Annotated in this window: 27 protein-coding genes (1 of these 27 only partly in view); 14 read left to right on the forward strand and 13 right to left on the reverse strand. The window is 53.8% G+C overall.

Features of this window, described 5'->3' with window-relative positions:
* The 3 genes in view from AACY82_RS15070 to AACY82_RS15080 are tightly spaced (each overlapping or abutting the next) and all read left to right on the forward strand, a layout consistent with a single transcriptional unit that may run on beyond the window.
* Nucleotides 1-981: the 3' portion of an ABC transporter substrate-binding protein gene (locus AACY82_RS15070; protein ID WP_339617664.1), read on the forward strand. 57 nt of this gene lie to the left of the window's left edge; 981 of the gene's 1,038 nt are visible here — the last part of the coding sequence; the start codon falls outside the window, past its left edge; its stop codon occupies nt 979-981.
* On the forward strand, nt 978-2,498 hold the full coding sequence (locus tag AACY82_RS15075; protein WP_339617665.1) for an iron ABC transporter permease: 1,521 nt from the start codon (nt 978-980) through the stop codon (nt 2,496-2,498). Before AACY82_RS15070 ends, AACY82_RS15075 begins: the two co-directional genes overlap by 4 nt.
* Nucleotides 2,498-3,514 carry an ABC transporter ATP-binding protein gene (locus AACY82_RS15080; protein ID WP_339617666.1) on the forward strand — a complete coding sequence of 339 codons (1,017 nt, stop codon included), beginning with the start codon at nt 2,498-2,500 and terminating at the stop codon, nt 3,512-3,514. Before AACY82_RS15075 ends, AACY82_RS15080 begins: the two co-directional genes overlap by 1 nt.
* Before the next feature lie 30 nt (nt 3,515-3,544).
* Here the strand turns inward: AACY82_RS15080 and AACY82_RS15085 are convergent, their stop codons facing one another.
* Nucleotides 3,545-4,675, reverse strand: a complete 1,131-nt coding sequence (locus AACY82_RS15085; RefSeq protein ID WP_339617667.1) for a DUF5610 domain-containing protein — start codon at nt 4,673-4,675, stop codon at nt 3,545-3,547.
* Between the two features lie 234 nt (nt 4,676-4,909).
* Here AACY82_RS15085 and AACY82_RS15090 point away from each other — a divergent pair, with 234 nt between their 5' ends.
* On the forward strand, nt 4,910-5,770 hold the full coding sequence (locus AACY82_RS15090) for a sugar nucleotide-binding protein (RefSeq protein WP_339617668.1): 861 nt from the start codon (nt 4,910-4,912) through the stop codon (nt 5,768-5,770).
* Nucleotides 5,771-5,851: 81 nt separating this feature from the next.
* Here AACY82_RS15090 and fabB read toward each other — a convergent pair whose 3' ends face one another.
* The 7 genes from fabB to AACY82_RS15125 all read right to left on the reverse strand — a co-directional run bounded on the left by fabB (nt 5,852) and on the right by AACY82_RS15125 (nt 13,352).
* Nucleotides 5,852-7,069, reverse strand: a complete 1,218-nt coding sequence (gene fabB, locus AACY82_RS15095; protein ID WP_339617669.1) for a beta-ketoacyl-ACP synthase I — start codon at nt 7,067-7,069, stop codon at nt 5,852-5,854.
* Between the two features lie 118 nt (nt 7,070-7,187).
* Nucleotides 7,188-7,712: a 3-hydroxyacyl-[acyl-carrier-protein] dehydratase FabA gene (fabA, locus tag AACY82_RS15100; protein WP_339617670.1), complete on the reverse strand. Its 525-nt coding sequence runs from the start codon at nt 7,710-7,712 to the stop codon at nt 7,188-7,190.
* 164 nt (nt 7,713-7,876) lie between these two features.
* Nucleotides 7,877-8,839, reverse strand: a complete 963-nt coding sequence (locus tag AACY82_RS15105; protein ID WP_339617671.1) for a polyprenyl synthetase family protein — start codon at nt 8,837-8,839, stop codon at nt 7,877-7,879.
* Between the two features lie 90 nt (nt 8,840-8,929).
* Nucleotides 8,930-10,222: an NAD(P)/FAD-dependent oxidoreductase gene (locus AACY82_RS15110; protein WP_339617672.1), complete on the reverse strand. Its 1,293-nt coding sequence runs from the start codon at nt 10,220-10,222 to the stop codon at nt 8,930-8,932.
* A gap of 104 nt (nt 10,223-10,326) precedes the next feature.
* Nucleotides 10,327-11,316, reverse strand: a complete 990-nt coding sequence (locus AACY82_RS15115; protein WP_339617673.1) for a Gfo/Idh/MocA family oxidoreductase — start codon at nt 11,314-11,316, stop codon at nt 10,327-10,329.
* Nucleotides 11,317-11,416: 100 nt separating this feature from the next.
* Nucleotides 11,417-12,430, reverse strand: coding sequence for an AraC family transcriptional regulator ligand-binding domain-containing protein (locus AACY82_RS15120; RefSeq protein ID WP_339617674.1), 1,014 nt, complete (start codon nt 12,428-12,430; stop codon nt 11,417-11,419).
* A 4-nt stretch (nt 12,431-12,434) separates the two neighbouring features.
* On the reverse strand, nt 12,435-13,352 hold the full coding sequence (locus tag AACY82_RS15125) for a diguanylate cyclase (RefSeq protein WP_339617675.1): 918 nt from the start codon (nt 13,350-13,352) through the stop codon (nt 12,435-12,437).
* A 363-nt stretch (nt 13,353-13,715) separates the two neighbouring features.
* Between AACY82_RS15125 and AACY82_RS15130 the strand changes: the two genes are divergently transcribed.
* From AACY82_RS15130 to AACY82_RS15140, 3 genes are all read left to right on the forward strand, one after another.
* The gene (locus tag AACY82_RS15130) at nt 13,716-16,505 is read left to right on the forward strand and encodes a TonB-dependent receptor (RefSeq protein WP_339617676.1); all 2,790 of its coding nucleotides are present in this window, start codon (nt 13,716-13,718) and stop codon (nt 16,503-16,505) included.
* Between the two features lie 80 nt (nt 16,506-16,585).
* The gene (locus AACY82_RS15135) at nt 16,586-18,475 is read left to right on the forward strand and encodes a phytase (RefSeq protein ID WP_339617677.1); all 1,890 of its coding nucleotides are present in this window, start codon (nt 16,586-16,588) and stop codon (nt 18,473-18,475) included.
* On the forward strand, nt 18,468-20,480 hold the full coding sequence (locus tag AACY82_RS15140; protein ID WP_339617678.1) for a PhoX family phosphatase: 2,013 nt from the start codon (nt 18,468-18,470) through the stop codon (nt 20,478-20,480). Before AACY82_RS15135 ends, AACY82_RS15140 begins: the two co-directional genes overlap by 8 nt.
* A gap of 19 nt (nt 20,481-20,499) precedes the next feature.
* On the opposite strand, the gene AACY82_RS15145 is transcribed toward AACY82_RS15140, so the two are convergent.
* The 3 genes from AACY82_RS15145 to AACY82_RS15155 form a co-directional block, all read right to left on the reverse strand.
* A complete protein-coding gene (locus AACY82_RS15145; protein ID WP_339617679.1) occupies nt 20,500-22,893 on the reverse strand; it encodes an efflux RND transporter permease subunit in 2,394 nt (797 codons plus the stop codon).
* Complete coding sequence (locus tag AACY82_RS15150; protein ID WP_339617680.1) at nt 22,886-23,779, reverse strand: VacJ family lipoprotein; 894 nt, start codon at nt 23,777-23,779, stop codon at nt 22,886-22,888. The genes AACY82_RS15145 and AACY82_RS15150 overlap by 8 nt, the downstream gene beginning before the upstream one ends.
* 274 nt (nt 23,780-24,053) lie before the next feature.
* Entirely contained in the window at nt 24,054-24,740 is a 687-nt protein-coding gene (locus tag AACY82_RS15155; protein WP_339617681.1) for an OmpA family protein, read from the reverse strand.
* A 307-nt stretch (nt 24,741-25,047) separates the two neighbouring features.
* Here AACY82_RS15155 and clpB point away from each other — a divergent pair, with 307 nt between their 5' ends.
* Nucleotides 25,048-27,696 carry an ATP-dependent chaperone ClpB gene (clpB, locus tag AACY82_RS15160; RefSeq protein ID WP_339617682.1) on the forward strand — a complete coding sequence of 883 codons (2,649 nt, stop codon included), beginning with the start codon at nt 25,048-25,050 and terminating at the stop codon, nt 27,694-27,696.
* A gap of 66 nt (nt 27,697-27,762) precedes the next feature.
* On the opposite strand, the gene AACY82_RS15165 is transcribed toward clpB, so the two are convergent.
* Nucleotides 27,763-28,194 (reverse strand): DUF4124 domain-containing protein, encoded by a 432-nt coding sequence (locus tag AACY82_RS15165; RefSeq protein WP_339617683.1) that lies wholly within the window; start codon nt 28,192-28,194, stop codon nt 27,763-27,765.
* Nucleotides 28,195-28,639: 445 nt separating this feature from the next.
* Between AACY82_RS15165 and AACY82_RS15170 the strand changes: the two genes are divergently transcribed.
* The 4 genes from AACY82_RS15170 (at nt 28,640) to AACY82_RS15185 (ending at nt 37,292) form a co-directional block, all read left to right on the forward strand.
* Nucleotides 28,640-30,373, forward strand: coding sequence for an acetolactate synthase 3 large subunit (locus AACY82_RS15170; RefSeq protein ID WP_339617684.1), 1,734 nt, complete (start codon nt 28,640-28,642; stop codon nt 30,371-30,373).
* A gap of 174 nt (nt 30,374-30,547) precedes the next feature.
* Complete coding sequence (gene ilvN / locus AACY82_RS15175) at nt 30,548-31,039, forward strand: acetolactate synthase small subunit (RefSeq protein WP_339617685.1); 492 nt, start codon at nt 30,548-30,550, stop codon at nt 31,037-31,039.
* Between the two features lie 402 nt (nt 31,040-31,441).
* The gene (locus tag AACY82_RS15180; protein WP_339617686.1) at nt 31,442-34,576 is read left to right on the forward strand and encodes a TonB-dependent receptor; all 3,135 of its coding nucleotides are present in this window, start codon (nt 31,442-31,444) and stop codon (nt 34,574-34,576) included.
* A gap of 70 nt (nt 34,577-34,646) precedes the next feature.
* Nucleotides 34,647-37,292: a hypothetical protein gene (locus AACY82_RS15185; RefSeq protein ID WP_339617687.1), complete on the forward strand. Its 2,646-nt coding sequence runs from the start codon at nt 34,647-34,649 to the stop codon at nt 37,290-37,292.
* Between the two features lie 33 nt (nt 37,293-37,325).
* On the opposite strand, the gene ilvY is transcribed toward AACY82_RS15185, so the two are convergent.
* Nucleotides 37,326-38,201, reverse strand: coding sequence for an HTH-type transcriptional activator IlvY (gene ilvY, locus AACY82_RS15190; RefSeq protein ID WP_339617688.1), 876 nt, complete (start codon nt 38,199-38,201; stop codon nt 37,326-37,328).
* A gap of 156 nt (nt 38,202-38,357) precedes the next feature.
* Between ilvY and ilvC the strand changes: the two genes are divergently transcribed.
* Nucleotides 38,358-39,374, forward strand: a complete 1,017-nt coding sequence (gene ilvC, locus AACY82_RS15195; RefSeq protein WP_339617689.1) for a ketol-acid reductoisomerase — start codon at nt 38,358-38,360, stop codon at nt 39,372-39,374.
* Nucleotides 39,375-39,487: 113 nt separating this feature from the next.
* Entirely contained in the window at nt 39,488-40,390 is a 903-nt protein-coding gene (gene pssA / locus AACY82_RS15200) for a CDP-diacylglycerol--serine O-phosphatidyltransferase (RefSeq protein ID WP_339617690.1), read from the forward strand.
* Nucleotides 40,391-40,548 lie beyond the last annotated feature (158 nt).

A 40,548-nucleotide genomic window follows, 5' to 3' on the forward strand; every position in this document is an offset into this window, starting at 1 on the left:
CCGCTAGCGGCTAGCCGTGCTATGGCCGAGACGGCCGCATCGCTCTCGGTGGATGACCTGCCCAAGCTTGAGGGCGAGCTTACGCTCTACTTAGGGCGCGGTGAAGGTGGGCTTTACGAGAATGTTCTAGAGGCCATTAAAAAGCGCAACCCCAAGCTTGATTTACAGGTTCGCCGCGGTGTTACCGCGGCCTTGGCTAACACCATTGTGGCCGAGGCAAAGGCGGGGGTTCGCCGTGCTGATTTGTTTTGGGCGGTCGATTCGGGTGCGATTGGTATGGTTGGCGCCGCTGGTTTGGCGCGGCCGCTACCGGCCGATCTGACCGGCCAGCTACAAGAGGGGTTTCGCTACCCCGACTGGGCGCCCGTTACCGGGCGTATCCGGACGCTGCCTTACAACACGCAACATTTAACCGCCGATAAAATTCCCAGCAGTATTATGGCGCTGCCCGATAGTGATTTGCGTATCGGCTGGGCACCCGCTTACGCCTCGTTCCAATCGTTTGTGACGGCGATGCGCTTACTGGAAGGCGAAAAAGCCACTGCCAGTTGGCTAAAAGCCATGAAACAGCGCGCCCAGAGTTACGCCGGTGAGCTGGGCGTGGTGATGGCGGTCGAGCGTGGCGAAGTAGATGTAGGGCTTGCCAATCACTACTACACGTTGCGTTTAAAAGCGGGCAAGCCCGACGCCGAGGTTGATTTAGCCTTTAGCAATAATGATGCGGGCTGCTTGGTGAATGCCTCGGGCGTATTGGCGCTTAGCGAGGGTGATTTGCCTATCAACTTTATTCGCTATTTGCTTACCCGCGAGGTGCAATCGTATCTCGCTAGTGAAGCCTACGAAATTCCTTTGGTGTCTGGCGTGCCTACCCCAGAGGGGTTGCCGTCACTAAGCCAAGTTTCACCGCCCAAAATGGACTTAACCCGCCTGGCAGATTTGCGCCCTACGCTGAACTTGATGCGTAACGTCGGCGTACTATGAAGCACTGGCCACACTCTTATCCGCTAGCGCTAGTTATTGCTCTGCTGGCCTTGGTGCCGGTGGGGGTGTTGACGGTATTAGCCGCAGATTCTGCGCAGTTTTTTGATACCCACAACCTCAAAGTGCTGGGCAATACCTTGGCACTTATGGTGTTAACCGCGCTCGGCGCCACTTTAGTTGGCGTGCCTTTGGCGCTGCTGACTGCCTACGTACGCTTGCCCTGGCAGCGGGTGTGGCTGATTGTGTTGGCGGCCCCCTTGGCTATGCCCAGTTACATTGGTGCCTTTACTTTGTACGCCGCCTTTGGTCCCGGCGGTGAGCTTAATCAGTGGATTGGCGTGCCCACTCCAGCAATGCATGGGCTGGCAGGCGCCACTTTGATTATGGTGTTGTACACCTATCCGTTTGTATTATTAACCACTCGCGCTTCACTGCTGAGCTTGGATGCAAGCTTGGTCAATGCGGCCAGAACATTGGGGATGTCGGTGGCGGCCAGCTTGTGGCGCGTAGTATTGCCCCGCGTGGTTAACGGTATCGCCGCCGGCGGGCTGTTGGCCTCGCTCTACGCGCTGTCAGATTTTGGCACCCCGGCAATTATGCGTCTCGATACCTTTACCCGTGTCATTTATGTCGAGTACAACGCCTTTGGCTTGAGCCAAGCGGCCATGCTGTCGTTGCAACTGCTGGTGATTGTGGTGTTGGTTTTGTTTTTAGAGTCGCGGGCAAAAGGTACTCGCGAGCGTCCTGGCCGACGCTTAACGCTTTGGCCTAACCGTTGGCAGGTGAGTGCGTTGTTACTAGCGGCGCTGCCGGTGGTGCTACTGGCAATTGTGCTGCCGTTGGCGGTATTTGGGGTATGGTTGCTGCGCGAAGGTGCCGGCGGCTTTGATATCCGTTATGCGTGGAACTCTACGTACGCTTCACTCTTGGCCGCGTTTGTTGCCGTGATATTGGCCGTGCCGGTGGCTCATGCCGCCATCAGCGGCCGGGCGGGACGCTTAATGGAGCGAGTGACTTATTTGGGATTTGGCGTGCCGGGCATCGTGCTGGGCACCGCTTTGGTTTACGTTGGTTTAAAGCTACCATTTTTATACCAAACACTAGGCTTGTTGGTTATCGCCTACGTATTGCGCTTTTTGCCTTTGGCGGTAGGCTCGGTTCGCTCGACCGCAGAAGGGCTTGACCCTAACTTAGCCAAAGCGGCCCGGTTACTCGGCGCCTCGCCGCGCGAGGCGTTTATGCGTGTAACCCTACCGCTTACCACGCGCGGGATGACGGCGGGTGCCGCGCTGGTATTTTTAGAGGCTATGCGCGAACTGCCCGCTACCTTAATGCTTGGCCCCACCGGCTTTGAAACCTTGGCGACTTACTTGTGGCGAGTGTATGAAGCGGGTTATTTTGGCCGCGCCGCTATACCCGGCTTATTACTGGTCTTGATGTCTGGCTTAGGGTTGGCGCTGATGTTTTCCGGCGAGCGCCGGAGCGAATTTGATGTAGCAGAGGATCACCGCCACTAATGTTGAATGTGCGTAACCTGTCCGTCGATTACGGTTCTAACCGAGTGGTGAGTGACCTTAACCTCTCGCTTGATGCCGATGAAATCATGATGTTGGTGGGGCCTACTGGTTGCGGCAAAACCACTATTTTGCAGGCACTGGCAGGGTTGATCCCGATCACCGAGGGTGAGATCGAGCTGGGTCAGTGGTGCGCTACCTCCAGCAAGCTAGTCCCCCCAGAAAAGCGCCATGTGGGCATGGTGTTCCAGGACTTCGCCCTGTTTCCGCATTTAACGGTTGAGCAAAATGTTGCTTTTAGGTTGACCGACAGTGCTCCGGCTGATCACTGGATTGAGTTGCTGGGTTTGGCGCCCCTGCGCCGAGCTAAGCCGGCGACTCTCTCGGGCGGGCAAAAGCAGCGCGTAGCGCTGGCTCGCACTCTAGCGCACCAACCGGCGTTTATCCTACTGGATGAGCCACTGTCCAACTTGGACGCCGCCCTTAAAGACAGTTTGCGTTGGGAAATTCGCAACGCATTAAAAACCGCCGGCGTACCCGCCATCTGGGTTACCCACGATCAAGAAGAGGCGCTCTCGGTGGGCGATCGAGTAGGGGTTTTAAACGGTGGACGACTGGAGCAATTAGATAGTCCTGAAACCTGTTTTTGCGAGCCTCGCAGCCGGTTTGTCGCGAGATTTTTAGGTGAAGCCAGCTTTTTGCCTGGAGTGTTAGCGCAAAACGAAGTGTCCACCCTATTGGGTAAAGCGCCGGGTACTCCTGTGGACGGTGCCTGCGGCGAGGTGGACTTACTGCTGCGCCCCGATGATTTATCACTTACCCTTGCGAGCGGTGATGGCAATGGCACCGTTATACGGGTGCGCTACGAAGGTGGTACTCGGCTGTATGCGGCCGAGTTAGACGATGGCACACCAGTTAAAGTGCGCGTTAGCCACGAAAATCGCGCCCGTCCTGGCGATCGAGTTGATTTGGCGGTGACTACGACCCACCCTTTGGCAGTATTTACCCGCGCCAGTTAATCGCGCTGATGTGCTGTGGCAAGCACGGTATTAACCATCGTTTGGCTCAGCTTCTTTTGCGGCGGCCGTCTGGTCGAGCAAATCACCTAAAAAGTCTGAAAACTGTTTGCCGTCGCGATTGCCCGGTGCTTCGGGGTCCGCGTACAAACCATTGACGATATCCAGCAGTAATTTATAAGGCTCGGCAAACGTCTCGGCGGTGTTAAAGGCCGCTTGGGCGTCTTTAATAAATTGTCCTACAGGTTGTAAGCGTTGTTGTAGATCGTTAGGTGCGGCGGCCTCTTTACCGTAGGCGCTGCTGGCGCGCTGAATATCAACCCGGGTTAGGTTGAGGGCAAAGCCTTCAATTTGGCTTTGATCGTACCCGAGCGCTAGGGCTGATTCGAAGGCGCCAGAAATATCGCCGGTAAAGAAAGAGTCGGCAAGCGAGTTAACTTGTTGCAACAGCTCGTCAATGGCCGCTCGCTCAGATTCGTTTAGCTCGCCGGTGATGTTGAGGCTGTAACTGACGCTTGAACTCGATGCGCTAGAGCTGCTGCCGTCTTCGGCGCGCCAAAATTGCGTTTCACCGTGGCTGGCATTGGCCTGAATACTCACTTTGTCGCCTTCGCCCGTGAGGAGCTCAAAGCGAAAGCTTTGTGCCGAGGCGTATTCATAGCTTGTGCGACTCGCTGAGGCGCTGGGGCTGAGTTGCGTGGTTTTGGGCGGGGCGGCATCGGCGAGTGATCGGCCCAAGTGCTCTTGTGCCAACTGGTCGATACCGTTGGTGACTAAATCGTAAGTCTTGCCGATTGACGCGCTCACCTGATCGTCCAGTAAGCTTAACGCTTCTAAGCGGTCACGGGCCTGATTAAAGCCCTTGTTAAAGCCCGATAGTCCAGCTTGTAGGCGCGACTCTAGCTCTTCGTCGGTTGCACCGTCCGCCACATCGCGCTCTATTTGGCGCTGGATAAAGCCTAAAATATTGCCGGCTGCCTGCTCGGCGGTTAGCGGTTTAAACTTACCGACCTCGGGCACGCCAATTTGCTCGGCCGCTTTGTCACTTACCAGAGTGAGTGCCTGAGTCACTTTACTGTTGACGACGTTGGGCCGCGAATGCAGTTGGGGTGCTTGGTTGGCAGCGCGCACAGCGCTGTTTAGGTCGGTTTGGCTAGGCGACATAATAACCTCAAAGTTTTTAATGCTTAACGGGTTATCGGCGGGTCTGTACAATCTTTAGGTCAATTTTTAGGCTTTTATCGTCTAGTGCAGCTCGGGCAAAGTGCTCCCGGTTCTATGTGTGATATAAAGACACCTTTGGGTGTTTTTGTGGCGCCCTATATGCTTTGCAAGGCTCTTGCCTAGAAGTAGCCTAGGGCTTTTGTTACCGCTAACCCAAAACAAGTGAGATCAGATTTGAAGTTGTTATTAACCGATAGCACCCATTCGTTAGGTGTCGCGCTAGAACACGAGCTAGAGCGAGAGTCGTTTGGGCTGCTGACCCCGGCGGCAAAGGACGTTGACTGGTGTAGCCAAGAGGCGGTAGAGGCTTATATCGGGCAAGGTAAGCCGAACCTGGTGGTTAATACGTTAGGTTGGGCAGACGCGCCGAGCGATGCGGATTGCACGCTGTTGCCGCAAGCGGCCGAAACGTTGGCACACGTGTGTAAGGCTCGAGGCATTCCGATGATTCAGTTGTCGAGTTATCGGGTGTTTGGCGACGACAATAAAAGTAAGCACGCCGAGCGCGATGAGCCGGTACCCAACAGCGCTGTTGGGCGGGCGTTTTATGCTGCGGAGCAAGCCGTTACCGAGCATTTAGAGTGTGTGATTGTGCTGCGCACCAGTTGGGTGATTGGCAGTTTTGGCGACAATCACTTAACGCGGCTGCTGGCGGCCCTGCAGGCGGGAGAGACTTGGCGTCCCAATAATCGTTTGCGCGGTGCACCCACTGCGTTGTCTGATGTGGCGCGGGTTATAGTGGCGCTGATTAAGCAAATTAGTTGTGGCGCGCAATGTTGGGGTATTTACCACTACTGTAGTGGCGATGGTTGTACTGAGCTGGAGTTTGCCGAGCAGTTGGCGCAGGTTTTGGAGCAACAGGATTATCAGGGAGCGGCCCCGAGGTTTGAGGCGGTTGATGAGGCACGCCCTGATGAGCCTGTGAGTGCGGTGCTCAGTGCTCTGCGTATTCGTGGTGATTTTGGTGTGCAGGCGCGTACGTGGCGCACCACATTGGTGGCGATGGTTAAGCAGTGGTTGCACGTTAATCAGTAGCGGTTGGCAGGGCTAAAGCTAAAAGCACTGAAGCGGCGGGGCCGCTTCAGTGGGTGTTGCGAACTGCTGCGAAAAGCAGGCTTAGTCGTCGTAACGCTGAAACACCAGTGAGGCGTTAGTACCGCCAAAACCAAAGCTGTTTGATAGCACTCGGTTTAACGTTACATCGTCCTGGCGCTCGCGCACGATAGGGACGCTGGCCGCTTCTGGGTCTAATTCTTCGACATTAGCCGAGGCGCAAATGAAGTTATTCTCCATCATCATCAGCGAGTAAATTGCCTCTTGCACGCCAGTGGCGCCTAGCGAGTGACCGGTTAACGACTTGGTTGAGCTGATGGCCGGTATTTTCTCACCAAAGGTACTGCGTACGGCTTTTAGCTCGGCTAAGTCGCCAACGGGTGTACTGGTACCGTGGGAGTTGATGTAGTCGATGTCGCCCTCTACGGTGGCCATGGCCTGACGCATACAGCGCTCGGCACCTTCGCCCGATGGCGCTACCATGTCATAGCCGTCCGAGGTGGCGCCATAGCCCACTAGCTCGCCATAGATTTTGGCGCCGCGTGCTTTAGCGTGCTCTAGCTCTTCAAGGACTAAACAGCCACCGCCACCGGCGATCACAAAACCGTCGCGCGCGGCATCGTAGGCACGTGAGGCTTTGTGGGGGGTGTCGTTGTATTTGGTCGACAGGGCACCCATGGCGTCAAACAAGCACGACAGAGACCAGTGCTCTTCTTCGCCGCCGCCGGCAAATACCATGTCTTGCTTGCCCATCTGGATTTGCTCCATGGCATTACCGATACAGTGTGCGCTGGTGGCACAAGCAGACGAGATAGAGTAGTTCACCCCTTTAATTTTAAACGGCGTCGCCAAACAGGCTGAGGTGGTGCTGCCCATGGTTTGGGTAACACGATAGGGCCCGATGCGTTTGAGCCCGCGGTTGCGTAGAACATCGGCCGCCTCAACCAGATTTTGCGAGCCAGCGCCGCCAGAGCCCATGATAATACCGGTGCGCTCGTTAGAGTATTCGGCTTCGGTTAAGCCGGCATCTTTAATGGCTTGATCCATAGAGACGTAGGCAAAAGCCGCCGCATCGCCCATAAAACGCAACACTTTGCGGTCTATCATCTCTTTTAGGTCGAGATTGATCGAACCGGCTACGCAGGAGCGAAAGCCCATCTCTTCATAGCTAGAGTTGTATGTAATGCCAGAGCGACCGTGACGCAGGGCGTCCAGTACGGTGGATTTATCATTACCGATGCAGGAAACAATGCCCATACCGGTAACTACAACGCGTTTCATAGGCTACCTCTTAATAGTGCTCAGCCTCAGCAAGAGCGGCTACATTTTTGTCTATTATGCCACAGTGGGGCCATTTACAACTGATTCGACCGTGGTCGCTGGGCTTAGTGCCTTACTGTTAAAAGGAATCGGTGTTTGAGAACAGGCCGACCCGCAGGTCCTTGGCAAAATAAATATCTTTACCGTCCACCGAGACTCGGCCGTCGGCGATACCCATAATCAATTTGCGCTCAATGACGCGTTTTAGGTTGATATGATAGGTGATCTTTTTGGCGGTTGGCAGTATTTGCCCGGTAAACTTCACTTCACCGCAGCCCAGTGCACGTCCGCGCCCAGGGTTGCCTTTCCAGGCCAAAAAGAAGCCTACCAGCTGCCACATGGCGTCTAGCCCTAGGCAGCCAGGCATAACCGGATCGCCGGGAAAGTGGCAGTCGAAAAACCACAGGTCCGGGCTGATGTCCAGCTCGGCGATAATTTCGCCTTTGTTGTACTCACCGCCAGTTTCGCTGATATGGGCAATACGGTTAAGCATAAGCATGTTGGGTATGGGTAACTGTGCATTACCTGGCCCAAACAGGCGACCGTGGCCGCATTCGATCAGATCTTCCAGGCTGTATGAGCTCTGCTGGACATGTGAATTCATAGTGTTAACTCTGAGCAGTAAATCAAACGGGTGGGGCCATCCGAGGCCGCAAAGGGGCACATTCTACCTTGTGCCACTGGCTTGTCTAGTGTTCTGTCTGGGAATCTTATTATTTCAGGGCCCCGGCCGGTGGTGCGCCGCTGGGCCAATCTTGGTGCTTAGGTTTAGTGATTGCGGCCCGTGGCGAATTCGGCGACATCGGCCAGCGCTGTGCGAAAGCGACTATCGGGTAGGGCCGTTAAGGCCTCGAGTGCTCGCGCCACCGCTGCGCGGGCGGCCGCCAAGGTGTATTCCATGGCGCCGGTGGCCTCGACGATGGCCACGACTTGGCTCAGTTGGCTGGCATCGCCTTGGCTGATGGCGTTGCGAATCAGCTCGCGATCAGCGCCAGGGGCTTTTGCCATCGCGTGAATAAGCGGCAAGGTGGGCTTACCTTCGGCCAAATCGTCACCTACGTTTTTACCCAGCGCCTCGGCGTCGCCTTTGTAATCCAGCGCATCGTCAACCAACTGAAAAGCGATACCCACTTCCATGCCGTACTGGCTTAACGCTTTGCGTGTGGAGGCGTCGGCGCCGGCAACCACGGCGCCGACTTCACAGGCGGCGGCAAAGAGCACGGCGGTTTTCTTTTCGATGACTTGTAGGTAGCCGGCCTCGGTTAAGTCCGGGTCTTTGGCATTAACCAGCTGTTGTACTTCGCCTTCGGCAATGATGTTGGTGGTTCGGGACAGTATGGTCATGATGTCCATATTGCCGATGGCCACCATCATTTGAAACGCGCGCGAGTAAAGAAAGTCGCCGACTAGTACGCTCGGTGCGTTGCCCCACTCGGCATTGGCGGTAGGGCGGCCACGGCGCAGGGTCGAGGTGTCGACGACATCGTCGTGCAGTAACGTGGCCGAGTGAATAAACTCAATCACGGCCGCTAAATCTAAATGATGTTTACCGGTGTAACCTAAGGCGCGGGCGCAGAGCAATACCATGAGCGGCCGCAGCCGTTTGCCGCCGGCCTCTATTAGGTAGTGCCCGATGTTTTCGACCAAACCGACATCGGAGTAGAGCTGGCGAATGATCAAGTCATTCACCTCGCTAAAATCGTCGGCGACGACATCGTGAAACGGCAACATTGCTAGATCCTTATGAGCGCGAGAGCGCATCCTAGGCAGGGCCGCCCAAGCTGTCAAGCCGGCGGCCATGGTTGAGCGTGCAGTAAAACGTTAATGGAGCTTGAGTTTGGGCTTGAGCCAGCGATTGATGCTGCCCGATAGCATGACTAAGCCTGTTTTGAGGTAACCGTGCACGGCCACCTGATGCATGCGGTAAAGCGAGACGTACACCAGGCGCGCTAGGCGGCCCTCAATAAAAAGCGAGCCGCCGCTTAGGTTGCCCATCAGGTTGCCCACGGTGGAGAAGTTCGACAGCGATACCAGCGAGCCATGATCTTTGTAGCGATAGACCTTAAGCGACTTGCCATCGAGCTGCGCGCGAATGTTGTGGTAGCAAGTATCGGCCATTTGGTGGGCCGACTGCGCTCGCGGTGGTACCCGGCTGCCGTCAGTTTGGATAAACTCGGCGCAATCGCCAATGGCAAACAAGTTGGGCTCGTTTTTAATTTGCAGGTAAGCGTTAACCGGTAATTGGTTGATGCGATTGGTGGGAATGCCGCCAATATTTTTTAGCGCGTCGGGCACTTTAACGCCGGCGGCCCATACCATTAGGTCCGACTCAATTTTTTCACCCTCGGCGGTTTCCAGTCCATCACTCAGGGCGGCGGTAATGCGCGTGTTGAGCTTGATGCTGACGCCGAGCTTAACCAGCTCGCGGCTGGCCGCCGCTGAAATTCGCTCGGGCAGCGCGGGCAGAATACGCGGCCCAGCCTCTACCAGGGTAATGTTAAGGTGCTCACTATCGATGGCGTCAAAGCCGTAAGTGTGAAACTTGGCAACCGCGTGGTGCAGCTCGGCCGATAGCTCGACCCCGGTGGCGCCGGCGCCGATAATGGCGATATTGACGTTGTTGCGAGTTTCGGGGACACGCTGGATACGCAAAAAGCGGCCCAATAACTTATTGCGAAAACGGTGGGCCTGAGTCGGGCTATCCAAAAAGATACAGTGGTCTTTTACCCCGGGTGTATTAAAGTCGTTAGACGCCGAGCCGATCGCCAGCACTAATACATCGTAATCAATGCGCGTCTCGGGCAGCAGCTCTTGGCCGTCTTCATCGTTAATGGGGGCGAGCACCACCTGTTTGGCGGTGCGGTCGATGTCGGTCATTGAGCCGATGCGAAAGTGAAAGTGATTGTCGAAAGCGTGAGCGCGATAGCTTACCGCATCTACCCCTTCGTCCATGGTACCCACGGCAATTTCATGTAGCAGCGGCTTCCATACGTGGGTCGTGCTGCGGTCGATCAAGGTAACATGGGCTTTATTTTTGCGTCCCAGTTTACGGCCTAGCTTGGTCACCAATTCTAATCCGCCGGCGCCACCGCCGACTACGACAATCTTTTTCAAATCTGGCTCCTTGTTTGTATAAGCGAGGGGTTGCCTCGCAATTAATAGGGGCGTGCTGCCCTGGGCTTTTGGCCCTTTGCTATAACCCGCAACAGTGCTGCAGGTTACAAATGTACCCAACTTTGCTTGTTGGCACTGGTCACAATCGCGTTAAGCACGGTCATGTTGTCAAGCGCATCGGTCATGGGAGTGGGGACCGGCTTATTATGCAAGATCGCCTCGGCAAACGCATCGGCCATGTTGCGGTAATGGTTGGCGGGCTCGATATTGCGCATCTGTATTTTGCCCTGGTGTTTCAGGGTTAGCTCAGTGCCGTTGTCGGCAGCCGGGTTAAAAGGGATGTGGATGCGAATGCTGCCGGCATCTCCCGCGATCTCTACCCACTGCTCGGGCTCGGTTTTGGTCGAGCAGGTAAAGCTGGCGATGGCGCCGTCAAACTCCATTAACGCCGAGGTAACGCAGTCGACCTCGTACTCATCAAGGTTGTTCATATGACCAAGCACCCGGCTCGGTTCGGCGTTCAGTAAAAAACGCGCCAACGAAATGCCATAACAACCGATATCCATCAGTGCGCCGCCGCCCATGGCCGCGCTGTTGCGGATGTTGTCGGCGTCGCGGTTGTTGTAGCTGAATGCGCATTGAATCGTTCGCAGTGTGCCGATGGCGCCCTCGTCGCACAGTTGTTTGGCTTGTTGCCACTGGGGGTGAAAGCGGTACATAAACGCTTCCATTAATTTTAGCTCTGGGTGACGCCCGGCGCAGGCTAGCAGTGGCTCCATATCGGCCACATTAAGACCGGCGGGTTTTTCTACCAGCACATGTTTGCCCGCCTCAAGCGCCTTGACCGACCAGGGCACATGTAGGTGGTTAGGCATGGGGTTGTAGATGGCATCAATGTCCGGGTCGTTCAGTAGCGCCTCGTAACTGCCATAAGCGCGAGCGATGCCGAGCTGGTCGGCTTGCGCGCGGGCATTTTGTTCATCGCGCGAGGCGATGGCGACAACCTCGCCCAATGCGGAAGACTGAATGGCGGGAATAGTGTGCAATCGGGCAATTTTGGCCGTGCTTAACACGCCCCAGCGGATCTTAGTCATGGAATGTCTCGCAAGTCGACGTCGTTGGGTTTAGAGCGGATTATACGCGTTAATGACAGCTTTCGCAGGCGGGTGGTGTTGCGTTTAGTAAGCCGCGAGCTCAGCGCGAGGCGATCACTTGGCTGGGAACAATGCCCGTCCAGCGCTTAAAAGCACGGCGCAGGTTGCGTGCGTCGTGAAAGTGCAGTCGCGTCGCGATCTCGGCCAGCGGCAGTCGCTCGTGTGTTAGCCAGTATAGGGCCTGCTCTTTGCGCACTAAATCGAAACGCCGCTGAAAACTGGTGTGATGTTTTTTGAGTTTGCGTTTGAGGGTGGCCGGGCTTATGGCGAATTCACAAGCCGCTGATTCGAGCGATGGGTTGCCAGCTAAATGCTGGCGTAAATAGGCGTCGAATACGCTAATAAACCCCGCGGCTGGGCTTTGCTGCAGGCGACGATCACATTGTCGCCGAGCGATTTCGCTGACATTTGCCGCCGAGCCGGGCCAAGCTTGCTCAAGCTCGGCGCGGTTTATTTGCATGCTGTACTGATGGCTGCCGACGTGCAGGTGCCGGCCCCAGTGCACTTGGTATTGTTCACGATGGTTGGGGTCGCCGGGCAGATAAAACTGCCAGGGTAGGGAGCGCCCCGCCAAGTGCTTGGTGATGGCGACTAACGCGCTGATCATCATATCCGCTAAAAACGCGCCGTGTTCGTTGGCTCCACAGGCATCGTGCCAGTGGATAAACAAGTCGTCGCAGCGCCACTCAAGTCGCGGGCTGAGCAGTGGCGATAGAATAGCCTGATACTCGACGACAACCTGAATCGCTGCCAGTAAATTGGCAGAGCTTTGCAGTGCGCTGGCGGCCGCACCAAAGTTGCCGGGGTATAGCCTCGCACCCGCTAAAAAGGCGCACTCGGCAGCGGGCATTAGCTTGCGTAAATTGCCGAGTAGGGCAAAGCATTGTGTGGGCCGCAAGGTGAGTTCACCGGTGAGAAAATCGTCCATAAAAATGCCGGTGCCGCGCAACAACTTATGGCTGTCGATGCCGCGGCTACAAGCCAAGTCGATAAGTGCGGCGGGAAACTCGTGCGCGGCAATGCACGCGGTGTCGATCTCGTAGTGGTTCGCCATTCTCTTACGCCGCCACGACTTGTAGACGAGCTTTGCTGTCTTTAGCCTGCAGTAACCGAGTAGTGGCGCGCTCAATCATTGCCTCGGCGCTGTACTCTTCGGCGGTGCAAGTGCCGGTGCTGATACTCTGATACAGCGTTTCGCCCTGTTGCGCTGTTTTGTAGGCAAAGTGCTCGATAGCGCGGCTCAGTTGCGCGGCAATTTCGCCGGCCATTAACTCGCCGGTGTTGGGTAGCACCACGGCAAACCGATCTCCCGCGTAGCGGCACAATAAATCGGTGCGGCGCAAATTAAGCAAGATAATCTCCGTAAGTTCCTGTAACAGTCGATCACCCTCTGCATGACCAAAGCGGCGGTTGGTTGCATCGAAGTGGTCGATGTCTAGCAACACTAACGCCAATGGCTGCTGATGGTTGCTGGCGTGTTTTAGGGCCAAGGCCAGTTGCCGACGCAAAAAGCGCGCATCGCCGAGCCCGGTTAAGCCATCCTGTAAGCGGTATTCCCGAAACACTTGCTCGCGCTTGCGGCGTTGTTCGGTAAACAGCAGTTGCTCTTTGTGCCAGTGATACAAGCCAAAGGTGAGCACAGTCAGGCCGGTAGGCAGCAAGGTTGACTCTAATCCGCCACTTAAAAAGAGACCCTTGTCGATGGCGACTACCTCATCGAGCAAGTCCTGAAAGGTACCCACAAAAATGAGCCCGAGTCCGAGCGTTAGCAAATTAGTAACCGGGCCGTTGGGACGGCTGTTAAGGGTAAAGCCAAGCCAGAGGGCGGCCAGTAAGCTAACGCCCCCTTCGCCGACAATGTCGAGCCAGTCGATATGCTCCCAGGCTTTAATTTCTCCCACTGCAAGGCTGATCACTATGGTGATGTTGGTGATCAGCGCAACCGCTAAGAGCTTCCACTTATGTAACCGAATCATGATGCCATCCTAAAAACATAGGGTTTGTCTATAACAAGCCAATGTAACGGTTTTGTGACAAACCGCGGGGGCAAATTAGCTCAGGGCAAATACCAGATTTTTATAAAAAGACGGGTGGTGCTGCGCGGCATTGGGGGCGCGGGCTTGTCGAGAGCGCTTTAACGGGAGCGAAGCGGGGGGCGGTTTAGCTCATGGGCCAGATCAAACCGCTTTAAAACGGCTGTTTATCCAGTGTTTACCGTTTGTTGTCACAGCATTGTCACTTTGCCTTTCTATTGTCGGCGCACCAAACAACGAGGTGTGCGCTCTTGGCTTGTTCAAACAAAGCGCGCCAACTAACGATTATCATCACAGGAGAGGGTTGTGACTCAGATTTATAAAAACCGTCGGACATCCAGTATCACAAAACAGTGGTCACGCAATATCTTAGCTTGCGCGGTAGGCGCTTTAGCGGCAGGCAACGCTTTTGCCGATGGCCGCATCAGTGGGCAACTTACCGCCGAAATAAGCGGTATGCCTTTGCAGGGTAGCCGGGTGAAAATTGAAGAGCTCAACCAAACGGCTGTCACGGCCCGCGATGGTCGCTTTGTGATGTCTGGTGTTAAGCCTGGCTCATACACATTGAGCGTGAGCTACTTGGGCGTCGAAACCATGACCCGCGAGATTACGGTCACCGACAACCAAACGACGGTGGCCAATTTTAAAATATCGCCCGAGCGCCCAGAGCAGGAATATGTGATTGTGTTGGGGCAAGCGGGTAGTTTAAATAAGGCGCTGAACCGTCAGCGCTCGGCCGATAATGTGGTCAGTGCGGTGTCGGCCGATGCCATCGGCCAGCTGCCAGACACCAATGTGTCGGAAGCCTTACAGCGTTTGCCGGGTTTGTCGATTGAGCGCGATCAGGGCGAAGGCCGATATGTTCGGGTTCGCGGTTTAGGGCCCGACTACAATGCGGTGACCATTAATGGCGTAAGCTTGCCGTCGCCAGACAGCGGACGACGCGCTGTGGCGCTGGATGTGATTCCCTCGGACTTGCTTGAAGGTTTAGTGGTAACCAAAACCCTAACCCCGGATATGGATGCCAATGCTCTGGGTGGCAGTATTGACATTCAAAGCCTGTCGGCTTTTGATCGCGACGGAAATTTCTATTCATTTACGGCCGAGGGCAGCTACAACGAGCTGACCGATAACACCAGCCCCAAGCTGGCACTGACCGCCTCTGACCAGTTCAGCATTGGCAGCGGAACGGATAACTTAGGGATTGCCGCGGGCGTGAGTTGGTACGACCGCCAGTTTGGCTCAGACAACGTAGAGACCGGTGGCGCTTGGGATTTTGACGATGGCGCCGCTTTGCTGGAAGAAATCGAGCAGCGCGATTACACCATCGAGCGCGAGCGCTCGGGCATGACTTTTAACGTCGATTATAAGCTGTCGGAAAACACCGACCTCTACTGGCGTAATCTGTACAGTAAGTACACCGACTCCGAGCAGCGCTTGTCCAATATAGTCGAGTTTGAAGATGCTATTGGTGCCGGTGATGTAACCAACGCCGAAGTGGCGCGCGAGCTAAAAGATCGCTCAGAGACGCAAGAGATACTCTCAAGCTCACTCGGCGGGAGTACCCGTGTTGACAGCTGGACCTTTGATTATCGCGTGGCACTGTCTGAATCCGGCGAAGACGAGCCGCAACATTTGGGCGGCGCGGCCTTTGCCAGCATCGATGATATTGAAGGCGTATCCTTCAGCGACACGACAGCTCCATATTTGAACGCGCCAGCGTCATTTTCGGATGCCAACAACTTTGAGCTAGATGAAGTCGAGTTGGCGCAGTCGAACACCAATGACACAGATACCAGCTGGCAGTTTGACGTCACTAAAGATTTCTTTATCGGCGCGAGCTCGGCGATGGTTAAGTTTGGCGGTAAGTACAGCGATCGCGATAAAGACAGCGATGTTGAGATCTGGGTGTACGAAGATTTAGATGAGTATGGCTTTAGCGATGACGCGCTGTCCATGAACTCCTACGCCGCATCAAACCCGGGTTACACTTTGGGTAACTTTGGGCCGGGGATTAACTCTGCCGCTGTTGCCGATGCGGTCTCGGGCCTGGATCAGGCAGAGTTTTACTCTGAAGAAGATTCCCGGATTGAAGACTTTGATGTGTCGGAACAAGTCTCGGCCGCTTACCTGATGGGGCGTATCGACCTGGGCGACTTGCGCTTGTTGGCTGGTGTACGTTACGAGGATACCGACTTTAGTGCGCAGGGTACGCGCTACGACGGCGACAACTTCGAGGACAACAATGCCGATAATCAATATGACCACCTACTGCCGTCGTTGCATGCGCGCTATGCATTAGGTGACAACACCCAGCTGCGGGCCTCCTGGACCAATACCCTGGTGCGCCCTACGTTTGATCAGCTGGCGCCGTTTTTTGTTATCGATGACGAAGAGGCCGAGTTTGGTAACCCAGAGCTTGAGCCACTGGAGTCGAGCAACATTGATGTAGGTATTGAGCACTATATGGGCTTGGCCGGCGTGGTTTCTGCGTTTGCGTATTACAAAGACATCGATAACTTTATTTATCAAACGGACTTGGCCGGCACGCCGATGTACGCCGATTATGACGAGGCCATTACCTACGCCAACGGCGATTCGGCCGATATCTACGGTATAGAGCTGGCGTTCTCTAAGCAGTTTACTTCACTGCCTGCGCCTTTTAACGGTTTGCTGTTGTCGGCCAATGCGACCTTTTCGGATTCGGATGCCACGCTGGCTTATTATGATGAAGACGCCGGCGGTGTTGTCTCGCGCGATAGTGCTATGCCCAGTCAGTCTGACACCACCGGTAACCTATCTATCGGGTACGATGCCAGCCGCTTTAGCATGCGCTTAGCGGCCAACTATAAATCTGAATATTTGTTAGAAGTTCAGGATGTGAGCGATGCGGTGCAAGACGTGTACGTCGATGAGCAAACGCAACTGGATTTCTCGGCGCGTTATTATTTAACCGAGGGTATGCAACTGTACTTCGAGGCGGCTAATTTAACCGATGAGCCTTACTACGCCTACGTCAATGAGGCGTCCTATAACGCCCAGTACGAAACCTACGGCTTGACCTATAAGTTGGGTTTGACCATTACCAACTTCTAATACGCGGTAAATAGCAACCGGGCGTCTAAAAAATCATGTAGGGCGCCCGGTGTCGCGAATAAAAACGACAGGACTTAACCATGAAACTAGTTCGAATTTGTTGCGTGTTACTGGCCTCGGCCAGTATCAACGCCTGTGCCACCACAGATCAGTTGCCGGGCAGTGTCTCGGCGGCGGCTTTAGCACCTTTAAGCAAAAATCAATACCTGTTGCTGGATAATGCCGGCACCCTAAACTGGTACGCCGCCGATGCCAGCCCTAAGCCTCTTGATGTTACTCAGGCTGAGTTGCTGGATGTAATGGCGACCGACAGTGCCGTGTACGCCGCCACGTTTGTCGGCGATGAGTATCGGCCAACACTGCTGCGGGTAGAGCCCAAAACACAGTCAGTCGTCGTGGCCGCGCAAGCCGCCGCACCGGCATTTTTACCTGAAGCGCTATGCCTTGACCAAAACAGTGATGGTCATGTTTCGTTATTTGTGGTGGACGAGCGCGGTGGTGCCGAGCAGTGGTTGATGGCTGATCGTAGCGGTCCGATTGATCCGGTTAAGGTGCGCACGTTGGCGATCGCCCCCAATGTAACCAGTTGTGCGAGCGATAATGCCGGTAGCGTGTACGCCACCGAAGAGGGGGTGGGTATTTGGCAATACCCGGCCGACCCGGAGTTGCCCGCCGGCCGTCGGGCGGTGGATATGGCAGTACCTTTTGGCGCATTGGCCGGCGCCAGTGAAACCGTAGCCGTAGTGGGTCGCTCGGTGTTGGCCGTTAGTGTTGATAGCCAAGAGCTGATTATTTATACCCAGACAGACGATGGTTTTAAAGGGAAGGTGTTGGGTCAGTTTGAAAGCCTTGGTGAGTTAGAGGGGCTGCGCGCCTGGTACTCGAGCAGCGATAATAAATTGCACACGTTAGTGCGCGACGACGACAGTGGTTTAATTCACCGTAACCACTGGGCGTTACCGCAAGGCTTTGACAGCAAACAGTTGCAGGCCGTTGTGCCAACCAGCTTGCCGAGCGTTATAGCGACTGTGCAAACAGAGCCTGTGGCGCGCTTTGGTGATGCCGCTGATGACCCGGCCATTTGGGTAAACCCAAACGAGCCCGCCGCGAGCCGTATTATTGGTACCGATAAAAAGCACGGCCTACTGTCTTACGATATGAACGGCAAGCAAATGCAGCTGTTACCGACGGGCCGGTTAAACAATGTCGATTTGCGTTACGGTTTTAATTGGGGCAGTAGCACCGGCGATATCGCCGTGGCCAGTCAGCGTGACCACAACTCGCTCTCGGTTTATCACATTGATGCCGCAACCGGTGAGCTCACTCATCGCGCCGAGATTTCCACCGGTTTAGACGAAATCTACGGCTTGTGTATGTACCAAAACGCCGATGACTTCTACGCCATTGCCAACGGAAAAAGCGGGCGCTTTGAGCAGTTCCTGTTAGCGGTTAATGATGGCAAGGTAACTGGTAAAAAAGTGCGCGAGTTTAGCGTTGACACGCAACCAGAAGGTTGTGTGGCCGATGATGCCCGAGGCCAATTGTTTGTCGGTGAAGAAGATGTCGGCATCTGGGCGTTATCGGCCAAAGCCGATGCCGCCGCAAACCTAGAGCCGGTAAAAATGATCGACGCCGAGTTGGCCGACGACGCTGAAGGTTTAGCGCTTTACCCTGCCAGCAACAGCCGCTACCTGATCGTCTCCAGTCAGGGGGACAATACTTATCTGGTGCTGGAAAGCCAGGCACCTTACCGCACGCTGGGTAAATTTCGCGTTGGCGCAAATACCGCCGCCGGTATCGATGGCGTATCCGAGACCGATGGTCTGGAAGTGACGCATCGCTCTCTCGGGCAGGGATTTGAGTCGGGCGCTTTTGTGGCGCAAGACGGTCACAATGTGATGCCCGAACAGCCGCAAAATTTTAAAGCGGTAAGTTGGCAGGCGATTGCCGAGGAGCTGGGCCTTGAGTAAACGGTTCTTCTTAAAAAATGGCAACAGCTTGCAGGCGGATTTGACCGCTCAAGGTGTTGCCGATATCGATGACATCGCGGTCAACCCCGCAGATAACGAGTCCCTTTGGGCGCTCACCTGCAGCCGGCGCAAGCTGGCTACAGGCTCACTGTCGCTTTGCCTGGCGAGTCTCGCCGGGCCTTTTTCGTTAAGTGGCTGCGCCAATACCAGCGGCCGTAACATCTTTAACGATACTCTGCGGCCGGATATTGGGTTTACTCCGGTGCCAGCCGCGATAGGCGCCAGTGTCGATACAGTGACGGTGCCACAGGGCTACACAGCGCGCGCGTTTTACAGCTGGGGGGACGCGGTTTTAGAGGGCTCGCCTGCTTGGCAGCAAGACGCCAGTAACAGTGCGGCCGATCAAATTCTGCAAGCCGGTCAAAACCACGATGGTATGCATTTTTTTCCTTTCTCGGATGCACCCAACGAGCATGGGCTGCTGGTCATTAACCACGAGTACAGTAACGATACTCTGCACCCGAGTGGCCCTACGGTTACAACCGCCGCCGACGGCAGCAAGCAACGCCCCGCGCAAGAAGTCGCTAAAGAGCAGGCCGCTCACGGCGTTAGTGTGATTGAGATAAAACGCAGTGACGGACAGTGGCAGCAGGTGTTGCCCTCTCGCTATAACCGCCGGTTGAGCGCGAATACACCAATGGACATTAGTGGGCCCGCGGCGGGTACCGACGCGATGAAAACCGCGCAAGACCCTACCGGAACCCGGGTGCTCGGCACGTTAAACAATTGCTCTATGGGGGTGACTCCCTGGGGCACCTACTTAACCTGTGAAGAAAACTGGAAGAACTATTTTGTAAACGGCGACCTGGATGATTGGAAGAAGCGCCCCAGTCATCAGCGTTATGGGGTTGCCGCCGGCGCTCACAGCCACAAGTATTACTGGGAGTCGGTCGATGAGCGTTTTGATGCGACTTTTAAACCCGGCTTGCCTTACGGTGGTTTTGTCAACGAGCCCAACCGGTTTGGCTGGGTGGTCGAGTTTGACCCCTTCGACCCCAGTGCAACGCCCGTTAAGCGTACCGCGTTGGGCCGCTTGGTACGCGAAGGTTGCACCTGTGTGCAGGCCACTGACGGCAGCTTAGCGTTTTACTCGGGTGACGATACCCGTGGCGAGTATGTTTATAAGTTTGTTCCCGATGGCAAGTATGACCCGAGCAACCCCAGCGCTAACCGCCGCCTTTTAGATTCCGGCAACGTTTATTGCGCGGTTTATCACGCTGACGGTAGCGGCGAGTGGCGTGCACTCGTGCAGGGGCAAAACGGTTTAATGGCGCAGCGCGGTTTTCATACTCAGGCGGATGTGTTGATTAACCTGCGCGGCGCGGCGGATGTGGTGGGTGCGACCCCAATGGATAGGCCCGAGTGGGTCGCTGTGCACCCGCAATCGACTGACGGCTACGTTGCCCTTACCAACAACGACGAGCGCGGCAGTACAGAGCGCCAGGCGGTGGATGCTGCCAACCCCCGCGCCGATAATCACCACGGGCAAATTTTGCGCTGGCGCGAGCATGGTCAGCATCCAGCCTCGTTGACTTTCGAGTGGGAGTTGTTTTTGTTGGCCGGCCCAACCCTCAGTGCGCCTGATGCGAAAAATCAGATAGCGCCGCTTGAGGGCGACCGCTTTTCATGCCCCGATGGTTTGTGGTTTGACCGTGATGGGTGCCTGTGGATTGGCACCGATTACGACGAGCTAGAGGAGCCCTATTTGGGGCAGGGCATGAATCAGCTGCTATGTGCCGACCCGGTTACCCGGCAGGTGCGTCGCTTTATGACCGGCCCGGTGGGCAGTGAGATAACCGGGCTGACTGGCACACCTGATGGCACCACCTTATGGTTTAACGTGCAGCATCCGGGGCTGAGCTATCCCGCGTCCGATGGCGCCACCCGGCCGCGCTCAACCACCGTCGTGGTCACCAAAAACGACGGCGGCGTGATTGGCACGTAATGACTTTGGGTCATTGTGCTTAAGCGCTTTTGATAAAGCGCTTAAGCAGCACCGGCAGTAAGGCAAGATCGGTTAGCAGGGCAATTACCATCGCTAAACTGGTTAGCAAACCAAATTGCACGCTTGGTACAAAATCTGAAAACACCAGCAGTAAAAACCCTAAAGTAATAATTGTGGTGGTGTACAGCAGTGCGTAGCCGACACTCATGTGGGTTCGTTCAAGGGCGTGTGCTCCGTCACCTTCGGCCAGCTCTTCACGATAGCGGTGCACATAGTGAATGGTGTCATCCACGGCGATACCCATGGCAATTGAGGCGATGGTAATCGTCATTAAATCCAGTGGTATCGCCATCCACCCCATAAACCCGAGTACGGCGATGGTGGTTAGTATGTTGGGGGCAATGCCGATTAGGGCAATTTTAAACGAGCGGAATAACGCCCAAAAGGTGAGCAGTAATAAAACGTATACGATCCCCAAAGCTAAAATCTGCGAGCGGAAAAGCTTATCGAGGATGTTTTGATAAAGCACAAACAAGTCGGTTAGCTGGTAGCGCTCTTCGGGGATTTCGAGTTTTTCCATGTCAGCGCGAATGCCTGCCAGTAAGTCCGCCCGGTTTAGACCTTCGGTGGTATCTTGTATCCGCGTGCTAATACGCACTTGACGATGCTCTTGGTTAAAATACGATCCCAGTAAGTCGTTTTTTAAATTCTCGTCCATGCTCCAGTACACGGCGTTAAGCTCGTACTCGGTCAGTGGCTTTCCGTCGTTAATTTGTTGCGCCAACTCAGTGAAGTTAACCACAGAGAGTGTATCGCCCACGCCCTTGTGTTCCTCCAGCGCCGCTTGCATCAGCTGCATGGTTTGAATGTCGCGTGCGGTAAACTCCAGGTCGGTATTGCCGGACTTCTCTGGCAAAGTGTACACCAGCTGCAGCGGTGTTGAGCCGCCAAACTCTTGGTCGATAAAGCTCAGCTCTTGGTGCACTTTGGTCGAGTCGCGAAAGTAATTGATAAAGCTGTTTTCAACACTCAAAAAGAATAAACCGCTGCCACCGAGCGCTAGCACGATAAGGCTTGCGCATACCGGCCAGCGCGGGTGTTTTTGTATCCAGCTGGCGTTGGCTTGCAGCACCTTGCTGGCCCAGCGGGATTTTTTACCCGCTGCTTCGCGTTTTAATAGTGACAAGGTTGAGGGAAACAGCAATAAACTGACGGCGATGGATAGCGACATGGCGATAATCATCATCCAGCCAAAACTGATGACCGGTTGAATGTCGGTAAACACCAGCGATGCAAAGCCGATAGAGGTGGTGATGCCGGCGTAAAAGCACGGCTGAACCTTGCGGGCGAAGGTTTCGACTACTAGCTGTTTTTGATCCCAGTCGGGATTGGCGTTGCTGTATTCGCGATACTGAACAATCAAGTGAACGACAATCGCCAGTGTTAAAATCAACTGCAACGCAATAAAGTTAGACGATATAACGGTTGCTTTAAGTCCCAGTAAACCAAACAGACCGACAGTGCAAATAACGCTACTGACGCAGCACAGTACCGGGATGAGAACCCAGCGGATTTTGCGAAACACGATAAATAGCACTAGGCAGATCATCGCCGCGATGGCGCCGCCAAAAATACTTAAATCGCTTTTGATGATGTTAATAAGCTGGTAGCCCAGTACGTGTGCACCCCCCAAATAAATATTGGACTCTGCCTCGTAGGGTTTAATCAGCTCGCGGATTTTGGCGATCTCTTGGTTACGCTGCTTGGTAAGGGCTCGCTGTAGTGGCTCGGCTTTGGTTTGCAGCGCTTGCAGTGTTTTTTGGTCGTCGTCGCTCAGCTCGCTCTCAAGCGCTTTTTCTTGCAGTTCGGTAACTTTTCTGTCGATTTCGCTAAGCTGTTGGTCGGCTTTAAACAATACCTGCAATGCTGTGGCGGTTTGCGGTTGGTTGATCACCAGATCTTCAAAAATGGGGTGGTCGGTAAACACCTTTTTAAGCTCTTCCGGGCTAAAGTCGGCTTGTTCTATCGTCCATTTCTCGGTGGCACCTTCGGCGCTTAAGCCGCCTTTGGCCAAACTTAGTAAGGGTACATTTAAAATTGATCGTACCGATTCGACCCGTTCAATTTTCTCTAGCTGCCCACTGAGCTTGGCGATGTCGTTAAAGGTTTTTTGGCTGAGTACTTTATGGTCTTTGGGTTGGTAGGCAATCAGTAAAAACTCTTGTGGCGAGAAACGCTCGTTAACCACTTGAGTTTGCAGGTACAGTTTGTTGCCTTTTGTGAGAAGGGTGTCGGCCGATGCGTCAATTTTAAAGTTCAGCGCCTGGTAACCCAATACGGCGGTGAGAATCGCAAAAGCGATCAGCACCAATTTATGGTGCTCGACTAAAAACCGAGCGACACGCTTATTCATAATCGGCGTCCCTCATGATGCTTTGCAAGTATAGGTTGCGAAACAGGATGTAGGGGTCTTCGCTCTTGTCGTACAGGGCTTTGTAGCGCTCGGCATCGCTGGCGTAGTCTTGTAAGTAATCGACGGCTCTCGCGCCAAAACGCTCTGGCTCGTCCAGCAAGTAATTGATGGGGTTGAGAAAGTAATCGGTAATAGCCGATGCGCCATCGCGTAAGTCGGAGGGCCCCAGCAGTGGTAAAACAACATACATGCCATAGTCGGCACCCCACGCCATTAGGGTGTCGTCAAAGTGAGCTTCGGCACGCTCTAAGCCAAACCAGGCTTCGGCGGGGTCAAACAGGCCGGCGATGCCCAGTGTTGAGTTAATCACAAAGCGCGCTAAGTTGCGGCAGGCGAGCTTGCCCTCTAGTTGCAGTAGGTTGTTAGCAAAATAGATGGGCGATTTTAAGTTGTAAAAAAAGTTGGTAACACTGTCGCGCACCGGTAGGGGGAGCACTTTAACGTAACCATTAGCCAGCGGGATCAACACGTAGCGGTAAGAAAAGTCGTTAAACGCAAAAATAGCGCGGTTAACGCGAATGAGAGGATCGTTGTAATCGGTATAAGAGACCACCGTTGGCTCGACATCCGGTATTCCCTCGGGGGCTTTAATAATCTTACCGCCGTCGGGTGCATCGGTCGCTAAAGATTCTGTTTGTGCGTCATCGGTGTTTGTTTTGCCGTCGCTGGCGCCGCTCTCGTAGGGTACGTAGGTGCGGCCAATGTCGTTGGCTGGCTGTGGCTGACTGGAGCAACCGGTAATGAGCGCCAATAGTACACTGGTGCACAGCCACAATGGCCAACGAGTTGGGTGATCTAGTCGGTTAGAACGTTTGGCGGTGCTCATATAAAAGGTGTCCACACAAGTAAGGTTCGTGTTTGAGTATTATCGTTGCTATTACACGGGCGGCAGCTCGGCAATCACCTTAGCATAGCAAGCCTTATGCCATAGAGCATATCGCGGTAAAGGGGAGGTTGGCGAGGGCGCGGTGTCCATCAGCTGGCGCTAAATACATTTTATTGTAAATTCTACGAATGGCGCGGGTGACGGCATTATACGCAGCGATACGCTAAAAAAGGGCGGCGGGCGCCGCCCAAGAGGGAGTCTAGAGGGGGCGGGGTTAGTGCGCTTGGGCTAAGCTTTTTTGCTCGGCGGGGTTAATAATCTGAATATCTACCCGGCGCTCTAATGCGTAAGTTTCAATATCGCCAGCGGTGGCGCGTGTGGCACTGGCGCCGTGGGCATTAAGTTGGACGCGCTCGGGCTCGACTCCCGCAGCGACTAACGCCTCCAGAACCGTGCGGGCGCGGTATTGTGAAAGCACATTGTTGTACTCGTCGGTGCCGCGTGGATCGGCATAGCCATCCAGTTGTACCGCCAGCTCAGGGTTTTCGACTAAAAACTTTGCCAAAGTGTTTAGTGCCCGGGTGTTTTGCGCGCTGAGTTGGTCTTGGCCGGTCTTAAACATAACCTGTAGCTCAAGTTGATCGAGAGTGATGGTCTCAAAGTTATCGATGGTGCTGTGGGCGACGTGTAGCTGACGTGTCATATTTTTTAGCTCTGTTTGCGAGGTCAGCCACTTTTGCTCAAGGGCCTCGGCCTCGGCGTTGTTTTCCATTTGCTCGCTGACGTAAACCGTACCGACAAACGCAGCCAGCAAACCCACTGGGCCCCCGATCAGTGCGCCGGCCACCAAGCCACCGGTGGCGACGCCCGCTTGTTTGGTTTCTAGGCTAACCGCGTGTCCCTCAATGGGGGCGATGGCAGTGCTGGCGATGATGGCGCTGGCGAGAAGTGCTTTTTTCATGATGGTGCTCCTAAACAGATGAAAGATGTTTGCTTGCTTCAGGAGCTATTACACACATAAAAACGGGCAAGTCTGTGATGCAATTAAGGCAGCTTAGCGTTCAATTATGATGAAATATGGCGGTCGATAACGGGGCTGGGCCGATTTGGCTTTGAGCCGAGACGCGCCCCCGAGAATGAAGGCTTTTATCCGGGTAGTAGCTTGATATTGAGCGCCGCGCCCTCATCTATTAACCACTATACTCTTGTGGGTTTTATTTGGTGGCAGGGTTCTTCGGGGCTCTTTATTTTATCGCGAGGAATGATGAATGCGAGTAGATCGATTAACAAACCAACTGCAACTGGCGCTATCCGACGCTCAGTCGATGGCGGTCGGTCGCGATCATAGCCAGCTGGAGCCGGTGCACTTGATGTTAGCCTTGCTGGACCAGCAAGGCAGCACGGTACAGCCTTTGCTAACCCAGGCGGGATTTGATGTTAAAGGTCTGCGCAACGAGCTCAATAAAACCCTCGATCGTCAAGCGCGGGTGCAAGAGCCCTCGGGCGATGTTCGTATGTCACCGGAGCTGGGCCGGCTATTAAATCTGGCCGATCGGCACGCGCAAAAAGCCGGAGACAAATTTGTCTCCAGCGAGTCTTTGTTGTTAGCGGCCATGACAGACAAAGATTGTGAGCTGGGTAAGCAGCTGGCGCAATTTGGCAATACTGAACGTTTGCTGCAGGCCGTCGAAGCGGTGCGCGGCGGGGAAACCGTGGATGATGCCGACGCCGAGGGCAACCGACAGGCGCTGGATAAATACACGCTCGATTTAACCGCTCGCGCCGAGGCCGGCAAGCTTGACCCGGTGATTGGTCGTGACGATGAAATACGTCGCACGATACAAGTATTGCAACGGCGCACGAAAAACAACCCCGTGTTAATTGGCGAGCCGGGTGTGGGTAAAACGGCGATTGTCGAAGGGCTCGCGCAGCGCATCGTTAATGGCGAGGTGCCCGAGGGTTTAAAAAACAAGCGCTTGTTGTCGCTCGACTTAGGCGCCTTACTGGCTGGCGCTAAGTTTCGTGGTGATTTTGAAGAGCGTTTAAAAGCGGTGATGAATGAACTCGGCAAGCAAGAGGGTCGGGTGATTTTATTTATCGACGAACTGCACACCATGGTCGGCGCTGGCAAGTCTGAGGGCTCGCTGGATGCCGGTAATATGCTTAAGCCGGCGTTGGCTCGTGGTGAGCTGCACTGCGTGGGTGCCACCACGCTGGATGAGTATCGCAAGTTTATCGAGAAAGACGCCGCGCTCGAGCGCCGCTTTCAAAAAGTGCTGGTTGATGAACCCTCCGAGGCCGATACCATCGCTATTTTACGCGGCTTGAAAGAGCGCTACGAAGTACACCACGGCGTAGACATCACCGACTCGGCAATTATTGCGGCGGCCAAGTTGTCGCAACGTTATATTACTGACCGGCAGTTACCCGATAAGGCCATTGATTTGATCGATGAGGCCGCAAGCCGTATTCGTATGGAGATCGACTCCAAGCCGGAAGAGATGGATCGTATGGAACGGCGTTTGATTCAGTTTAAAATCGAGCGCGAGGCTGTTAAAAAAGATGAGGACGAAGCCAGCCGTAAACGGTTGGCGAAGCTTGAGGCCGACATTGACGAGCTGGAACGCCACTACGCCGAACTAGAAGAAATTTGGCGCACTGAAAAGGCCGCGCTGCATGGTTCGCAGGAAATTAAAAGCAACTTAGAGCAAGCGCGCCTAGATCTCGAAACGGCTCGTCGCGCTGGCGATTTAGCGCGAATGTCCGAGCTGCAATACGGCATTATTCCCGAGCTGGAGCGGCAGCTGGATATGGCCAGCCAAGTCGACATGATGGAGATGACGCTGTTGCGCAACCGCGTGGGCGATGAAGAAATCGCCGAGGTGGTGAGCAAGTGGACCGGTATCCCTGTCAGTAAAATGCTCGAGGGCGAGCGTGAAAAACTGCTTAAAATGGAGCAGGCTTTGCACCAGAGGGTGATCGGCCAAGACGAAGCGGTAGTGGCGGTATCCAATGCGGTGCGCCGTTCGCGCGCGGGTTTGTCGGATGCTAATCGTCCCAATGGGTCGTTCCTGTTTTTAGGGCCCACCGGTGTTGGTAAGACCGAGCTTTGTAAAGCGTTGGCGACCTTTTTGTTTGACACCGAGGATGCAATGGTTCGCATTGATATGTCGGAGTTTATGGAGAAACATTCGGTCGCGCGCTTAATCGGAGCCCCTCCTGGTTACGTCGGTTATGAAGAGGGCGGTTACCTAACCGAGGCTGTGCGTCGTAAACCTTACTCGGTGCTACTGCTCGATGAGATCGAAAAAGCACACCCCGATGTTTTTAACATTCTATTGCAGGTGTTAGACGATGGCCGTTTGACCGACGGTCAGGGGCGCACGGTAGATTTTCGCAATACCGTGGTGGTGATGACCTCGAACTTGGGGTCTGATCGCATTCAGGATCTGGCAGAAGATAAATCTTTTGATACGGTATCGTTTGATGCGACCGGCCAGCTGGCCGACTCGGTCGATAATGAAAACCGCTACGCCGCAATGAAAGCAGCGGTGATGGAGGTCGTTGGCCAGCACTTTAGGCCCGAGTTTATCAACCGGGTTGACGAGGCGGTGGTGTTTCATCCGCTGGGGCAAACGCAAATTCGCGGCATTGCCGATATCCAAGTGGAGCTGCTTGCCAAGCGTTTGGCCGAGAAAGACTTGTCGCTAGATTTGAGCGATGCGGTGATGGACCGATTGGCCGAAGCCGGGTTTGACCCTGTTTACGGTGCGCGGCCGCTCAAACGTGCGATTCAGCAGTCCATCGAAAACCCGCTGGCGCAAGAGCTTTTGGCGGGTAAGTTTGCCCCGGGAGATGTGATTCAGGCAAATTTAGCGGGAGATCGTATTACCTTTACCGCGGCTAGGCCTCATTAATACGTGGGGAGGGCGCAAAAAACAAACGCCCCGTACTTGACGGGGCGTTTGTGAGGCTTGGTCGGTTTAGCAGGATTCGTCGATGATTTGTTGCGCCTGCTCGATTCGCGCGGCTTTTTGCTCCTCATCTAGATAGGTAAAGCTGCCGTCATCGGTTGGCTCACGCACACGGCCACCGCGGCTCAGAATCTCTAAGTTGCTTTTGGCTGTTTTGCACCGTTCGGGGTTTTTGGTGGATGCTTTTTCGCCGTTGGCTTGTTTGGCTTGGGCGGCTTCTTTCTCGGCTTCGCTCGAAAAGTGTGAGTAGTCGACCGGCTCGCTGTGGCCGGTTTTGGGCTTGATGGCGGTACTTTTTTGCCCGCCGGGTGGGCGGGTACCGTAATGTACGCCGCCTTCATCGTCGGTCCACTTGTAAACGGTGTTGGCGTTTGCCTGGGTGCTGCCCAGTGCGCCTAAAAGCGTGATCAAACCCAGCATACGAGCGAATGTTCTGTACATAATCCCCACCTTGGATACATTGTTAGCCACGCTACTATAACGCTTAATCGGCCTTTGCGGAAAACCGCTTGGCGTAAACTGTGACCGAATCGGTCGCTTATCGAATGGTTTGGCTCACCAAACATCGTCAGGCGAGCCTTTATACTTGACAAAAATGATCAAATTGGGACAATAGCGAATTCGCTAGATGGCCCGTAAGCTCTGCCGACAACCTCGGTGTTCACGCTACGCCCAGCAAGTCACCCGCTTGTTGAACCATCCGCACCGCGTAGGCACATCCACCGATGCCGCCTGCCCAAGAAACCGCCATCGCTACAAGCGCGTAACTTGGGGAATCTGCTTAATTCTTTTATGGCTCCACTATCAGGCGCGGCCTTTTCTGCTGCGGTCTTTGGTATAGTGGGCGCATTCTGTTGAGACCAGCTGTATTAAAAGGGGATACACCGTGGAAATGCTATCAGGCGGCGATATGCTAATTCGCTCGCTACGGGACGAAGGGGTTAAATACCTGTTCGGCTACCCAGGCGGCGCAGCACTGCATATTTATGACGCTATTTTCCGGCAACAAGACGTTCAGCACATTTTGGTGCGACACGAACAAGCCGCGACGCACGCGGCCGACGCATACTCACGCGCCACGGGCGAAGTGGGCACCGTACTGGTGACCTCGGGCCCGGGCGCGACCAACGCCATCACTGGTATTGCCACTGCTTATATGGACTCGATCCCGATGGTGGTGATTTCGGGGCAGGTAATGAGTCACTTAATTGGTGAAGATGCCTTTCAGGAGACCGACATGGTCGGTATTTCGCGCCCAATCGTTAAGCACAGCTTTATGATTAAGCACCCGAGCGAAATCCCTGAGGTGGTTAAAAAGGCGTACTACATCGCCCGCACTGGCCGTCCCGGCCCGGTGGTGATCGATGTGCCTAAAGACTTGACGGCGCCATTTGACACTTTCCCGTACGAGTATCCGGATAAAGTCAAAATTCGCTCTTACACACCCGCCACACGCGGTCACGCCGGGCAGATCAAAAAAGCGGCACAGCTGTTATTAGAAGCTCGTCGCCCGGTTATTTACGCCGGCGGTGGTGTGGTGCAAGGCAATGGCTCAGAGCTGTTAACTAATTTGGCAAAGCAGCTGAATTATCCGGTGACGAACACCCTCATGGGGTTAGGTGCCTACCCAGGTACCGATAAACAGTTTTTGGGTATGCTCGGTATGCATGGCACCTACGAGGCCAACATGGCAATGCATCACGCGGATGTGATTTTTGCTGTAGGCGCGCGCTTTGATGACCGTGTGACCAACGCTGTTAAACAATTTTGCCCCAATGCCAAAATCATTCATGTGGATGTAGACCCCGCGTCTATCTCTAAAACGGTTACCGCTGATATCCCCATAGTGGGCTCGGTTGACAGCGTATTGAGTGAGATGCTGGCGCTGATTTTGGAGGGCGACGAAAAGCCTGATGCCGGCGCCGTTGATTCTTGGTGGACGCAAATTAACGAGTGGCGTGAGCGTCACGGGCTATACACGGCGCCGCGCTATGACAACAGCGGTGAAAAAATCATGCCGCAAGACGTGATTAAAGCGCTGCATGAAGTTACCGGAGGCGATGCTTACATTACCTCCGATGTAGGACAGCACCAGATGTTTGCCGCGCAGTATTATCTGTTTGATAAGCCGCGCCGTTGGATTAACTCGGGTGGCCTTGGCACCATGGGCTTTGGTTTGCCGGCCGCGATGGGCGCGCAAATGGCCGATCGCGATGCCGTCGTCGCCTGTGTGACGGGCGAGGGCAGCATTCAGATGTGTATTCAGGAGTTGTCGACCTGTACTCAGTACAATCTGCCGATCAAGATCATTTGCCTGAACAACCAAGCGTTGGGGATGGTTCGCCAGTGGCAAGACATGCAGTACTCCAGCCGTTACTCCGAGAGTGTGTATGAAGACTCGCTGCCTGATTTTGTGAAATTGGCAGAATCTTACGGCCACGTGGGTATCCGCGTGACTAAAAAAGAAGAGTTAAAAGCGAAAATGGAAGAGTGCTTTGCCATGAAAGATCGGGTGGTCTTTATGGATATTTCGGTGGATACCTCCGAGCACGTCTACCCCATGCAGGTCGCAGGCGCGGCCATGCGCGATATGTGGTTAAGCAAGACGGAGCGTACCTAGATTGTGCGGAAAAAGCCGTCCATGGCTTTTTCCTTATCGCGTCGCTATATAGGCAAGAGCGCTGGCAAAAGTACGTCGACTTTCTTGGCACTCTTGCCGATATAGCACCGCTCGCATTTGGCTCGGCGCAAAATGGTCGTGCCTCCGTGCACTCCATAAAATAGAGAATTTTTTATGAGACGAATTATTTCTGTACTGATGGAAAATGCCCCCGGCTCGCTCTCGCGCGTGGTGGGTTTGTTTTCACAGCGTGGTTACAACATTGAGTCACTCACGGTAGCGCCAACTGAAGACGAAACCCTGTCTCGTTTGACGTTGACCACAGTGGGCGACGATCACAAAATTGAGCAAATCACCAAGCATCTGAACAAGCTGATTGATGTGGTTAAGTTGGTGGATTTGACCGAGGGCGCCCATATCGAGCGCGAGGTGATGCTGATTAAGGTAAAAGCCGCCGGCGCACAGCGCGCCGAGATCAAGCGTTGCGTGGATATCTTTCGGGGTCAAATCGTCGATGTGACGGCGAGTCTGTATATTATTCAGATTACCGGCACCTCAGATAAGCTCGATGCCTTTTTGCTCTCTGTGGGCGACGCTTCTATCCTCGAGGTAGTGCGCTCCGGTGTGTCGGGTATTGCCCGGGGCGAAAAAGTCCTGAGTTTATAGCTAGATCTAGACGGGGTGTAAAAAGCCCCGTCAGCCCTCTCTTTTAGCGCTTTCCTCCTTTGTTTATCCCCACTTATTGGCATTTCTGCGACTAAAATCCCACTTTTAGGGGCTTTTGGTGCCTTTTACTGCTAGACACATTTTATATGTAAACCCTGTTTTCCTGTTGAACATGGCCGCCGGGTGCGCTATTGTTGCTGTAATCGGTTACAGGTTATCCAGTTTATTCTGTAGCCGGCCTTATATAAAAGATCATATGAAGTGGTCGAGGATAATAAAAACGCGTTTTCTGAGTAGAAAATCCCAGCTTTCCCGTTAGTTGCCTAGAGCCGTGACGAATACCCTGTGCGTGGCTCTGGTAGTACCTATAAAAAAACATAAGAGTGTGCGAGGAATACAAAGATGATAGATCGCAGTGCATTTTCCCCCCGTCGGAGTGCCTTGGCATTGGCCATTGGTTGTGCCCTTGGGAGCTCGGCCCTGTTTGCCCAAGAGTCCGATACCACCCCGCAGGCCAGTGGCGATGAGGCGTTATTGGAAGAGGTTATTGTTCGTGGGGTTCGCCAGTCGCAAGCCGCGGCCATTGATATCAAGCGCGACTCGGATCGCATCGTCGACTCGATTGTAGCGGAAGATATCGGCAAGTTGCCCGACTTGACGATTACCGACTCGCTGCAACGGGTAACCGGCGTTCAGATCAATCGCGAGGCCAACGAGGGGACGTCACTTAATATTCGCGGTATGCCTCAGGTGTTAACCACCTTAAACGGCGAGCAGTTCTTAAGTCCTTGGAGCATTACCGAGGTGGGCGCCAATTACTCGGATATTCCTGCTGGCATGATCAGTGGGGTAGATGTATACAAATCTCAGTCTGCCTCTATGGTGGCCGGTGGTATCTCGGGCGTGGTGGACTTGAAAACCATGTCTCCGCTTGCCATGGATGATGGCGTGACTGCCAATCTGCGCGCCGAAGCCTCTATGGGTAGCCGTTCAAAAGATGAAGTGAATCCAGATGGCAGCACCGGTACGCGCGACCCAGACTACAATCTAAGCGGCTTTTTCGGCTTTAAAGTCAACGACGCTTTAGCGTTTAATGTTGGCTTGTTTACCTCCGAGAGCTACAACGCCAACTACTCTATGTGGGAAAACCCGCAGTTTGGTTTTCTCGACCAGAAAAACGGTACACCAACCGACCCGCTGGATTTTGACGGCGACGGCGACCTGGTCAATGACTGGTACTTAGTGCCGGAAAGCTTCGGTGCCACGAGCAGCTTTGTTACCCGCGAGCGCGAAGGTGGCTCGTTTAGTGGCGAGTGGCAAATTAATGATAACTTCACGCTGCGCGGCGACGCATTTTACACTCAAATGGATCAATACGACCGAGGCGTAAAAGTTGCGTTTAATGGAAACTCGGCAGTGGATTCTTATCCGGTTAATGGCGAGCCGGGGACGGAGCAAGGCCTGAATAACGCGCTGCAAGAAGGCTCAGTGTTTAGCGAGGGTGGCAATTTCACCTACGTGGATGACAATGGCCAATCACAAACCGCGACCATTCATAGTTTACAGGTAGCCGACCTGCTGTCGCCGGACTTTCAAACCACATCATCCAATAAAATCGATAAAACCGCGGCGCTGAATACCAATTTGCAATTGGATTACACCAATCACGATAACCTAACGGTAACGGCGCGGTATATTTATGCCGAGGCAGAGAAACGTCAGCGCGAAGCTTCTTTAAAGCAAGGCAGTCCTGCTTGGCTGTGGGTTGATGAGGATGGCATTTCCGGCAAAGACCCGATTGACCCTTATCCGGCCATTATTGACTACCGCGGTGATTATCCATCTTTTCAGTTTGAGCGCGATGTCTCGGATGCGGCTTTGTTAGCCAACTATCAGGCGGACGCTAAAGGTAACAACACTGAAGGCACTCTTAATGTTGCCCGTATTGACTTGAATTACGACTTTGATGGTGGCCTTTTTGAGTCCGTCGATGTGGGGCTGCGTCACGGTATTCGTGAGGCGGATTATACTGAGTTCTTTTATGTCACACCGACCGAGCGTTATCCTGATAACCAGCGTATTCCCATTGATAAACGTAACCAGCTATATTCGGGTAATCGCGTATGGCAACGCTATCCAGATTTTCGGAATTTTAATTACGAAGATGAAAGCCAAGCTCTGCGTGATGCCGGTTTAATCGATAACGGTTTCTCGGCCGCCGATACTGTAGTGTTTAACGATTTTGGGCCTTTCTCGGGTTTTGATAATGGCGTGTCGGCGCTTGACCCCGCGCAGTGGGATTCTCCGCTGACATTTATGAACCGTTTGTACCCTGGCACTCGCACGGTGGAAGATCCGTCTTTCGCCTTCAATGTGGAGGAGGCTTCTACCGAGGCATCGGTGCAGTTTAACTTTGATTCCGGTGATGGCCTATTTGGCATTCCTTACAGCGGCAACGTTGGTTTAAAAGTGATGCACACTGAGCGCACGGTGGAGCGTAATACCGTGCCCGAAGTATTGGATGTGTTTAACTCCATCGGTTCCGTCGATTATCAAAAACTCGCCTTTGTATACGACATTGAAACCAAAGAGCGCTCGTTTACCCAGTACTTACCATCGGCTAACGTTAATTTGTACCCCGCCGATGACGTTGTTGTACGGTTTGCGGCGGCGCGCACTACATCGCGTAACGACTTAAAACGTGTCGGTTCCGGGCTTCACTTGTGGTATACCCAGTGTGAAAAAACCGATGAGAATGGCGATCGGGTATTGGTTGTCGACACCTCGGGTAATTTAGTCGGCGAGGACGTTACTTGTGTCGGGGGTGGTAGTGACAACGGCAGTATTGATATCGATCCGTGGCTTGCCGACGTCTATAACACCTCTGCCGAGTGGTATTTTGATGAAGATGCGATTCTTGGTGTGGGCTTGTTTTACATGGACGTGGATACGTCTGTGCGAAGCTTTCAGGAGCGACGTCAATTTGTTGATGGTGACGGTATCGACCGGGGTAACTCCGGTAACGTGTGGGTCTACGACAACGCAAACGGCTCCTCGCTTTACGGCATGGAGTTTGGTTATCGTCAACCGTTTACCTTCCTTCCCGGCAGTTTCTTAAGCTCTACCGGTATTGAGTTTAACTATACCTACTCTCAAAGTGAATCCGAGCAAAAAGACCTTGAAGGCAATACCTTGCCTTTGGAGTCTAACTCTGCACATCAATCTAATCTGATTCTTTGGTATGACAACGCGGGGCTGAATGCGCGTATTGCCTATAACTGGCGCAGCAAGCAGTACGACGGGTACGCGGAGTTAAACACCAGCGGTACACCGGTGGAGTTAGCTAACTGGGGAGAGCCGGCCGGTTATCTCGACTTGTCTCTGAGCTACTGGATTAATGAGCATGTCAGTGTGTACCTAAACGGTACCAATCTGACCGCGACTGATCGCAGAACTTACGCCCAGTACGAAGACCAGTTACAAAGCATTAATGTGCAAGAACGGCGTTACGCTGCAGGCTTTACTCTGACCTTCTAAGGCTCGGTAATCAGATACTCGTTTCCCGCGTTAAGCGCGGGAGCCAAAAGAATAATGATGGAGTTTGGATATGAAAATGAAATTATTACCATGGGTTGTAATGACCGGTGCGTTAACGCTAAGTGCATGTGGCGGCAGCGATGGCCTGCTGGGTGAAGATAACGATGTGGATATGATGTACCCGGAGGCGGGTGCCGAAGATCCTGCGGATCGTCCGCGTCCGCCCGAAAGCGAGCCAACCATGACCACAGTAGGGCCGTTTGTGCTGGATGTGGCTGGCAACATAGCGATGTTGCGCGGCGTTACTCTAGAATTTTATAGCAATCCTTCACTGATGATCGACGCGATAGAGCCCGTGGCCGCCACTGGCGCTAATGCGGTGCGCCTGATGGTAAATAAAGATGTTACCGAGGATGAGCTGGATGGCGCCTTAAGTGTTATTGCCAATAACAATATGGTGGCGGTTGTTACGCTAACGGACGATGGCTCAGCTCTGCAGTGCCAAGAAGATCCCAACAGCTTAATTGATGCGGTGAACACCTTGTGGCTGGACAAATGGATTGCCGTGTTAGCGCAAGATCGCTTTCAGGGGCGTGTCATTATTAATATAGCCGACGGCTGGGGGCCAACGGGTGTTTTTAGTGCCGCAAGTTTGGGTTATCAAGATTATATTGATACCTATAAAGCGTTAATTCGTCGCTTCCGCGATGCGGGCTTCAAGTTGCCCTTAATGATTGACGCCGCAGGCTGCGGCCAAGATTTTAATGCCTTTTTAGTGGGACGTGGGCAAGAGCTGTTATCTGCCGACCCCGAAAAAAATCTAGTTTTGGCAGCCGATGGCGATGGCCAGCGCTGGGATAATACCGATAAAATAATTTCGGCCAATACCCTACTTGCACAAGAGGGCGTGCCTTTTGTGATGAATGCCTTCGGTGGTTCTGAGACGGGAGAGTTTCCGGTCGATCACAATGACATAATGTTGCAGGCCGCTGGTAATGTTGCCGTATCGGTGGACACCCCCTGGTCCAGTGCCGAAGATGGCGTCGGTTATGTCAATGCCTTTGGCGAAGTCATTGATTTAAGTGGTGGCGCCTCATCGCTGGATGTGTTTATGGATCGTCGTTACTTGGAGTTTATGCGGGTGGCCCCCGGCAGTTCCAACTACGCGCCTAACGGTACCACCGGTATTGCTATGTACTTGATAGACACCAACGGCAACCGTTTACGCTTAGGCACATTTTTAGCGCGCGAGTTGCGTGAGAATACCTGGAACAAGCTACGCTTTGATGTGCCTGCGGAAATTGATCCGGCTAATCTTATGAGTGGCGCCACTGAGTTTGATCAGACGGCGGTCACCCATGTGGGTGTTGAGATAATGGCCAACGGTAAGTCGGACAGCGCCAAAGGCGAGATCAAGTTTGATAATATGAATCTCTTCCCCGGCGTGCCGCCTGTTTACACTGCGCAGTTTAACACTGATGGTGATGCTGAGCAGTGGATGGTCGATGGGGCTGATTCCTGGGTTGCGGAGGGTAGCTTGCAGGCTTTGCCAACGGCGGGGCAGGTAAACTATCAAATGGCATCTTGGAACGGCGACGCTATTGGTCAAATCGATTTTAGTAAGACGCTTAATGTTACTGTCAGAATGTTTTTACCTGATGAGTATGCGGGTGATTTGAGCAATATGTGGATGAATGCGTTCGGCCAGTTTGGTGAGGGTTGGTCATGGAACTCGATATCGGTGAGTCCATCGCAATTAGTGCCTGGCGAATGGGCCGATTTAAAGTACACGGTAAACTTTAATGAAACCGTGCAGCCGCCTTCGGATATTTATACCGCCCAGGCGTTTGGCTTGCAGTTTGGGGGTATCACTACGCCCAAGTCAGAGCCGATATTGATCGACTCGTTTGTGATTGAAGACCCGTCTGCCCGCCCCACTAAGGTCGTGACTGATACTCAATACAAGGCGACTTTCAGCAGCGGTACAGAGGGTTTTGTAAATGCCGGCTGGGACGGTGGTCAAGTGGAGCTCGCTAATGTCGATGGTGCGTTGCAGGCTAGTGTTCCCGCCGGTGATGGGGGTGCCGTCAATAAAGCCGACGTCAATTCGGTGCAAGAGATTAATTTTGGCGGTAACCTCACGGTGAAAGCTAATATCTTCTTGCCAGAAGCTTTTTCCGGAACCGATTTCTGGATGACGTTCTTCTTTCAAAGTGGTAGCTGGCAGCACTTTGCTTTTGGCGAAGTTGATATGACCGCGATGAACTACGGCGAGTGGAACGAAGTGGAGTTCGAGATCACCGATGACGATTACCCCGCAGATTTTGCGCGTACGCTGTCACCGCAAATGTTTGGCTTTCAGTACGGTAACACCGTTGCAGGTGAGTTTATGGTGGATGACATCGAAATTGTCGGGGATCGTATCGTGGATGATTTGCAGCCTATCTACCAACAAGGCTTTGATATTGCCGGCGCGGTGGATGACCTAGCTGTGGACTTTACGACAGGTGCGTTGGATGCTGGCAGTATGTTAACGGCCAAAAGCCTAGGCTTCCATGTGGTGCCCTTTGGCTGGACGGCAAGCACTTGGTACGACACCACAGCGCTGACTATTGCCGAAGACGTGCTGGGGGAGGCTTTAACCGAGCGCGGCGATCAAGTGGTTAATGGCCCCAATGGCATTATCGCTACATCAATACCTGTAATGTTCGAGTAACTTTGCACGGCGCAGTTCAGCTGCGCCATTCCGTCAAGGTGCTTTGTCGGCAATCTGCTGCCAAAGCGCCGAGACAATCGGGCTTTTTAGTCGCTTCTTTAAAACGCATATTCCCGTTTCAAAAGGCCCCAAGTCGGGTTGCCGTGCTATTTTTTTTACCTTCTCTTTTAGTGGGCTATTCTCCAGAACAATCAGCGGGACGAGCCCCACCCCAAACCCTAAGCTCACCATGCTCACGATGGCCTCATTGCCTTTTACCTCGGCATAGATGTTGGGGGTTAACGATTCTTGTCGACACCAAGCGTCAAACCGTTCGCGGGCCAGTCCGTCCTCCGAAATAATCATAGGTAAGTTACGCCACTGTTTGGGGGTGCCGCCTAAATGGAGGCTGTCGATGGGCCCGATAAATACCAGCGGCGAGTGAGCGATAGGCTTAAAGTCGAGCCCTGTGGGCAGGCGCTCGGGGCGGGTGGCAATGGCGACATCCTCCAGGCCACTGGTAACCCGATCAATCGCTTGGGCCGGGTCACCGGTGTGCAATTTAATGTTAATACCCGGATGGCGAGTGCGGAACTCGGTAAGAATGTCGTACAAAAAGCTATAGCTGGCGGTCACCGAGCAGTACAGACTCAGCTGGCCACGCAGCTCGGTAGCATCGGCGAGTAGTGATTCCTGAAAGGTTTCCCATTGTTGTAACGTCTCGCGGGCAAACTGCAAAAACCGGGTACCGTCATCGGTAAGCGCGACTGAACGATTGTCACGCTCCATCAGTTGGGTGCCTAGCTCGTCTTCTAGCTGCTTAAGGTTGCGGCTCATGGTCGAGGGGCTAACGTGGCAGGCGATCGCGGCGCGGCTAAAATGCCCGGTATTGGCTAGGGCGATAAAGAGCGACAGCTTTTGCGTATCCATAGTGTGTTGCCATTTTTGCAATGTAAGGTTGCGAATATATCATTTTACGTTATGTGAAAAATTAACTAAACTGCGCGGGTCTTAAAAATTTCATTTCGGCAGCGCTGAATGGCGCTGCTGTTCTATTGTTCACCTTATTTTTGATAGGAGTCTGCTATGCAGGTTTATTACGATAAAGATTGCGATCTTTCCATCATTCAGGGCAAAAAAGTAGCCATCATCGGATACGGCTCACAGGGTCACGCCCATGCGTGCAACCTGAACGACTCTGGCGTTAACGTCACTGTTGGTCTGCGTAAAGGCTCTTCATCGGTTGCTAAAGCCGAGGCCCACGGCCTTAAAGTGAGCGAAGTAGCCGAAGCCGTTGCCGGCGCCGAAGTGGTTATGCTGCTGACTCCCGACGAGTTTCAGGCCGAGCTGTACCGCGATGAAATCGAACCGAACTTGAAAGAGGGCGCCACTTTGGCGTTTGCTCACGGTTTTGCGATCCATTACAACCAAATCGTGCCGCGCAAAGATTTGGATGTGATCATGGTTGCCCCTAAAGCACCAGGCCATACCGTGCGTACCGAGTTTGTTCGCGGTGGCGGTATCCCTGACTTGATCGCTATTCAGCAAGACGCCTCGGGCCGCGCTAAAGATGTCGCCCTGTCTTACGCCAGCGGTGTTGGCGGTGGTCGTACCGGTATCATCGAGACTACCTTTAAAGACGAAACCGAAACCGACCTGTTTGGTGAGCAAGCGGTTCTGTGTGGCGGTGCCGTTGAGCTGGTTAAAATGGGCTTTGAAACCCTGACCGAAGCGGGCTACGCGCCTGAGATGGCCTATTTCGAGTGTCTGCACGAGCTGAAGTTGATTGTTGATCTGATGTACGAAGGTGGCATCGCCAACATGAACTACTCGATCTCTAACAACGCCGAGTACGGTGAGTATGTTACCGGCCCTGAAGTGATCAACGAAGAGTCGCGCGCGGCTATGCGTAACGCGCTTAAGCGTATCCAAAACGGTGAGTACGCCAAGATGTTTGTCGCCGAAGGTGCACACAACTACCCGTCAATGACCGCTAACCGTCGCAACAACGCGGCTCACCCCATTGAGCAAGTGGGTGAAAAACTGCGCGCCATGATGCCTTGGATTCAGGCCAACAAGATCGTCGACAAAGACAAAAACTAAGTCGCCTCTTGCTTGATTCAGGGGCGCATGCTTCTGACCACAAACCCTTGCCTAGCGCAGGGGTTTGTCGTTTTTGTGTTACGCTAATGTTTTAAACCGGCGAGATGGAATGTATGAGCCAAGATCCTGATAAGCGTATCGACGACGAAGAGGCCGATAGCCTCTTACCGTTTGACGAACATGTTGAAGAGGTGCAGGAGGGCGATAAAAAGGTTCGTCATCGCGGCGTCTATTTATTGCCCAACTTATTTACCACTGCTGCGCTGTTTAGTGGCTTTTACGCCATTATCTCGGCTATGCATGGCCGCTTTGAAGTGGCTGCTATCGCCATCTTCGTCGCCATGGTATTTGACGGCCTAGATGGACGGGTCGCTCGAATGACCAATACCTCCAGTGCCTTTGGCGAGCAATTCGATAGCTTAGCCGACATGGTTTCATTTGGTGTGGCTCCCGCATTGGTGATTTTTAATTGGGGGTTGGTTGACCTCGGCAAGGTGGGCTGGGCAGCGGCCTTTGGGTTTACCGCCTGTGCCGCACTGCGCCTAGCGAGGTTTAATACGCAAATCGGCACTGTCGATAAAAGCCAGTTTGTCGGGCTTGCCAGCCCCTCTGCGGCGGCCTTAATCGCCGCTATGGTGTGGGTGGGGCACGACGTTGACGTCGAGTGGGGTATTGCCACTGCCGCGACCCTGATTACGATTTTGGCGGCGTTGCTTATGGTTTCCAACGTTCGCTATGCCAGCTTTAAAGGTATCGACTTTCGCGGCCGTGTCCCTTTTGTGGCAATGCTTGCGGTTGTGTTGGTGTTTGTTGTTATTACCATCGATCCCGCTCGCGTATTGTTGGTAATGGCGGTGAGCTACGCCTTCTCGGGGCCGGTATGCTGGCTATGGCAGCGTAGAAACGTCTTGTTTAAGCGTCGAGAGCCGGCGGTTGCTGCTCAGACTACATCAAACGAAGACGGCCTAGAGTCTGACACAAAAGGTGTCGCTCCAAAAGATGAGCCCAAGCCTTGACCCGGTAAGAGTCAAAATGGCGATAAAAAGGCGGCGCAAGCCGCCTTTTTTGTGTCTGTAGTTTGCGCATTGGTTTGGTCGGTTTTTACCCGATTTAGCCGGCGTTAAAGAAAGTGTAAAAATAATGTGATTAGGGGCTTGTGCGATTCGGATTGGTG

This window comes from uncultured Gilvimarinus sp. (assembly GCF_963972205.1).
Taxonomy (GTDB): domain Bacteria; phylum Pseudomonadota; class Gammaproteobacteria; order Pseudomonadales; family Cellvibrionaceae; genus Gilvimarinus; species Gilvimarinus japonicus.

What these genes read in the sequence shown, in the direction of transcription:
- AACY82_RS15075 (WP_339617665.1), top strand. Translation starts at nt 978, where the DNA reads ATGAAGCACTGGCCACACTCTTATCCGCTAGCGCTAGTTATTGCTCTG.
- AACY82_RS15080 (WP_339617666.1), top strand. Translation starts at nt 2,498, where the DNA reads ATGTTGAATGTGCGTAACCTGTCCGTCGATTACGGTTCTAACCGAGTG.
- AACY82_RS15085 (WP_339617667.1), bottom strand. Translation starts at nt 4,675, where the DNA reads ATGTCGCCTAGCCAAACCGACCTAAACAGCGCTGTGCGCGCTGCCAAC.
- fabB (WP_339617669.1), bottom strand. Translation starts at nt 7,069, where the DNA reads ATGAAACGCGTTGTAGTTACCGGTATGGGCATTGTTTCCTGCATCGGT.
- fabA (WP_339617670.1), bottom strand. Translation starts at nt 7,712, where the DNA reads ATGAATTCACATGTCCAGCAGAGCTCATACAGCCTGGAAGATCTGATC.
- AACY82_RS15105 (WP_339617671.1), bottom strand. Translation starts at nt 8,839, where the DNA reads ATGTTGCCGTTTCACGATGTCGTCGCCGACGATTTTAGCGAGGTGAAT.
- AACY82_RS15115 (WP_339617673.1), bottom strand. Translation starts at nt 11,316, where the DNA reads ATGACTAAGATCCGCTGGGGCGTGTTAAGCACGGCCAAAATTGCCCGA.
- AACY82_RS15120 (WP_339617674.1), bottom strand. Translation starts at nt 12,430, where the DNA reads ATGGCGAACCACTACGAGATCGACACCGCGTGCATTGCCGCGCACGAG.
- AACY82_RS15125 (WP_339617675.1), bottom strand. Translation starts at nt 13,352, where the DNA reads ATGATTCGGTTACATAAGTGGAAGCTCTTAGCGGTTGCGCTGATCACC.
- AACY82_RS15135 (WP_339617677.1), top strand. Translation starts at nt 16,586, where the DNA reads ATGAAACTAGTTCGAATTTGTTGCGTGTTACTGGCCTCGGCCAGTATC.
- AACY82_RS15145 (WP_339617679.1), bottom strand. Translation starts at nt 22,893, where the DNA reads ATGAATAAGCGTGTCGCTCGGTTTTTAGTCGAGCACCATAAATTGGTG.
- AACY82_RS15150 (WP_339617680.1), bottom strand. Translation starts at nt 23,779, where the DNA reads ATGAGCACCGCCAAACGTTCTAACCGACTAGATCACCCAACTCGTTGG.
- AACY82_RS15155 (WP_339617681.1), bottom strand. Translation starts at nt 24,740, where the DNA reads ATGAAAAAAGCACTTCTCGCCAGCGCCATCATCGCCAGCACTGCCATC.
- clpB (WP_339617682.1), top strand. Translation starts at nt 25,048, where the DNA reads ATGCGAGTAGATCGATTAACAAACCAACTGCAACTGGCGCTATCCGAC.
- AACY82_RS15165 (WP_339617683.1), bottom strand. Translation starts at nt 28,194, where the DNA reads ATGTACAGAACATTCGCTCGTATGCTGGGTTTGATCACGCTTTTAGGC.
- ilvN (WP_339617685.1), top strand. Translation starts at nt 30,548, where the DNA reads ATGAGACGAATTATTTCTGTACTGATGGAAAATGCCCCCGGCTCGCTC.
- AACY82_RS15180 (WP_339617686.1), top strand. Translation starts at nt 31,442, where the DNA reads ATGATAGATCGCAGTGCATTTTCCCCCCGTCGGAGTGCCTTGGCATTG.
- AACY82_RS15185 (WP_339617687.1), top strand. Translation starts at nt 34,647, where the DNA reads ATGAAAATGAAATTATTACCATGGGTTGTAATGACCGGTGCGTTAACG.
- ilvY (WP_339617688.1), bottom strand. Translation starts at nt 38,201, where the DNA reads ATGGATACGCAAAAGCTGTCGCTCTTTATCGCCCTAGCCAATACCGGG.
- ilvC (WP_339617689.1), top strand. Translation starts at nt 38,358, where the DNA reads ATGCAGGTTTATTACGATAAAGATTGCGATCTTTCCATCATTCAGGGC.
- pssA (WP_339617690.1), top strand. Translation starts at nt 39,488, where the DNA reads ATGAGCCAAGATCCTGATAAGCGTATCGACGACGAAGAGGCCGATAGC.